Annotated in this window: 56 protein-coding genes and 2 pseudogenes (2 of these 58 cut by a window edge); 28 read left to right on the plus strand and 30 right to left on the minus strand. The window is 54.2% G+C overall.

Going from position 1 to position 56683, the window contains the following annotated elements; all coding sequences use genetic code 11:
- On the plus strand, window positions 1–292 hold the 3' portion of the coding sequence (locus AB3N39_RS06725) for a TetR family transcriptional regulator (RefSeq protein WP_325848472.1). Its footprint begins 260 nt before the window's first position; only the last 292 of its 552 coding nucleotides appear in the window; its start codon lies off the left edge, out of view; the stop codon is at window positions 290–292.
- Between the two features lie 21 nt (window positions 293–313).
- Here AB3N39_RS06725 and arsC read toward each other — a convergent pair whose 3' ends face one another.
- The 3 genes from arsC to AB3N39_RS06740 are packed head-to-tail and all read right to left on the minus strand — an operon-like array spanning window position 314 to window position 2408.
- Complete coding sequence (arsC, locus tag AB3N39_RS06730; protein ID WP_136194588.1) at window positions 314–745, minus strand: glutaredoxin-dependent arsenate reductase; 432 nt, start codon at window positions 743–745, stop codon at window positions 314–316.
- A 12-nt stretch (window positions 746–757) separates the two neighbouring features.
- Window positions 758–2047 (minus strand): arsenic transporter, encoded by a 1290-nt coding sequence (locus tag AB3N39_RS06735; protein ID WP_367897154.1) that lies wholly within the window; start codon window positions 2045–2047, stop codon window positions 758–760.
- Between the two features lie 40 nt (window positions 2048–2087).
- A complete protein-coding gene (locus AB3N39_RS06740) occupies window positions 2088–2408 on the minus strand; it encodes a metalloregulator ArsR/SmtB family transcription factor (protein ID WP_045373043.1) in 321 nt (106 codons plus the stop codon).
- 167 nt (window positions 2409–2575) lie between these two features.
- On the opposite strand from AB3N39_RS06740, the gene AB3N39_RS06745 reads away from it, so the two are divergent.
- From AB3N39_RS06745 to AB3N39_RS06755, 3 genes are all read left to right on the plus strand, one after another.
- Window positions 2576–3220, plus strand: a complete 645-nt coding sequence (locus AB3N39_RS06745) for a hypothetical protein (RefSeq protein ID WP_367897155.1) — start codon at window positions 2576–2578, stop codon at window positions 3218–3220.
- A complete protein-coding gene (locus AB3N39_RS06750) occupies window positions 3183–3368 on the plus strand; it encodes a hypothetical protein (RefSeq protein WP_367897156.1) in 186 nt (61 codons plus the stop codon). Before AB3N39_RS06745 ends, AB3N39_RS06750 begins: the two co-directional genes overlap by 38 nt.
- A 361-nt stretch (window positions 3369–3729) precedes the next feature.
- Window positions 3730–5166: an SEFIR domain-containing protein gene (locus AB3N39_RS06755; RefSeq protein WP_367897157.1), complete on the plus strand. Its 1437-nt coding sequence runs from the start codon at window positions 3730–3732 to the stop codon at window positions 5164–5166.
- Here AB3N39_RS06755 and AB3N39_RS06760 read toward each other — a convergent pair.
- Window positions 5132–5531: pseudogene (locus AB3N39_RS06760) on the minus strand (capsid portal protein); the annotation flags it as partial. The gene AB3N39_RS06755 and the pseudogene AB3N39_RS06760 sit on opposite strands and share 35 nt — an antisense overlap.
- Here AB3N39_RS06760 and AB3N39_RS06765 point away from each other — a divergent pair.
- Window positions 5458–5739, plus strand: a complete 282-nt coding sequence (locus AB3N39_RS06765) for a phage virion morphogenesis protein (RefSeq protein WP_367897158.1) — start codon at window positions 5458–5460, stop codon at window positions 5737–5739. The pseudogene AB3N39_RS06760 and the gene AB3N39_RS06765 sit on opposite strands and share 74 nt — an antisense overlap.
- Here the strand turns inward: AB3N39_RS06765 and AB3N39_RS06770 are convergent.
- Together AB3N39_RS06770 and AB3N39_RS06775 are read right to left on the minus strand one after the other, a co-directional pair.
- A complete protein-coding gene (locus AB3N39_RS06770; protein ID WP_367897159.1) occupies window positions 5729–6358 on the minus strand; it encodes a hypothetical protein in 630 nt (209 codons plus the stop codon). The two genes, AB3N39_RS06765 and AB3N39_RS06770, sit on opposite strands and share 11 nt — an antisense overlap.
- A 5-nt stretch (window positions 6359–6363) precedes the next feature.
- Window positions 6364–7398, minus strand: a complete 1035-nt coding sequence (locus AB3N39_RS06775) for an ATP/GTP-binding protein (RefSeq protein ID WP_367897160.1) — start codon at window positions 7396–7398, stop codon at window positions 6364–6366.
- A gap of 305 nt (window positions 7399–7703) precedes the next feature.
- On the opposite strand from AB3N39_RS06775, the pseudogene AB3N39_RS06780 reads away from it, so the two are divergent.
- A pseudogene (locus AB3N39_RS06780) lies at window positions 7704–8213 on the plus strand (phage baseplate assembly protein V).
- Between the two features lie 113 nt (window positions 8214–8326).
- Here AB3N39_RS06780 and AB3N39_RS06785 read toward each other — a convergent pair.
- Window positions 8327–8926 carry a GIY-YIG nuclease family protein gene (locus tag AB3N39_RS06785; protein WP_367897161.1) on the minus strand — a complete coding sequence of 200 codons (600 nt, stop codon included), beginning with the start codon at window positions 8924–8926 and terminating at the stop codon, window positions 8327–8329.
- 333 nt (window positions 8927–9259) lie between these two features.
- A complete protein-coding gene (locus AB3N39_RS06790; RefSeq protein WP_111963874.1) occupies window positions 9260–10945 on the minus strand; it encodes an aspartate:alanine antiporter in 1686 nt (561 codons plus the stop codon).
- A 273-nt stretch (window positions 10946–11218) separates the two neighbouring features.
- Between AB3N39_RS06790 and AB3N39_RS06795 the strand changes: the two genes are divergently transcribed.
- Complete coding sequence (locus AB3N39_RS06795; protein ID WP_111963875.1) at window positions 11219–11593, plus strand: inner membrane protein YbjM; 375 nt, start codon at window positions 11219–11221, stop codon at window positions 11591–11593.
- Between the two features lie 30 nt (window positions 11594–11623).
- Here AB3N39_RS06795 and AB3N39_RS06800 read toward each other — a convergent pair whose 3' ends face one another.
- The gene (locus AB3N39_RS06800; protein WP_006809455.1) at window positions 11624–11893 is read right to left on the minus strand and encodes a GrxA family glutaredoxin; all 270 of its coding nucleotides are present in this window, start codon (window positions 11891–11893) and stop codon (window positions 11624–11626) included.
- Between the two features lie 185 nt (window positions 11894–12078).
- Between AB3N39_RS06800 and nfsA the strand changes: the two genes are divergently transcribed.
- The 11 genes from nfsA to AB3N39_RS06855 all read left to right on the plus strand — a co-directional run bounded on the left by nfsA (window position 12079) and on the right by AB3N39_RS06855 (window position 22755).
- Window positions 12079–12801 carry a nitroreductase NfsA gene (gene nfsA, locus AB3N39_RS06805; RefSeq protein WP_111963876.1) on the plus strand — a complete coding sequence of 241 codons (723 nt, stop codon included), beginning with the start codon at window positions 12079–12081 and terminating at the stop codon, window positions 12799–12801.
- 69 nt (window positions 12802–12870) lie between these two features.
- The gene (rimK, locus tag AB3N39_RS06810) at window positions 12871–13773 is read left to right on the plus strand and encodes a 30S ribosomal protein S6--L-glutamate ligase (protein ID WP_111963877.1); all 903 of its coding nucleotides are present in this window, start codon (window positions 12871–12873) and stop codon (window positions 13771–13773) included.
- Between the two features lie 63 nt (window positions 13774–13836).
- The gene (locus AB3N39_RS06815; RefSeq protein ID WP_014169308.1) at window positions 13837–14313 is read left to right on the plus strand and encodes a YbjN domain-containing protein; all 477 of its coding nucleotides are present in this window, start codon (window positions 13837–13839) and stop codon (window positions 14311–14313) included.
- Window positions 14314–14664: 351 nt separating this feature from the next.
- Complete coding sequence (gene potF, locus AB3N39_RS06820) at window positions 14665–15777, plus strand: spermidine/putrescine ABC transporter substrate-binding protein PotF (protein ID WP_023617461.1); 1113 nt, start codon at window positions 14665–14667, stop codon at window positions 15775–15777.
- 98 nt (window positions 15778–15875) lie between these two features.
- Window positions 15876–17009: a putrescine ABC transporter ATP-binding subunit PotG gene (gene potG, locus AB3N39_RS06825; protein ID WP_024907855.1), complete on the plus strand. Its 1134-nt coding sequence runs from the start codon at window positions 15876–15878 to the stop codon at window positions 17007–17009.
- Between the two features lie 10 nt (window positions 17010–17019).
- Window positions 17020–17973, plus strand: coding sequence for a putrescine ABC transporter permease PotH (gene potH, locus AB3N39_RS06830; RefSeq protein WP_133294074.1), 954 nt, complete (start codon window positions 17020–17022; stop codon window positions 17971–17973).
- On the plus strand, window positions 17970–18815 hold the full coding sequence (potI, locus tag AB3N39_RS06835; RefSeq protein WP_367897162.1) for a putrescine ABC transporter permease PotI: 846 nt from the start codon (window positions 17970–17972) through the stop codon (window positions 18813–18815). Before potH ends, potI begins: the two co-directional genes overlap by 4 nt.
- 65 nt (window positions 18816–18880) lie before the next feature.
- Entirely contained in the window at window positions 18881–19354 is a 474-nt protein-coding gene (locus AB3N39_RS06840; RefSeq protein ID WP_024907853.1) for a YbjO family protein, read from the plus strand.
- Between the two features lie 40 nt (window positions 19355–19394).
- The gene (rlmC, locus tag AB3N39_RS06845; protein WP_136194592.1) at window positions 19395–20522 is read left to right on the plus strand and encodes a 23S rRNA (uracil(747)-C(5))-methyltransferase RlmC; all 1128 of its coding nucleotides are present in this window, start codon (window positions 19395–19397) and stop codon (window positions 20520–20522) included.
- Between the two features lie 72 nt (window positions 20523–20594).
- Window positions 20595–21302, plus strand: coding sequence for a response regulator transcription factor (locus AB3N39_RS06850; protein ID WP_115874592.1), 708 nt, complete (start codon window positions 20595–20597; stop codon window positions 21300–21302).
- The gene (locus tag AB3N39_RS06855) at window positions 21286–22755 is read left to right on the plus strand and encodes a sensor histidine kinase (RefSeq protein ID WP_367897163.1); all 1470 of its coding nucleotides are present in this window, start codon (window positions 21286–21288) and stop codon (window positions 22753–22755) included. The genes AB3N39_RS06850 and AB3N39_RS06855 overlap by 17 nt, the downstream gene beginning before the upstream one ends.
- A gap of 80 nt (window positions 22756–22835) precedes the next feature.
- On the opposite strand, the gene artJ is transcribed toward AB3N39_RS06855, so the two are convergent.
- The 6 genes from artJ to AB3N39_RS06885 form a co-directional block, all read right to left on the minus strand.
- Window positions 22836–23567 carry an arginine ABC transporter substrate-binding protein ArtJ gene (artJ, locus tag AB3N39_RS06860; protein ID WP_021240923.1) on the minus strand — a complete coding sequence of 244 codons (732 nt, stop codon included), beginning with the start codon at window positions 23565–23567 and terminating at the stop codon, window positions 22836–22838.
- A gap of 173 nt (window positions 23568–23740) precedes the next feature.
- Window positions 23741–24409 (minus strand): arginine ABC transporter permease ArtM, encoded by a 669-nt coding sequence (artM, locus tag AB3N39_RS06865; RefSeq protein ID WP_367897164.1) that lies wholly within the window; start codon window positions 24407–24409, stop codon window positions 23741–23743.
- Window positions 24409–25125 (minus strand): arginine ABC transporter permease ArtQ, encoded by a 717-nt coding sequence (artQ, locus tag AB3N39_RS06870; RefSeq protein ID WP_025756069.1) that lies wholly within the window; start codon window positions 25123–25125, stop codon window positions 24409–24411. The genes artM and artQ overlap by 1 nt, the downstream gene beginning before the upstream one ends.
- A 6-nt stretch (window positions 25126–25131) precedes the next feature.
- Entirely contained in the window at window positions 25132–25863 is a 732-nt protein-coding gene (artI, locus tag AB3N39_RS06875; RefSeq protein ID WP_008500032.1) for an arginine ABC transporter substrate-binding protein ArtI, read from the minus strand.
- A 19-nt stretch (window positions 25864–25882) separates the two neighbouring features.
- Window positions 25883–26611, minus strand: coding sequence for an arginine ABC transporter ATP-binding protein ArtP (gene artP, locus AB3N39_RS06880; protein WP_288462805.1), 729 nt, complete (start codon window positions 26609–26611; stop codon window positions 25883–25885).
- A 226-nt stretch (window positions 26612–26837) separates the two neighbouring features.
- On the minus strand, window positions 26838–27356 hold the full coding sequence (locus AB3N39_RS06885; protein ID WP_059445567.1) for a lipoprotein: 519 nt from the start codon (window positions 27354–27356) through the stop codon (window positions 26838–26840).
- Between the two features lie 97 nt (window positions 27357–27453).
- Between AB3N39_RS06885 and AB3N39_RS06890 the strand changes: the two genes are divergently transcribed.
- Both AB3N39_RS06890 and AB3N39_RS06895 read left to right on the plus strand, forming a co-directional pair.
- Window positions 27454–27777: a heavy metal-binding domain-containing protein gene (locus tag AB3N39_RS06890; RefSeq protein WP_008500028.1), complete on the plus strand. Its 324-nt coding sequence runs from the start codon at window positions 27454–27456 to the stop codon at window positions 27775–27777.
- Window positions 27774–28604: an N-acetylmuramoyl-L-alanine amidase gene (locus AB3N39_RS06895; protein ID WP_143344878.1), complete on the plus strand. Its 831-nt coding sequence runs from the start codon at window positions 27774–27776 to the stop codon at window positions 28602–28604. Before AB3N39_RS06890 ends, AB3N39_RS06895 begins: the two co-directional genes overlap by 4 nt.
- 228 nt (window positions 28605–28832) lie before the next feature.
- Here the strand turns inward: AB3N39_RS06895 and AB3N39_RS06900 are convergent, their stop codons facing one another.
- From AB3N39_RS06900 to poxB, 4 genes are all read right to left on the minus strand, one after another.
- Window positions 28833–29846 (minus strand): NAD(P)-dependent oxidoreductase, encoded by a 1014-nt coding sequence (locus AB3N39_RS06900; RefSeq protein WP_143344879.1) that lies wholly within the window; start codon window positions 29844–29846, stop codon window positions 28833–28835.
- A gap of 92 nt (window positions 29847–29938) precedes the next feature.
- Window positions 29939–31375, minus strand: coding sequence for a DUF2867 domain-containing protein (locus AB3N39_RS06905; RefSeq protein WP_367897165.1), 1437 nt, complete (start codon window positions 31373–31375; stop codon window positions 29939–29941).
- Window positions 31376–31385: 10 nt separating this feature from the next.
- A complete protein-coding gene (ltaE, locus tag AB3N39_RS06910) occupies window positions 31386–32387 on the minus strand; it encodes a low-specificity L-threonine aldolase (RefSeq protein ID WP_348942646.1) in 1002 nt (333 codons plus the stop codon).
- A 38-nt stretch (window positions 32388–32425) separates the two neighbouring features.
- Window positions 32426–34144 carry a ubiquinone-dependent pyruvate dehydrogenase gene (gene poxB, locus AB3N39_RS06915; RefSeq protein WP_126302814.1) on the minus strand — a complete coding sequence of 573 codons (1719 nt, stop codon included), beginning with the start codon at window positions 34142–34144 and terminating at the stop codon, window positions 32426–32428.
- A 151-nt stretch (window positions 34145–34295) separates the two neighbouring features.
- Here poxB and AB3N39_RS06920 point away from each other — a divergent pair, with 151 nt between their 5' ends.
- On the plus strand, window positions 34296–34730 hold the full coding sequence (locus tag AB3N39_RS06920) for a DoxX family protein (RefSeq protein WP_367897166.1): 435 nt from the start codon (window positions 34296–34298) through the stop codon (window positions 34728–34730).
- An 88-nt stretch (window positions 34731–34818) separates the two neighbouring features.
- Here the strand turns inward: AB3N39_RS06920 and hcr are convergent, their stop codons facing one another.
- The 4 genes from hcr to aqpZ all read right to left on the minus strand — a co-directional run bounded on the left by hcr (window position 34819) and on the right by aqpZ (window position 39360).
- Window positions 34819–35787 (minus strand): NADH oxidoreductase, encoded by a 969-nt coding sequence (gene hcr / locus AB3N39_RS06925; protein WP_367897167.1) that lies wholly within the window; start codon window positions 35785–35787, stop codon window positions 34819–34821.
- Window positions 35788–35797: 10 nt separating this feature from the next.
- On the minus strand, window positions 35798–37450 hold the full coding sequence (hcp, locus tag AB3N39_RS06930; protein ID WP_136194611.1) for a hydroxylamine reductase: 1653 nt from the start codon (window positions 37448–37450) through the stop codon (window positions 35798–35800).
- Between the two features lie 144 nt (window positions 37451–37594).
- Window positions 37595–38494, minus strand: a complete 900-nt coding sequence (locus AB3N39_RS06935) for a lysine exporter LysO family protein (protein ID WP_367897168.1) — start codon at window positions 38492–38494, stop codon at window positions 37595–37597.
- A 170-nt stretch (window positions 38495–38664) separates the two neighbouring features.
- Window positions 38665–39360, minus strand: a complete 696-nt coding sequence (gene aqpZ / locus AB3N39_RS06940; RefSeq protein ID WP_133294083.1) for an aquaporin Z — start codon at window positions 39358–39360, stop codon at window positions 38665–38667.
- Window positions 39361–39649: 289 nt separating this feature from the next.
- Between aqpZ and AB3N39_RS06945 the strand changes: the two genes are divergently transcribed.
- Complete coding sequence (locus tag AB3N39_RS06945) at window positions 39650–41308, plus strand: ATP-dependent endonuclease (RefSeq protein WP_115874620.1); 1659 nt, start codon at window positions 39650–39652, stop codon at window positions 41306–41308.
- Here the strand turns inward: AB3N39_RS06945 and AB3N39_RS06950 are convergent.
- Complete coding sequence (locus AB3N39_RS06950; protein WP_133294084.1) at window positions 41305–42261, minus strand: VirK/YbjX family protein; 957 nt, start codon at window positions 42259–42261, stop codon at window positions 41305–41307. The two genes, AB3N39_RS06945 and AB3N39_RS06950, sit on opposite strands and share 4 nt — an antisense overlap.
- A 159-nt stretch (window positions 42262–42420) precedes the next feature.
- On the opposite strand from AB3N39_RS06950, the gene macA reads away from it, so the two are divergent.
- Window positions 42421–43536 (plus strand): macrolide transporter subunit MacA, encoded by a 1116-nt coding sequence (macA, locus tag AB3N39_RS06955; RefSeq protein WP_127730241.1) that lies wholly within the window; start codon window positions 42421–42423, stop codon window positions 43534–43536.
- The gene (gene macB / locus AB3N39_RS06960) at window positions 43533–45473 is read left to right on the plus strand and encodes a macrolide ABC transporter ATP-binding protein/permease MacB (RefSeq protein ID WP_133294085.1); all 1941 of its coding nucleotides are present in this window, start codon (window positions 43533–43535) and stop codon (window positions 45471–45473) included. The genes macA and macB overlap by 4 nt, the downstream gene beginning before the upstream one ends.
- 70 nt (window positions 45474–45543) lie before the next feature.
- Here macB and cspD read toward each other — a convergent pair whose 3' ends face one another.
- Window positions 45544–45765: a cold shock-like protein CspD gene (gene cspD / locus AB3N39_RS06965; protein ID WP_008499993.1), complete on the minus strand. Its 222-nt coding sequence runs from the start codon at window positions 45763–45765 to the stop codon at window positions 45544–45546.
- Between the two features lie 267 nt (window positions 45766–46032).
- Here cspD and clpS point away from each other — a divergent pair, with 267 nt between their 5' ends.
- Both clpS and clpA read left to right on the plus strand, forming a co-directional pair.
- Window positions 46033–46353 (plus strand): ATP-dependent Clp protease adapter ClpS, encoded by a 321-nt coding sequence (clpS, locus tag AB3N39_RS06970; RefSeq protein ID WP_006174393.1) that lies wholly within the window; start codon window positions 46033–46035, stop codon window positions 46351–46353.
- A 27-nt stretch (window positions 46354–46380) separates the two neighbouring features.
- Complete coding sequence (gene clpA, locus AB3N39_RS06975) at window positions 46381–48660, plus strand: ATP-dependent Clp protease ATP-binding subunit ClpA (RefSeq protein ID WP_014831269.1); 2280 nt, start codon at window positions 46381–46383, stop codon at window positions 48658–48660.
- 302 nt (window positions 48661–48962) lie between these two features.
- On the opposite strand, the gene AB3N39_RS06980 is transcribed toward clpA, so the two are convergent.
- Window positions 48963–50255, minus strand: a complete 1293-nt coding sequence (locus AB3N39_RS06980) for a hypothetical protein (protein ID WP_133294086.1) — start codon at window positions 50253–50255, stop codon at window positions 48963–48965.
- 92 nt (window positions 50256–50347) lie between these two features.
- On the opposite strand from AB3N39_RS06980, the gene AB3N39_RS06985 reads away from it, so the two are divergent.
- Window positions 50348–51901, plus strand: coding sequence for a bifunctional UDP-sugar hydrolase/5'-nucleotidase (locus AB3N39_RS06985; RefSeq protein WP_127730245.1), 1554 nt, complete (start codon window positions 50348–50350; stop codon window positions 51899–51901).
- Between the two features lie 22 nt (window positions 51902–51923).
- Window positions 51924–53450, plus strand: a complete 1527-nt coding sequence (locus tag AB3N39_RS06990) for an aryl-sulfate sulfotransferase (protein WP_367897169.1) — start codon at window positions 51924–51926, stop codon at window positions 53448–53450.
- A 195-nt stretch (window positions 53451–53645) separates the two neighbouring features.
- Here the strand turns inward: AB3N39_RS06990 and infA are convergent, their stop codons facing one another.
- The 4 genes from infA to cydD form a co-directional block, all read right to left on the minus strand.
- Window positions 53646–53864 (minus strand): translation initiation factor IF-1, encoded by a 219-nt coding sequence (infA, locus tag AB3N39_RS06995; RefSeq protein WP_002211347.1) that lies wholly within the window; start codon window positions 53862–53864, stop codon window positions 53646–53648.
- A gap of 284 nt (window positions 53865–54148) precedes the next feature.
- On the minus strand, window positions 54149–54853 hold the full coding sequence (gene aat, locus AB3N39_RS07000; protein ID WP_143344884.1) for a leucyl/phenylalanyl-tRNA--protein transferase: 705 nt from the start codon (window positions 54851–54853) through the stop codon (window positions 54149–54151).
- A gap of 45 nt (window positions 54854–54898) precedes the next feature.
- Window positions 54899–56620, minus strand: a complete 1722-nt coding sequence (gene cydC / locus AB3N39_RS07005; protein WP_367897170.1) for a cysteine/glutathione ABC transporter ATP-binding protein/permease CydC — start codon at window positions 56618–56620, stop codon at window positions 54899–54901.
- Window positions 56620–56683 carry the 3' portion of a cysteine/glutathione ABC transporter permease/ATP-binding protein CydD gene (cydD, locus tag AB3N39_RS07010; RefSeq protein WP_367897171.1) on the minus strand. It continues 1703 nt past the right edge of the window, so 64 of the gene's 1767 nt are visible here — the last part of the coding sequence; its start codon lies beyond the right edge, outside the window; its stop codon occupies window positions 56620–56622. The genes cydC and cydD overlap by 1 nt, the downstream gene beginning before the upstream one ends.

Genomic DNA, 56683 nt, shown 5'->3' on the forward strand with positions numbered 1-56683 from the left:
ATCCATTACCATCCTGATCCACAGCTCGCAGGTGACGACGCCGCACAACATGGCGCTGATGTATCAGCTTTACGCTTTTATGCACCGTAGCGCGGCGCTCAAAACGGTGATGCAGGACTGGATGAAGATGAGCCAGACAACGCTCGAGCAGTGGTTCGACCCGGTCACCACCCGCGCGCTGGATGCCTTTATTGAAGGAATGACGCTGCACTACGTGACTGACCGGGCGCCACTATCCCGCGAAGAGATCCGGGCGATGGTGGGGAGAATTGCGGGCGAGGGGAACCCTTAGGTATCACTCGCCCTGCCAGTTTTACCTGCGCTCGATTTTATTTCCGCTGGCGTCCACCACCGCTTCGCCATCTTCCTTCGTAAATGCCCCTTTCTGTGCGTCCGGCAGGATGTCGAGGACGACTTCAGACGGGCGGCACAGGCGAGTGCCCAAGGGCGTGACCACGATTGGACGGTTAATCAGAATCGGGTGTTGCAGCATAAAATCGATAAGCTGGTCGTCGGTGAAGTTATCATCGGCAAGGCCGAGCTGTTCGTAGGGCTCCACGTTTTTACGCAGCAGATCCCGCACCGAGATCCCCATATCGGCAATCAGGGTTGTCAGCTTAATGCGCGACGGCGGGGTTTCCAGATAGAGGATAATCTCTGGCTCCGCGCCGCTGTTGCGGATCATCTCCAGCGTGTTGCGCGACGTGCCGCAGGCGGGGTTGTGATAGATAGTGATGTGGCTCATATCAGTGGCTCATTACAGTGTGAAGGAGAGACGTAGCGCCAGCGCGGCGAGCGTCACAAACAGGACCGGCAGCGTCATGATGATGCCCGTCCGGAAATAGTAGCCCCAGCTAATCGTCATGTTTTTCTGCGCCAGCACGTGAAGCCAGAGCAGGGTGGCAAGGCTGCCGATAGGCGTGATTTTCGGCCCCAGATCGCAGCCAATCACGTTGGCGTAAATCATTGCTTCTTTGATCAGTCCTGTCGCCGTACTGCCCTCAATGGAGAGCGCGCCAATCAGCACCGTGGGCATATTGTTCATTATGGATGACAGAAACGCGGTGATGAATCCGGTTCCCAGCGTGGTGGCCCACAGCCCTTGCCCGGCCAGGCTATTCAGTACGCCTGAGAGATATTCCGTCAGCCCGGCATTGCGCAGGCCATACACCACCAGATACATCCCCAGCGAGAAGATGACGATCTGCCACGGTGCGCCGCGCAACACTTTTCCGGTATTAATTGCATGTCCGCGTTTTGCGACAGCGAATAAAATCAGCGCGCCGACGGTCGCAATGGCGCTGACCGGAATGCCGAGAGGTTCAAGCACGAAGAAACCGACGAGCAGAAGGAGCAGGACGATCCAGCCCGTTCTGAACGTCGGGAGGTCGTGAATGGCCCGCGCAGGCTCCTGGAGTTTCGCCAGGTCATATTCTGGAGGAATTTCCTTGCGAAAGAACAGGTGCAGCATGACCAGCGTTGCGGCAATCGCGGCGATATCAACGGGAATCATCACCGAAGCGTACTCGCTGAACCCCAGCTTAAAGAAGTCTGCCGAGACGATGTTGACCAGGTTGGAGACAATCAGCGGCAGGCTGGCGGTATCGGCGATAAAACCTGCCGCCATCACAAACGCCAGCGTGGCCTGTTTGCTGAACCCCATCGCCAGCAGCATGGCGATAACGATAGGCGTGAGGATCAGCGCCGCACCATCATTAGCAAACAGCGCTGCGACGGCTGCGCCCAGCAGGATAATCCAGGTAAACAGCAATCGCCCTCGACCTTTCCCCCAGCGGGCGACGTGCAGCGCTGCCCACTCGAAAAAGCCGGACTCATCCAGCAGCAGGCTGATAATGATGACGGCGATAAACGTTGCCGTGGCGTTCCAGACGATATTCCAGACTACCGGAATATCGTGAATGTGAATCACGCCGCTGGCCAGCGCCAGCACGGCGCCGATGGTCGCGCTCCAGCCGATACTCAGTCCTTTGGGCTGCCAAATGACCAGCACCAGCGTAAACAGAAAAATAGCCCCTGCCAGAAACATCGCTTACTCCGTTATATCTGTTTTTGTGAATGTGTTTTGTTTAGCACGAACCCGGAAGCCGGTTTTTCAGCTTCATACGCGTCTCTTCCCGCAGGCAGTTCCCGCTGGTGTCGATAACGGCTGCCGCCCATGCAGGCATGTTGGGAGAGAGACGGTAATGGACCCACTTACCCTCGCGACGGTCGATCACCAGCCCGGACTCGCGCAGCAGCGCCATATGGCGGGAAACCTTCGGCTGAGATTCGGCGGTGGCGGCGCAGAGATCGCAGACGCACAGCTCGCCCGCTTCGCGGAGCAGCATGACGATGGCGAGCCGCGTTTCGTCGGAGAGGGTTTTGAAGAGCTGGAGCGGGTGGAGCATGATCAAACCTGCGAGTAGTTAATACATATTCGGTAAATCATATATATTTGATGTGGAGGATGGAAGAGGGGATGAGACCAGGCTGCTGTTAAACTGAAAAAATCGTCTGGAATCGCTAATGAGCTTTGGTTATTCTTTGTGCGGGACAGGATGACTAAGGATGAGATATGGACGCTAAACAGGTTGCATTAGGGATTCTCGATGGGATCTCCTCCATACCAAATACCGCTTACCTGGGTGTTGTAAGAAGCTGGGAGGGAAGCGGATTTGCCGGGTATAGCGCTAAACAAAGAAACCAGGCTGAGACGGAGCGTTTTTTCTATATGCTCAAAAGTCTGGGTAATGCTGAGTCACCTTTACGCAGACTGATTACTATTGTTTTCACATCCTTCTATAAAAAACTCAATGATGAAGGTAAAGAGGCTGTAAACAATAAACTGGGTTATGGAGCCGGAAGTGTTGGTGGGCGAACCGCTGGACAAATCGTACTGGCACAGACAACCGCGAGTCTGATGTTGAATCGTCTGGCGATTGATCAGGCGTACAAACATTTTATCCGGTTTAGTGCTTCAGCAGCGTTAAACGTCGTGATGTTCCAGGGGATTATTGAAGAGTCAGCCAGAGCATCAAGAAGGATGCAAACCAAATATCCGACTACTTACGCCATGGTGTCAAAAGAGAACCTGGATATGGTCTACTTCCTCGTTGAACAACAGCTAGAGCCTTACCTCGTGTTTATTGAAGGGCATCCTCTTGATTGCAAAGGAATACAGAATGAAATTTGTAAAATCGTTAATGTCCCACGCAATTGAGGGAACCATCACCTTTCTGGCTGTGATTTTTGCGATGGGGTCTTTCTTCTGGTTTGAAAGTACATGGATGAAGTTTGCTGGCTGTATGGGAGCATTAATCGTTGGTTATGTGCTTTCGTATGGAGCGGCAAAAATCAGAGGCGGATGAGTTTTTGGTTGGTTCGCTGAGAATTCGATGTAGCTGATATCTTTAACTAAACTATATTTCTAGAGAGCTGTGCATGTCTATAGTGCATGGATTCGCATTATCCATAAAGGATCTCAATGGGTTGTGGCCCCCTTAACTGGCGCGCCATTCACTTGCATGAAAAGCACTATACAAAGCAGGTAGGCGTGGTGGGAATATGAGCGCGAACAAGAAATTTGCAAGCTGATATTCATGTTTGGCTTGAGTTATGGACGTAGCAACATTCTAGATGTTATAACAAAGCTTTAGCTTGCCGTCATTTTTTGTAGGCTAATACGGAAGTTACTCTGATTTTTTTTCGATTTCTTAATTTGGAGTCAAAATGGAAGCTAACCCCCCAAAAGTTTTTGTATCATATAGTTGGACAACTCCTGAGCATGAAGATTTTGTAATTAAGCTGGCTGAGGATTTAGTTAGCTCAGGTGTGGATGTAATAATAGATAAATGGTGTCTTCGTGATGGGCAAGACTCTTATGCTTTTATGGAAAGCATGGTCAATGACAAAACTATTAGTAAAGTATTGATCATCAGCGATAAAGGATATGCAGAGAAAGCTAATAATCGAAAAGGTGGGGTTGGTACAGAAACTCAAATAATTTCACCAGAAATTTATTCTTCTGCAGAGCAAACGAAGTTTGTCGTTGTCGTCACGGAAAAGGATGACGAAGGACGGTTCTATGTGCCGAACTTTTATAAAGGTCGTTTATTCATTGATATGACCGACTCAAGTTCCATGTCTGAAGGAGTTGAAAGGATTCTAAGATGGATATTCGATAGACCTGTTTTTGTTAAGCCGGAACTGGGAAAGAAACCTGCGTTTCTTGACGAACCGTCTGAAGTTTCCCTCGGAACGACAGCATATTATACCAGGGCTATGGATGCTATACGCAACGGTAAGATTACCGCAGCAGGATGTTATGATGAATACTTAACTGTCTTGGCTAATAACCTTGAACGTATAAGATTTCGTACGGCAGAACATGATGAACCTGATGAAGCATTTCTTAAAAATATAGAGTCTTTTATCCCAGCGAGAAATGAATTTATTAATTTAACTTACTTGGCTGCAAGATATAATTCAGGCATGGATTACTCTAAGAGTCTTCACAAGTTCTTTGAGGCTGCACTTAGTTATTATTATCCCCAGGAGAATGTTGGTGCTTACCATAATTATGATTTTGATAATTATAAATTTCTGATTCATGAGTTGTATTTGTATTCAATTGCTGCATTATTGAAAAATGAGCGTTTTAATGAATGCCTTGATTTGTTTAGTGGTTTTTATATATCTAGAAAAATCGAAAGAGGTAATGATCCACTTTCTTCATTTATTGATATCAGGGCGTATGTGGAAATCCTACAATGGAGGAATGAACATAAGAAATTAAGACGGCTTTCGCTTCACGCGGATCTTTTAAAAGAAAGATGTCATTCGGTTCCAATTACGTTCACTGATATAAATCAAGCTGACTTTGTTTGTTATCTCCGTTCAGTAATTCAATCTGCAGACTACTACTACATGTGGTGGCCCACAACATTACTTTATGTAAGAGGTTATTTTCCTTTTGAGATTTTTGCCAAATCTAAATCAAAAGGTTACTTCTCAAAAATTAAAGGGCTCATAGCAATTGAAGATGCCGATAAATTTAAGCAGAATATGCATAAATTGGAAGAAAGTGATAGGCTACCTAAATGGGAATTTGATCGGATTTCACCTGTGAGGCTTAGTAATGCAGATGGCATTGCCACAATAGAATGAGGGTAAAATACTCTCCATCATAAGAGCTTAAATTATCTGACTTGCATGGCTGGTAAGCTAAGACCAATTTATTTAACCAGCCATTAACTTCTTCCAATTTTTTTTAGGTATGGGGTTAATTCATGTCTAACAAATACATTCTCTATCTTTTCTATATCCCCCAACATTACTCGACATGATCACCATCATTTTCGGCGGAAAGCAGTGCGCTTGAATCATGCCGCCCCGGTTGACATTTTTGAGGTTCAGAAACTCATTTTTGCCGCGACCTCTAACTGCGGGATGCTTTGAATGCCATCCTTTTTACCATTGAGAAAATACATACACAGGTTGTGGAAGTTGCCCGACCTTTTGGCGCGTTTTAGATCCAGAGCAAATTCTAACTGTGTGCAGTTTGAGGGGAAGGTGCTGTCGATAGCGCGGGTGCATCATTACGGCTTGCATGATCATGTAAGCCGTGGTGGGCTGGAGGCACTGTATTCGGAGCGGAGATCTTTAGGCATTAATAATGCCGTTATGATCATTGTCCGTAATACCGTCCTCCATTTGTTAAGAAAAAACCTTATGGATTAGAAAAGCTTATTAAGCTTTGGCAAAAGATTTTTATATCATCGCATATTCTATCCGTGCTCATATGCTCAAGGACATCGTCTCTTGTAATTGAGAATTCATGTTTAAGGCTATTTTTTCCATCAATGAAAATTTCTTTACCTCGTGCATCTCTAAGGGCATGAGCTATATCCGAAGAAACTATTGATGGCGGCATGAACAAAGCATGTCTAAGACCAAAGAAACTATGCACGCTTTGTTCACTTTTATTTGCAGCTAAGGATATGGCTGTAACATCCAAGAAATAATTTTCGATGTGTCTTCGCCTCCATTTCATTGCTTGAAAGTTAGGGTCGTTATAAGTAGTACCTTTATCTTTTAGATTGATATCAACGGAACCATCGCTGTCATCATCTCGGTCTCTTATGCTAATGGTTTTTAAATCGGGAATCTCGGCTTTGAGTTGTTTGTGAAGCTGAAATCTCTCAGAGGATTTTCCGGTCCAAAACCAAGTTACAAGATTTTTAGGCCATTCAAGATTTAATTTTGTGAAAATTTTCTTCAAAAATCTCTCATCGCTAACACCTTCAACTATTAATAATCGTTTTTGTTCTGTTAATTTATGCACTTTAGGGCTAAACATTGTGCCTATGCCATCAACAACCCAATTTTATCATCATCAGAGCCTAGGTATTTACCTTTTGCATTTGAAAGAGCAAGTATCTTATACGGTTCATATGCTCTAATAAGCTCTGTTGAATGTGTTGCCAATAATACTTGCTTACCATTCCTGATGGTTATTTCTTCTAAGCGTTCTGTAAGGTTTTTCTGCAGTTGCGTATGTAGGTGAGCATCCGGTTCATCAAGTAAAATCACATTGAATTCTTCCGATAACGCTAGGGTGTAAACACTCAACCATTGAAGAAAGCCACTTCCTTCAACCATTATGTCTCTAGCATTAAAATTCTTATGTTTCGTGAATTGATATCCATTGGCAACGCCTGAAACGCATTCTATTTTTAAATAACTATGATATTGTTCATTGAATGGTGTGACTTCAATTTTAAGCGAAAAAATATCAAATAGTGTTTTTTGTAAAATTTCCCACGCATCTCGGGATCGTAATTCGTTTAAGTTCTTTGTTGAAATTCTGTCTCCTGTTCCTTTGAGTTTTTGGCGTTTGAGATGATTCGATAGATGGATGTCGTATAGAGAGTTTCTTATTACTCCGCCGGACAAACCTTGCCCTATTAATCTATTTCGCATTGCTGGGCTCATTCTGACTTCGCGGTCTGTAATTCCAGCGAAAGGTGGCAGGTAAGCAATTTGAGGGATGTTTTCATTGTTTGGAGAACCATCAGCATTCTGAATTTCAGTTATGGATAGGTTACTGGCTGTGTTTTTAATGAAAAGTCTGTCGTTGGCTAATGATAATCCCATTTCTAAATGTTTTTCATTACCCGATTTATCATCCCAGTATAATTTTATTTTAAGAGTATACCCATCTGATTCTGTTTGCTTTTGGGATTTTAAATTCGTCCATAAATGGCTTAGGGATGGGATGAACATTGGGGTGAAATCAACTATACCTAATCCCAAACCTTGATTTGTCGCTCCCCTTGTCCAGCTTAATCTTCCTTTTTCAATTTCCAATAAAGTTTTGCAAAACTGCCATGTTGCCATCGCTTGAAGTAAAGACGACTTTCCAGAGTTATTGCCTCCCACTACAAGACTCAGCTCATTATTTAATTTTATTGAGGAGTCTTTGTATTTTTAGAATTTTTTTAGCTCAACCTTTTTTATATGCATTGTGAAATCCCTATTATTTTGCTTAATCTGAGAACTTCGTTGTCAGAACTGAAATACTTTACTACTCATTCGCTTGTTCCTAAAGAGGATTGTTTGGGGCTTGATACAATTGCTCGTGATTTTCGGAAACGTTAGATTGTGACCCCTTGCCTGTTCTGAACGCATAACCCTCAGAATCCATGTGCTTTACTCACAACCTAATGCGCACCGGCACCGTGACCGAAGTTGAGCGAGGCAACTGGTTGTGCCAGATAAAGGTAGGCGAATTTCAAATGAAACTAACTAGATTAACTGCCTTACACTGCGTGGGGGCTCATACCTGGTGGCGTCCGTAGCCGGATGGGCAGCTTGTGGTTATTAAGATGGGGCAATTTAGAAACTGCATTCACACTGCCTGTTATTTCCTTCAGCCAGTTTGCGCCGTCTGCGTATTCCGCAGGCGGTAACGTGACGTATTACCCGCAGCTTGTTTGAGTACGAACCCACCATCGTGCGCTGGCACGTTAGGGCATCAAATCTATGGTGTTCGAGGTGACATACAATGTCACATTCAAAACCTCTGGATTTGTCGTAGAGGCCGATACCACTTGCATCAACAGCGAGATGATTATTAACGGCACTGTTACCCAAAGCGGCGGTCCGATGAGTTCCAGCGGGAGCGGGTAGATGATCATACCCATATTCACTAACGCGTTGTTACTGAAAGCGCCGCTGGTAAATCCGGCCTTGGCGGGCAAGCAGTCGCTGGACAAAATGCAGGAAAATTGAGCTTATTGAGCCAGGCGCACCGGCGTAGCTTTTGTTACTGTGCCACTACTCTTCTTCTGGAACCCCGCTCATTAGCAATCTCCATCAATCTTGCCTCCGCAGCAGCCTGACTTCGCATTCCTGAAAGCGTCATTTTAAAGCTATGAGCATTTCCCTGAATGTTTAGTGGTAAGGAAAGCGATGCGATCAGTGTGTCTTCAAGTTCCCAGGGCGCATCAACAGGAAGCCAGTGAACTTTGGCATTATTTTCCATCCAGACATCAAGCCACTGCTCGCCAGGGTGAGTAAATGTCATTCTGGATCCAGAACCCACGCGGCGCAGGGGAAAGCCACTTAAACCACTCAATAACACACCCAGCGTGCGCCTGAGTGTTGAGCCAGCCGCATTGCCGCTGTAATGCGTTTTGATTCGTTTCCTTAAGTTCGAACGGCTGTAAGGTTTCCCTCTCTGGTCGGGCGAAATACCAACGTATAGCAGTGTGTAGCCGTCTGAGGTAATGCAGCCCTCGGTCGGCACGCCTGGAGGAATTTCCTTAAACCACCAAAAATAGACGCCATTTACTGGCGGAACTGGCGAAGGTTTGCTCATTACTTCCGTTCTGCTGTAGGTTTTCTCGGGATAAAAATCGAACATGCGGCTTTCCTTGCTGACGTTTTTCCTGATTTTATTCGTTTGTTGTCAGGGAGCGATAGTTTTCTGAAGCCAGGAAGAAAAAAAGTAAGGGGATATGGTTTTGTCTGGCGCTGACGCCCAACATCAGAAAGCGTGGCTGTAAGCGATTGATTTTTTGTGTAAGGGAATTTCAGGCAACAAAAAACCCATCAACCTTGAACCAAAACGGCGGGGTTGATGGGCTCCACAAATTGGGGACATCAAAGAAAAGCAGTGGCACTAGTTATGACTGCCCCCTGATAAAAAAGTTCTGCGCGTAACAAAAATATTTTCCACCACGCGCATTCTTAGGAGTTATCCGAGTCCGGGCCAGATGATGATAATCAGCGTACCCGCCAGCGTCAGCAGCACGTTAGCGATAGCATACGTGCCCGCATAGCCCAGCGCCGGGATGTTGCTGCGCGCGGTATCGCTGATGATTTCCATCGCAGGCGCACAGGTACGCGCGCCCATCATTGCCCCGAAGAGCAGGGCGCGGTTCATGCGCAGCACGTAGGCGCCGAACAGGAAGCAGATCACCACCGGCACCAGGCTGACGATAAGTCCGGAAACCAACATTTGCCAGCCGACGGCGCCCAGGCTGTGGCCAATGCCGCTGCCCGCGCTTAAGCCGACGCCTGCCATAAACACCATCAGACCGAACTCTTTCACCATGTTCAGCGCGCCCTGCGGAATGTAGCCGAAGGTCGGATGGTTCGCTCGCAGGAAGCCCAGCATGATCCCGGCGAACAGCAGCCCGGCGGCGTTACCGATGCCGAAGCTAAAGTTGCTGAACTGGAAGGTGATCATCCCGATCATCAGACCAACGATAAAGAAGGCGCAGAAGGCCAGCAGGTCGGTGACCTGGCTGTGAATGGAGATAAAGCCGATGCGGTCGGCCACGGTTTTCACGCGTCGGGCGTCGCCGCTGACCTGCAGCACGTCGCCTTTGTTGAGCACCACGTTGTCGTCGATAGGCATCTCAATCTGGCTGCGGATCACGCGGTTGAGGAAGCAGCCGTGGTCCGTCAGCTTCAGCTGCGCCAGGCGGCGGCCAACGGCGTTATGGTTTTTCACCACGATCTCTTCGGTGACGATACGCATGTCGAGCAGGTCGCGGTCGAACACCTCTTTGCCGTTACGGAAGCTCGGGTCGAGACGGGCGTGGGCGTCCGGGTAACCCACCAGCGCGATGTCGTCGCCCATCTGCAGCACCGCGTCGCCGTCCGGGTTCGCCAGAATGCCGTTGCGGCGGATACGTTCGATATAGCAGCCCGTCTGGCGATAAATCCCCAGCTCGCGCAGATTTTTGCCGTCTGCCCATGCCACCAGCTCTGGCCCGACGCGATAGGCGCGGATCACCGGGAGATAGACTTTACGTTTGGAATCGGTATCCAGACCGCGCTCGCGGGCGATTTGCTGGGCGCTGGTCTGTAGATCCTGGTGCTGCAGTTTTGGCAGATAGCGTGCGCCAACGATCAGGCTCACCAGACCAATCAGATAGGTCAGGGCATAGCCCAGGCTCAGGTGGTCGAGTGCGGCAGAAAGCTGTGCGCCGGCCATGCCGGAATGACGCAGGGTATCACCGGCACCCACGAGCACGGGAGTGGAGGTCATGGAGCCTGCCAGCATACCGGCCGTTAACCCGATATCCCAGCCAAACAGTTTACCCAGTCCTAACGCGATCAGCAGCGCGCTGCCGACCATCACCAGCGCCAGCATCAGATAATTTTTGCCGTCGCGGAAGAAAATTGAAAAAAAGTTCGGTCCCGCTTCCACGCCAACACAAAAAATAAACAGCATAAAACCTAAGTTGAGCGCGTCCGTGTTAATGCTGAAGTGCTGTTGACCTAATAATAAGGAGACGACTAAAACGCCAATGGAATTACCAAGTTGAACTGAACCCAGGCGCAATTTACCCAGGCAAAGGCCCAGCGCCAGTACCACAAATAATAACAGGATGTAATTCCCATTTAACAAGTCTGCGACGTTTATATTCACGGAGGCTAACTTCTTGTTTACCAGTAAGTTGTTGAATGAAAGAACTATTTGGGCTACTGTTTTCTGGGTCAGGGAAAGGCGTTAACGCTCCCTGTTTCCTGCTTTATTCCCTAAAACATTAGCTGGCGTGTAGTTTAATCGCATTAGCTACTGACAGCTACCTATTATCGCATCACCCTGTGCGTACTTTGGCAAGGATTGCCGCATTGCTTTATCTGACCGGGCGTCTACCCGACGAAGCTGTATTTGATAGAGATAAGTCAGGAGGATAGTTTGAACATTAAACGAAACTGGGCGGGGGTGATCAGCTGCTTTTTGCTGTTTACCGTCGTGTGTATGTCGCTCGCTTTTAATCTGAAAGGGGCATTCAGGGCTGCCGGACACCCGGAGCTGGGGCTGCTCTTTTTTACCCTGCCGGGAGCGGCAGCCAGTTTTCTTTCCCGTAAAGGGGAAGTGGTCAAGCCGCTAATTGGCGCCATGCTGGCGGCACCGCTGTGTCTGCTGCTGATGCGTATGCTGTATGTTTCAACGCGAAGTTTCTGGCAGGAGCTGGCGTGGTTGATGAGCGCCGTATTCTGGTGCGCCCTTGGCGCGCTCTGCTACTTATTTGTGCGCAGTCTGCTTCAACGCCGACGGCACCACAAATAAAAACGCCCTCTCGGTGAGGGCCTCCTTTCATTACTGGGCAGCAAACAGGCCCAGGTGCTCTTTGGCATAGGCTTCAAAGTCGGTGCAGCCGCCGATGTGTTTCTGATCGAGGAAGATCTGCGGTACGGTTTCAACCGGCTTACCGACGGTTTTTTCGAGATCCGCTTTCGTGATGCCTTCCGCGTGGATATCCACGTAGCGGAAGTTGAAGTCATCGCGCTCTTCGGTCAGTTTCTCAGCCAGCTCTTTCGCGCGCACACAGTAAGGGCACCCTGGACGACCAAAAATTACTGCAAACATTTCTCTCTCCTCAAAAAAACAAGCCTGACGGCGAATGACACGTATAGTGCCCCATAACCTGTCGTCATTAAAGAAGGTTTCGCCTGTCGTTATAATATCTATGAGCTATGTTTCGCCAATTACACCGCGCATATCATTGCCTATACTGGCTGCCATACGTATTAAGCAAGACAAAGAGAGACAAGATGACGCCAACCATAGACCTGCTCCTTTCCCATCGTTCCATTCGCCACTTCACCGATGAGCCGATTACCGATGCGCAGCGCGAAGCGATTATTAACAGCGCAAGGGCGACTTCAAGTTCCAGCTTCCTGCAGTGCAGCTCCATTATCCGCATTACCGACCCGGCCATGCGTGAACAGCTGGTGACGCTGACCGGCGGGCAGAAGCATGTGGCTCAGGCAGCCGAGTTCTGGGTATTCTGCGCCGACTTTAACCGCCACCTGCAGATCTGCCCTGAGGCCGAGCTCGGGCTGGCCGAACAGCTGCTGTTGGGCGTGGTGGATACCGCGCTGATGGCGCAAAACGCCTTTACGGCGGCGGAGTCGCTGGGATTAGGCGGCGTCTACATCGGAGGCCTGCGTAACAACATTCAAAGCGTGACCGACCTGCTGAAGCTGCCAAAACACGTGCTGCCGCTGTTTGGCCTGTGTCTCGGCTGGCCGGCGGATAACCCGGATCTGAAACCGCGTATTCCCGCGGCGATGCTGGTGCACGAAAACCACTACCAGCCGGTCGATCAGGACGTCCTGAATCAATACGATGAAGAGCTGGCGAACTACTACCTGACGCGCGGCAGCAATAACCGTCGCGACACCTGGACTGACCATATTCGCCGCACCATCATTAAAGAAAATCGCCCGTTTATTCTTGATTATCTGCACAAACAGGGCTGGGCTACGCGATAGTCCATTTATCCTGCGCCTGCCTGCGTATATGATACGCAGGCTTTTTCCATGTCTTCAGAGAGGTGCAGGGTGAAAATTGCCATATTGTCCCGGGATGGAACGCTCTATTCATGTAAGCGTCTTCGAGAAGCGGCGGCGAAACGCGGACATCAGGTTGAGATCCTCGACCCGATGTCCTGCTATATGAACATTGACCCTGCCGCCTCGTCGATTCACTACAAAGGCCGCAAGCTGCCGCACTTTGATGCGGTGATCCCCCGCATCGGCTCCCAGATAACCTTTTACGGCACCGCTGCATTGCGCCAGTTCGAGATGCTGGGCAGCTATCCGCTCAACGAATCCGTCGCCATTTCACGCGCCCGCGACAAGCTGCGCTCGCTGCAGCTGCTCGCGCGCCAGGGGATCGATCTTCCCGTCACCGGGATTGCCCATTCACCGGACGACACCAGCGATCTGATCGACATGGTGGGCGGTGCCCCTTTGGTGATCAAGCTGGTGGAAGGCACACAGGGCATTGGCGTGGTGCTGGCGGAGACGCGTCAGGCAGCGGAGAGCGTGATTGACGCCTTCCGCGGGCTGAATGCCCATATTCTGGTGCAGGAGTACATTGAAGAGGCCAAAGGGCGCGACATCCGGTGTTTCGTGGTGGGAAACGAGGTGGTGGCGGCCATCGAGCGCCAGGCCAAAGAGGGCGATTTCCGCTCTAACCTTCACCGCGGCGGCATTGCCAGAATCGCCGATATCAGCGACCAGGAGCGGGAAATTGCCGTCAAAGCGGCGCAGACTTTGGGGCTGGACGTGGCAGGCGTAGACCTGCTACGGGCGACGCGAGGGCCACTGGTTATGGAAGTGAACGCCTCGCCGGGGCTTGAAGGCGTGGAAAAAACCACAGGGGTCGATATTGCGGGTAAAATGATCTTATGGATCGAGCGTCATGCGACGCCGGGCTACTGTCTGAAAACGGGTGGTTAAATGGATTACCGCGCGCTTTTTAAGTACCCTATGCGAAGTTTTTATTAAAGAGGCTGCAACGCGATGGATTTACAGGTCGTACCTACACTGGATACGTTACGTCAATGGCTTGATGATGCCGGAATTACGTTTTTCGAATGCGATTCCTGCCAGGCGCTGCATCTGCCTCATATGCAGAATTTCGACGGCATTTTCGATGCCAAAATCGATCTGATTAACGACGTGATCCTTTTCTCCGCGCTGGCCGAAGTGAAGCCCTCTGCGCTGCTGGCGCTGGCTTCCGACCTGTCAGCGATTAACGCCAGTTCTTTGACGGTGAAAGCATTTCTCGACATACAGGATGATAATCTGCCAAAACTGGTCGTTTGCCAGTCTTTATTCTCCGGAGCCGGGCTGTCATTCAAGCAGTTCTCATGGTTTATGCGCCTGAGCGAAGAGCAAATTTCGATGGTCATGATGGAAGCCAATGCACACCATCTGCTGTATAGCGCGGAAGATGATGCAGAGAATAATGATGCATCTCCCAATTTTCTTCACTAAGCCTGTCTGACTTTTGCGCAGTCGCTGCCATAGCGGCTGCAGAAGGCCATTTTTTCTGCTGCTTTTAACCTTTCTTTAAAGAATTATTCACCTCCCTGAAGGCCGTTTCGGCTTATCACGTAGACTTAACCTGCATAAAAAATTGATAAAAGGCGTTTTTTCGTCTGGGCTATAGCCGGGGACACGGGCTACAGTTATTCTTGCGATGCTTCAAAAAGCGAGCGGAAGCTGCCGGGTAAAGAGATTTCTTTTTATTTTGAGCAGAGCGACAAACTATGCATGATTTTTGCATACATTCAGATTGCACAGTTTTAGTTCGTTTGTTAACGAGCTTTCAGAAGGAATAACACTATGATCGCCTTGAATAAAAAATGGTTATCGGGTCTGGTTGCGGGTGCTCTGATGGCCGTCTCTGCCGGCACGCTCGCTGCGGAACAAAAAACGCTGCACGTTTATAACTGGTCTGACTATATTGCGCCGGACACGGTGGCAAATTTTGAAAAAGAGACCGGCATTAAAGTGGTCTACGACGTGTTCGATTCCAACGAAGTGCTGGAAGGAAAGCTGATGGCGGGCAGCACCGGGTTTGACCTCGTGGTGCCTTCCGCAAGCTTCCTCGAGCGCCAGCTGACGGCAGGCGTCTTCCAGCCGCTGGATAAGAGCAAATTATCGAACTGGAAAAACCTCGATCCGGAAGTGCTGAAGCTGGTGGCCAAACACGACCCGGACAACAAATACGCGATGCCGTATCTCTGGGCGACCACCGGTATCGGCTTTAACGTTGATAAAGTGAAGGCGGCGCTGGGCCCGGACGTGAAGCTGGACAGCTGGGACGTGGTGCTGAAGCCGGAAAACCTTGAGAAGCTGAAAAGCTGCGGCGTCTCCTTCCTCGATGCGCCGGAAGAGATTTTCGCGACCGTGCTGAACTACCTGGGCAAAGACCCGAACAGCAATAAGGCGGATGATTACACCGGCCCGGCGACCGATCTGCTGCTGAAGCTGCGTCCAAACATTCGTTACTTCCACTCGTCCCAGTACATTAACGACCTGGCGAACGGCGACATCTGCGTCGCGATTGGCTGGGCAGGGGACGTATGGCAGGCGGCGAACCGCGCGAAAGAGGCGAAAAACGGCGTGAACGTCTCCTACTTCATTCCGAAAGAGGGGGCGCTGGCCTTCTTCGACGTCTTCGCGATGCCGGCTGACGCCAAAAACAAAGACGAAGCGTATCAGTTCCTCAACTACCTGATGCGTCCTGAGGTTATCGCCCACATCAGCGACCACGTTTACTATGCGAACGGTAACAAGGCCTCCGTGCCGCTGGTGAGCCAAGAAATCCGTAATAACCCGGCAATCTATCCGCCAGCGGATGTGTTCGCCAAGCTCTTCACCCTGAAAGTCCAGGATCCAAAAATTGACCGCGTACGTACCCGTGCGTGGACCAAGGTGAAAAGCGGTAAATAACCCTTTGTTACAGGCCGGGCAAGCGAAGTGCCCCCGGCAACAGGTGCACCGTTCTGGTGCGCCTGCACCATGATTTGATTTCTGCCGGAGAGCACCCCGTGAATGACGCGATCCCCCGCCCGCAGGCGAAAGTCCGTAAAGCGCTGACCCCGCTTCTTGAAATTCGTAACCTCACTAAATCTTTCGATGGCCAGCATGCCGTGGACGACGTCAGCCTGACGATTTATAAAGGCGAGATTTTTGCTCTTCTGGGAGCTTCTGGCTGCGGTAAATCGACCCTGCTGCGTATGCTGGCCGGTTTTGAACAGCCCACCGCCGGGCAGATCATGCTCGATGGCGTGGATCTCTCCAGCGTACCGCCGTATCAGCGCCCGATTAACATGATGTTCCAGTCCTACGCGCTGTTCCCGCATATGACGGTGGAGCAGAACATCGCCTTTGGCCTGAAGCAGGACAAACTGCCGAAGGCCGAAATTACCGCGCGCGTGGCCGAGATGCTGAGCCTGGTACACATGCAGGAGTTCGCGAAGCGTAAACCGCACCAGCTCTCCGGCGGCCAGCGCCAGCGCGTGGCCCTGGCCCGCAGCCTGGCAAAACGCCCGAAACTGCTGCTGCTCGATGAGCCGATGGGCGCGCTGGATAAAAAGCTGCGCGACCGTATGCAGCTTGAAGTGGTCGATATCCTCGAGCGCGTGGGCGTGACCTGCGTGATGGTTACCCACGACCAGGAAGAAGCCATGACCATGGCCGGACGTATCGCAATCATGAACCGCGGGAAGTTCGTGCAGATTGGCGAGCCGGAAGAGATTTATGAGCATCCAACCACCCGCTACAGCGCGGAGTTCATCGGCTCGGTCAACGTCTTCGAAGGGCTGCTGAAAGATCGTCAGGAAGATGGTCTGGTCATCGAATCGCCGGGGCTGCAGCATCCGCTGAAGGTCGATCCGGATAACTCCGTGGTGGATAACGTGCCGGTCTACGTCGCGCTGCGTCCGGAGAAGATCATGCTCTGTGAGGATCCGCCTGCCGATGGCTATAACTTTGCCGTCGGTGAAGTGGTGCACATTGCCTATCTTGGCGACCTCTCCATCTATCACGTGCGCCTGAAAAGCGGGCAGATGCTCAGCGCGCAGTTACAGAACGAACATCGCTACCGCAAGGGGCAGCCGACCTGGGGCGACGAAGTGCGCCTGTGTTGGGATGCAGACAGTTGCGTTGTGCTGACGGTATAAGGAGCGGCCAATGAGTACACTTGAACCTCCAGCCCGCGCAGGCAAACCGGGCGGTTTTGCCCAGTGGCTGACGCGAATGCAGATGAACCACGGCCGCAAGCTGGTGATCGCCATGCCGTACGTGTGGCTGATCCTGCTGTTCCTGCTGCCGTTCCTGATTGTTTTCAAGATAAGCCTGGCGGAAATGGCGCGGGCAATCCCGCCTTACACCAACCTGCTGGACTGGGCCGACGGGCAGCTGACGCTGACCTTAAACCTGGGTAACTTCCTGCAGCTCACCGACGACCCGCTCTATTTCGAAGCCTATCTGCAGTCGCTGCAGGTGGCGGCCATCTCGACGCTCTGCTGTCTGGTGATGGGCTACCCGTTGGCGTGGGCGGTGGCGCACAGTAAGCCGTCGACCCGCAACATCCTGCTGCTGCTGGTAATCTTACCGTCGTGGACCTCGTTCCTGATCCGCGTTTACGCCTGGATGGGGATCCTGAAAAACAACGGCGTGCTGAACAACTTCCTGATGTGGCTCGGGGTTATCGATCAGCCCCTGACGATCCTGCACACCAACCTCGCGGTCTATATCGGTATTGTGTACGCCTATCTGCCGTTTATGGTGCTGCCGATCTACACGGCGCTGACCCGTATCGACTACTCGCTGGTGGAAGCGTCGCTCGATCTCGGCGCCCGTCCGTTAAAAACCTTCTTCAGCGTCATCGTCCCGCTGACCAAAGGCGGCATTATTGCCGGGTCGATGCTGGTCTTTATCCCGGCGGTGGGGGAGTTTGTGATCCCGGAACTGCTCGGCGGGCCAGACAGCATCATGATTGGTCGCGTGCTGTGGCAGGAGTTCTTCAATAACCGCGACTGGCCGGTGGCGTCAGCGGTGGCGATTATCATGTTACTGCTGCTGATCGTGCCGATCATGTGGTTCCACAAGCATCAGCAGAAACAGATGGGAGATCGCGGATGAACAACTTACCGGTAGTGCGCTCCCCGTGGCGAATCGCGATCCTGGTCATCGGCTTTACCTTCCTGTATGCGCCGATGCTGATGCTGGTGATCTATTCGTTTAACAGCTCCAAGCTGGTGACGGTCTGGGCAGGCTGGTCGACGCGCTGGTACAGCGAGCTGTTCCACGATGATGCAATGATGAGCGCGGTGGGGCTAAGCCTGACCATTGCGGCGCTGGCGGCGACCATGGCGTCAGTGCTGGGCACGATCGCCGCGCTGGTGATGGTGCGTTTCGGGCGTTTTCGCGGTTCGAACGGCTTCGCCTTTATGATTACCGCCCCGCTGGTCATGCCGGACGTGATCACCGGTCTCGCGCTGCTGCTTCTGTTCGTAGCCATGGCGCACGCCATCGGCTGGCCGGCAGATCGCGGCATGCTCACCATCTGGCTGGCGCACGTCACTTTCTGTACGGCCTACATAGCGGTAGTGATCTCCTCGCGCTTGCGCGAGCTGGATCGCTCCATTGAAGAGGCGGCGATGGATCTTGGCGCGACGCCGCTGAAGGTCTTTTTCATCATCACCCTGCCGATGATTATGCCGGCGGTGATCTCCGGCTGGCTGCTGGCGTTTACCCTGTCGCTCGACGATCTGGTGATCGCCAGCTTTGTTTCCGGCCCGGGGGCGACCACGCTGCCGATGCTGGTCTTCTCCAGCGTGCGTATGGGGGTCAACCCGGAGATCAACGCCCTGGCCTCTATCATCCTCGGCGTGGTCGGAATTGTCGGATTTATCGCCTGGTATTTGATGGCGCGCGCGGAAAAACAGCGCGTGCGCGATATCCAGCGTGCAAGACGCGGCTGAAGGATTTAAAATTTCCAGTGATGTGCCGCGCATGACGCGGCACTGTTTTTCAGGGAAGTAAAACATTGGGATTATTAAAAAAATCACGTATTACGCACGCGCGTCCTAACGTACCTGCGCTGGTTCAGGTGGCGGCGCTCGCCATTATTATGATCCGCTGCCTGGATGTGCTGATGATTCTCAACACCCTGGGCGTGCGCGGCATCGGTGAATTCATTCACCGCAGCGTGCAGACGTGGAATCTGACGCTGGTCTTTTTGAGCAGCCTGGTGCTGGTGTTTATCGAGATCTACTGCGCGTTTTCGCTGGTTAAAGGGCGCAACTGGGCGCGATGGGTCTATCTGCTGACGCAAATTACCGCCGCAAGCTATCTGTGGGCCGCCTCGCTGGGGTATGGCTACCCGGAGCTGTTCAGCATCGCCGGTGAATCCAAACGCGAGATCCTGCGCGCGCTATTTATGCAAAAACTGCCGGACATGCTGGTGCTCTTTCTACTCTTCGTTCCGGCTTCCAGTCGGAGATTCTTCCGCCTGCAATAATGTGTATAATCGCAGCCCTCGTGATTTTTAAGGTTTTCATATGCAGTGCGCACTCTATGACGCCGGACGCTGCCGCTCCTGTCAGTGGATAGAACAGCCGGTCCCTCAACAGCTCACCGCCAAAATGGCTGACCTGCAACAGCTGCTGGCAGAACACGCGGTGGGCGAGTGGTGCGCACCCGTCAGCGGCCCTGAACAGGGTTTTCGCAATAAAGCCAAAATGGTGGTCAGCGGCAGCGTAGAAAAACCGCTGCTTGGGATGCTGCACCGCGACGGCACGCCGGAAGACTTAACCGACTGCCCGCTGTATCCCGACTCGTTTGAGCCTGTCTTTGCCGCACTGAAACCGTTTATCGCGCGGGCGGGCTTAACGCCCTACAGCGTGGCCCGCAAGCGCGGCGAGCTGAAATACCTTCTGCTGACGGAAAGCCAGAAAGACGGCGGCATGATGCTGCGCTTCGTGCTGCGCTCTGAAACCAAGCTGGAGCAGCTGCGCGCGGCGCTGCCGTGGCTGCAGGCGCAGCTTCCGCAGCTGAAGGTCATTACGGCAAACATTCAGCCCGTGCATATGGCAATCATGGAAGGGGAGAAAGAGATTTTCTTCACCGACCAGCACGCGCTGGCCGAAAGCTTCAACGGGGTGCCGCTGTGGATCCGCCCGCAAAGCTTCTTCCAGACCAACCCGACCGTAGCAAGCAGCCTGTACGCCGCCGCCCGCGACTGGGTTCGTGCGTTAAACGTTCACCACATGTGGGATCTCTTCTGCGGCGTGGGCGGGTTTGGCCTGCACTGCGCCACGCCGGAGATGCAGCTCACCGGCATTGAGATCTCTGCCGAAGCGATTGCCTGCGCGAAGCAGTCTGCGTCTGAGCTGGGGTTAACGAATCTGCGCTTCCAGGCGCTCGACTCCACGCAGTTCGCCACCGGCCAGGGCAACGTGCCTGAGCTGGTGCTGGTCAACCCGCCGCGCCGCGGCATCGGCAATGCGCTGTGCGACTACCTGAGCCAGATGGCGCCAGAGTACATCATCTATTCCAGCTGCAACGCGCAGACCATGGCAAAAGACATTGCGCAACTACCGGGCTATCGCGTTGAACGCGTTCAGCTTTTTGATATGTTCCCGCACACCGCACACTATGAAGTGCTGACGTTGCTCGTAAAATCTTAAACAAAATGTGAACTCTTCATCCCGGCGAAATCAGGTAAGCTTACGTCATAAGAAATGAATGAAGGCTTACCCATGAAGCAGATCCTGCTGGTGGAAGACGACCACGATATCGCGGCGCTTCTGCGACTCAATTTAGAAGACGAAGGCTACGCCATCACCCACGAACCCGACGGGGGCAAAGCCCTGCAGCGTCTTGAAGCTCAGACGTGGGACGCGGTGATCCTCGACCTGATGCTGCCCAGCGTTGACGGCCTGGAGATTTGCCGCCGCATCCGTCAGATGACGCGCTACCTGCCGGTGATCATCATCAGCGCCCGCAGCAGTGAAACCGACCGCATCACCGGGCTGGAAACCGGCGCCGATGACTATCTGGCAAAACCGTTCTCCGTGCAGGAGCTGATTGCGCGCATCAAAGCGCTGTTCCGTCGCCAGCAGGCGATGGGGCAGGCGCAAACCGACGGTCAAATTCAGGCTCACGGACTGACCATCGATCCGCTGGCGCGCAGCGTGCTGCTTCACGGCCAGGTGGTGGATCTCACCCCGCGCGAGTTCGAACTGCTCTACTTCTTTGCCCGTCATCCCGGCGAGGTGTTCTCCCGTCTGGCGCTGCTGGAGCAGGTCTGGGGCTACCAGCACGAAGGCTACGAGCACACCGTCAATACCCATATCAATCGCCTGCGCATCAAGATTGAGAAGGACGCCGCCGAGCCGGAGATTATTCGCACCGTCTGGGGCAAGGGCTATAAATTTGCGGAGCCAAATCATGATGCGCCGCTTTAGCCTGAGCCAGCGCCTGACGCTGCTGTTCATCCTGCTGATGATGCTCTGCGCCACCGTCGCCTGCGCTGTACAGCTCTACAGCAGTACGCAGTACGGTAACGCGATGGTGCAGCGGCTGTCGGGCGGGCTGGCGCAGCAGATCGTTCAGCGGGAACCGATTCTGGACGGGCAGGGCAGGGTCGACCGAACGGCACTCAAGCCGCTGTTCGATCGGCTGATGACCTTTAATCCGAGCGTTGAGCTGTACGTCGTCTCCCCGGACGGCGATATCCTCGCCGATGCCGCACCGCCGGGCCATATTCAGCGGCAAAAAATCGACCTGGCGCCGGTGCAGAGCTTCCTGAGCGGCGCGCCCATGCCGGTATTGGGCGACGATCCTCGCAGTCAAAATAAAAAGGTCTTTAGCGCCACGCCGCTGCGGCAGGACGGCGAGCTAAAAGGCTATCTGTACATTATTTTGCAGGGCGAGGAGTCAAATGCTCTTGCGGAGATGGCCTGGCACAAGGCGCTGTGGAGTACCGTCCTGTGGTCGCTGCTGTGGGTCGCGCTGTTTGGGCTGCTGGCAGGGCTGCTGGTCTGGTACTGGGTCACGCGCCCGGTCAAACAGCTGACGGTGGAGGTCGCCGGGCTGGAGCAGGACAGCATAAGCGCCATCAGGCTGCTGGCGGGACAGACGTCGGACGCGGCGGCAAAAGATGAAGTGGCGATCCTGCGCAACAGCTTTATCGAGCTGGCGCGCAAAATCACCCAGCAGTGGGATCGGCTGGCCGACAGCGATCGCCAGCGCCGGGAGTTTATCGCCAATATTTCGCACGATCTCCGTACGCCGCTGACCTCGCTGCTGGGCTATCTCGAAACTCTGTCGCTCAAATCCGCCACGCTGACGCCGCAGGAGCACCAGCAGTATCTCGCCACCGCGCTGCGCCAGGGACAAAAGGTCCGTCATCTTTCTCAGCAGCTGTTTGAGCTGGCGCGCCTGGAGTACGGCGGTATTAAACCCCAGCGCGAGCGGTTCGCGATGGGAGAGCTGATTTCCGACGTGGCGCAGAAGTTTGAGCTCACCGCCCGCACGCGCGAGGTCAATCTGCATATTGACGTGCCGGGGCCGCTGCCGCTGATAAACGCCGATGTGTCGATGATTGAACGCGTGGTGACCAACCTGCTGGATAACGCGATGCGCCATACGCCTGGCGGCGGGGAGATTCGCCTGGCGGTGTGGCAGGAAAATGAACGGCTGCAGGTTGAAGTCTCCGACAGCGGAGCGGGCGTGGATGCCTCGCTGCGCGACGATTTGTTCCAGCGGCCGTCGGCGCTCAATACTCAGGCGTCGAGAGAGAATCGCGGCGGGTTGGGGCTGCTGATTGTGAAACGGATGCTGGAGCTGCACGGGGGTGGGATCAGGCTGATGGAGTCGGCGAGCGGAGCACGGTTCAGGTTCTTTGTGCCACTCTGAGAAATTCCCGGGTGGCGGCTTCGCCTGACCCGGCCTACAGACTACCACCCCCGTAGGCCGAGCCACCCGGCAAAAAAATCTTACTGCGGGAACCACTGCTCGCTAATTTTCTGGTACGTACCGTCTGCTTTAATCGCCTTCAGCGCGCCGTTCAGTTTTTCCAGCAGGGCTTTGTTATCCGGACGTACCGCGATACCCAGACCCGTGCCGAAGTACTGCGGATCGGTCACTTTCTCGGTTGCGGTGCCCAGCTGCGGATTGGTTTTCAGCCACTCGTTCACCACGGCGGTATCGCCGAAGACGCCGTCGATACGGCCATTTTTCAGGTCGATAATCGCGTTCTGGTAGCTGTCATAGGCCACGGTCTTCACTTCCGGATGTTTGTCCTGGAGATATTTCTGGTGCGTGGTGCCGTTTTCCATCCCGATGCGTTTGCCTTTCAGCTGATCGAATGAGGTATAAGCGCCTTTCTTCGCAATGACCACCGCCGAGTTGGCGTAGTACGGGTCGGTGAACGCGACCTGCTTGCTGCGCTCAGGCGTGATGTCCATCCCGGAGATTACCGCGTCGTATTTTTTGAACTTCAGCGACGGGATCAGGCTGTCAAAAGCATGGTTAGTAAAGGTGCAGTCGGCCTGCATTTGTTTGCACAGCGCTTTCGCCAGGTCGATATCGAAACCGACAATCTGGTTGCTGGCATCCAGTGATTCAAACGGCGGATAGGTGGCGGACACGCCGAAATTGATTTTATCAGCTGCGGATGCGCCAGCGGCGAAGGTGGCGAGTAATGCGGCCAGAACTAACTTTTTCATTGTAATGCTCCCGTCTGTCTTATTGATGCGCCGTGTCTGCGGCATGGATGTACAATGCCAGTTAATGAATTTATATGCAATAAAAATGATTAAGTATTATCTTTATCGCAAAAAAAAGCGGATAACCCATCAGGTTACCCGCTTCATGAATACCGTTTTATGCATTTTCGTGGTTAATTTCTGCGCTCAAACGCCAGCGCTTTACGCTCGATCAGGCGCATCATCAGCGTCAGCAGACCGTTCACCACCAGATAGACCACGCCCGCCGCGCCGAACACCATCACGTCATAGGTGCGCCCGTACAGCAGCTGTCCGTGACCCATCACTTCCATCAGGGTGATGGTGTAGGCCAGCGAGGTACTCTTGAATACCAGCACCACTTCGTTGGAATAGGAGGAGAGGGCGCGCTTAAAGGCGTACGGCAGCAGGATCGCCAGCGTGTCTTTCTTGCTCATGCCCAGCGCCCCGCAGGACTGCCACTGGCCTTCCGGGATGGCGCGGATCGCTCCGTAGAACAGCTGGGTGGTATAGGCCGCGCTGTTCAGCGAAAGGGCAATCAGGGCACACAGCCACGGCTCAGAAAGCAGATGCCAGATAACCGGATACTCCTGCAGCGACGGGAACTGGCCCGGGCCGTAGTAAATCAGGAAGATCTGCACCAGCAGCGGCGTACCGGTAAACAGGGTGATGTAGCCGCGCACAATCCACAGCAGCACCGGCGTTTTCAGCGTCAGGATGATGGTGAAGATAAGGGCCAGGATCAGCGCCACGATAATGGACGCCACGGTCAGCGTCAGGCTGGTATGCAGCCCTTTCATCAACTCGGGGAAATATTCAAGCATCAGCCTGGTCTCCGTTCAAAGCGCGTCGCTCGCAGGTCAATACGCTTGAGAATGTACTGACTGAGCAACGTGATCACCAGGTAGATCGCCGCCGCCACAATGTACCAGGTAAAGGGCTCCTGAGTACGGGTGGCGATGCTTTTGGTTTGCAGCATTAAATCATTGACGCTAATCAGGCTCACCAGCGCGGTATCCTTCAGCAGCACCAGCCACTGGTTGCCGAGACCCGGCAGGGCATGACGCCACATCTGCGGCATCACCAGACGGAAGAAGATGGCTGATTTCGACAGACCTAACGCCTGACCCGACTCCCATTGACCCTGCGGCACGGCCTTCAGCGCACCGCGGAGGGTTTGCGACGCGTATGCGGAGTAGAGCAGGGAGAGGGCAATCACGCCGCACAGGAACGGGCTGACGTCGAAGTTTTCGATCTGCATCTGCACCGGGATCTGCGCAAAGCCGAGATTAAGGGTGAAGCCGTCCGACAGCGTGAGCAGCAGCTGTGAGGAACCGAAATAGATAAACAGGACTACCAGAATTTCCGGTAGCCCACGCAGCACGGTGACCAGCGCGGAGCCTGTCCAGGCGACGGGGAACCATTTCGCGGATTCCCACACCGCAAAGAACATCGCCAGCACGAGGCCGATAATCAGTGCGCAAACGGCAAGGCCGACGGTCATCCCGGCGGCGCTTGCTAAAGGAAAAATTTCATTCATCAGGAATTACTTCTGGAACCATTTTTTGTAGATGGTTTCGTAGGTGCCGTCTTTCTTCACTTTTTCCAGCGCAGCGTTGAATTTCTGCTGCAGCTCAGTGTTGCCCTGACGAACGGCAATCCCCAGACCGGTACCGAAGTAATCCTTATCGGTCACTTTGTCGCCCACTGGCGCCAGCTTGTCGTTGGCTTTCAGCCATTCGGTCACGACAGCGGTATCGCCAAATACGCCGTCGATACGGCCATTCTGCAGATCCAGCTTCGCGTTCTGATAGCTGTCATATGGCACGGTGGTGATTTCCGGATGCTTATCCATGATGAATTTCTGGTGCGTGGTGCCGTTCTGCACGCCCACTTTTTTGCCTTTCAGCTGATCGACAGAGGTGAATTTGCCTTTCTGACCAATGAACAGGGCGGAGTTGTCGTAGTAAGGGGTGGTGAACAGCACCTGCTTTTCACGCTCCGGGGTGATGTCCATACCGGCCATTACGGCGTCGATACGGCGGAACTTCAGGCTTGGGATCAGGCTGTCGAACGCCTGGTTGCTGAAGGTGCAGGTCGCATCGATCTCTTTACACAGGGCGTTTGCCAGGTCTACGTCGAAGCCAACAATTTTGTTGTTCGCATCAATGGATTCAAACGGAGGGTAAGAGGCTTCCGTGGCGAAACGAATGGTCTGAGCTGCGGTAGCGGAAAGGGTAACGCCAGCAAGCAGCACGGCAAGTAATACTTTTTTCATTATATTTCCCCTGACACAATCAATGAGATAAATAGTTTTTGAAGGCATCGGTTTGCGGGTTAGCGAAGCAGCTCGCATCACCTTGCTCAACGATATGCCCGTTTTCCATGTAGACCACACGGCTGGCGGTTTTGCGCGCCACTTCTACTTCGTGGGTGACGATAACCTGCGTAATGTTGGTTTCCGCCAGCTCGCGAATGATGCTGACGATCTGGGCGGTGATTTCCGGATCCAGCGCCGCGGTCGGTTCATCAAACAGCAGTACCGCGGGCTCCATCATCAGCGCACGGGCAATGGCCACGCGCTGCTGCTGACCACCGGACAGGTGCAGCGGGTAGCGGTCGCTGTAGGGCTTAAGGCGTAGACGATCCAGCAGCTTTTCGGCACGGGCGATCGCCTGATCCTTGCTTAACCCCAGCACGCGGCACGGGGCTTCAATCAGGTTCTGCAGCACGGTCAGGTGCGGCCAGAGATTGTATTGCTGGAAGACCATGCCGACGTTTTGACGCAGCTCGCGAATCGCTTGATCAGACGGCGTCTTCGCGAAATCAAAGTGGTTACCGGCAATTGCCAGCGTACCTGAACGGGGCATTTCAAGCAGATTAAGAACACGCAGAAGGGAGCTTTTGCCTGCACCGCTTGGGCCAAGCAAAACCAGCGTTTCGCCTTCCGGGCAGTTCAGCGTGATGTCAAACAGCGCCTGGTGTGCGCCGTAGAAGCAGTTAATGCCGTTTAGTTTAATACTCATCGGGGCAGTCTTTACTCATCCAGGCAATCTATAGCAATTGAGGCCGCAGATAGTACCGTTGACAGAATAGTTATGCAATATTTCTGCGTTAAAAGTTAAATATAACCCGTATTTCCTCTTAAACATAGCACAAAATAGCGAACGGCAAGGTCGACGAGTATAAATGTCGGCATTCCGCAAGAAATGCCGCACATTTTACGGGGGTTACCAGGTTATATCGACGGGTTTAGCGATTTTCAATCGACTGGCGCAGCGTGCCTGCCGGGGCATGAACGCTGCCGCCCACGTAGCGCACGTCGTCTACCGCCCAGCACTGTCCTTCACGGATCATCAGCACTTCATCCTGCCAGGTTTGGGTTCCCTGCGTCAGCTTAACGCGCAGCGGAATATTGCGGGCATCCGTGTTCGGAATGGTTGATGCGCTCGCCACTTCGGCGCTGTCCGGCAGCGTGGCGCGGCTGGAGAATGGATCGGATTTCAGCAGGGCGTTGTGCTGCGGATCGCGGGTGGCATCGTTAAGCAGTTTTGCCAGACCATCGCTCAGATACGGGCGCAGGCCGGTGAGATCGTTGCTGCGGTGCTGAATGCGATAATCATAGAACTGCTGCGCCACGGTGTCCGGGCCGCCCTCAATGCAGGGGCCGCTGCGGGTACCGATATCCTTAAAGGCAGGCGTGACCGTGGTGGTACAGGCGCTGAGCACCAGCGCGCAGGGCACTAAAAGTGTTAAAGCTGAATAGCGCATGTTGCTTTCCTTATTTATTAACTATCCTTTCAATCATAGCGTAACGAACCGATAATGCTGTGCCTAAGGCATTGAACGCTAAAGAAGGAGAGAAACCATGCAGTTTTCAACAACGCCAACCCTGGAAGGGCAGACCATCACCGAGTACTGCGGCGTGGTCACCGGTGAAGCGATTCTCGGCGCCAATATCTTCCGTGACTTTTTTGCCGGTATCCGCGATATCGTTGGCGGCCGCTCGGGCGCATATGAAAAAGAGCTGCGTAAAGCGCGTGAAATCGCCTTTAAAGAGCTTGGCGAGCAGGCGGAAGCCCTCGGCGCTGATGCGGTCGTGGGGATTGATATCGACTACGAGACGGTCGGGAAAGATGGCAGCATGCTGATGGTGAGCGTAAGCGGTACGGCGGTGAAAACCCTGAGATGAGGCGTTCGTTTGCCGCGCTCCTGCTGGCGCTGCTGCTGGCAGGATGTGCCTCGGAAAAAGGGGTTATCGACAAAGGCGCCTACGAGCTGGATACGCGTCATCAGGCTCAGGCGGCTTATCCGCGCATCAAGGTGCTGGTGATCCACTACACCGCGGATGATTTTGACAGCTCGCTGGCCACGCTGACGGATAAAAACGTCAGCTCTCACTATTTGATCCCTGCCAAGCCTCCCGCACCGGACGGCAAGCCGCGCATCTGGCAGCTGGTACCCGAGAGCGAACTGGCCTGGCATGCGGGCATCAGCTTCTGGCGCGGCACCAACCGCATCAATGATACGTCTGTCGGCATTGAGCTGGAGAACCGTGGCTGGCAAAAGACGTCGGGCGTTAAGCACTTTACCCCTTTTGAGCCAGCGCAGATTGCGGCGCTGGTGCCGCTCGCCAAAGACATTATCACCCGCTACAACATCAAACCTGAAAATGTGGTGGCCCATTCTGATATCGCCCCGCAGCGCAAAGACGATCCCGGCCCGCTGTTCCCATGGCGTCAGCTGGCGCTGCAGGGGATTGGCGCATGGCCCGACCCGGCGCGGGTGGCGTTTTACCTGAACGGCAAGCCGCGAGATGAGCTTGTTGAGCCGAAGGTGCTGCTCGATCTGCTGGCGCGCTACGGCTATGAGGTGACCGATAACATGACGAACGCACAGCAGAAGCGCGTGATCGTCGCGTTTCAGATGCATTTTCGCCCGGCGCGCTGGGACGGCGTAACCGATCGCGAAACGCTGGCAATCGCGGAGGCGCTGTTAGAGCGCTACGGGCAGGGGTAATCCCTCGGGTTACCCGACTCCACTTTTACACGGTCTCCTTTTGGACTAATTTTCTAATCACATTCGCGGCGTAAATGTTTTATAGTTTCCTCAGTCGAAATTACTCGCAAACGTGGTTGACAATCTAATTGCATGGCAGGACGCGTGGACTGCGCTGTAATCAGCAAAATGACAAACGGCAACCTTCGGGTTGCCGCTTTTTTTCATCGTAAAAATATCGGGCCCGATCTACCGATGAAGCTTCCCGTGGTCCCGCAGCCACGCCGCGGTGCGCATAATCCCCTCATCCAGCGTCACAATCGGTTTATACCCTAGCTCATTCTCCGCACGCGAAATATCCAGCGTGAAGTCAAAGTTAAGTTTAGAGACGCCGTAATGCGTCAGCGCAGGCTCTTTGGCTGATTTACTGCCAAAGCGCTCCATGCTGCGGGCAATCATATCCAGCATTGGATAGGGAACAGAACGGATACGGCAGTCGATCTGCAACTCGTCAATTAAGCGCTGCACAATGCTGCGCAGCGTGCACGGTTCGCCGTTGGTGATGTTGTAGGCGCGACCGGAGGTAAGCTTATCGCAGTTCGGCTGGCTGGCCAGCCACATGGCGTGAACGGCATTTTCGTAATAGGTCATATCGACCAGCGCATCGCCGCCGCGCGGCAGCAGCACGCTGCCGTAGTGGTGCATCATCTGTGCCAGACGCGGAATAAACACCTTGTCGTGCGGCCCGAACAGGCTCTGCGGACGCAGGACCGTAAAGCGGGTATGCGGGTTTGACTGCGCCAGCAGGTCGATGACCTCTTCGCTGGCCGCCTTGCTGCGGGCAAACTCGCAGGCAAAGCGAGCAGGGCGGAAATCTTCCTGCACGTCACGATGGTGGTGATAGTCGAAATAGAGTGACGGTGACGAGATATGAATAAAGTTACGCACGCCCCAGGCAACGGCCCATTCACCCAGACGGCGGGTAGCCCGCACGTTGGCGAGATCGAAGGCTTCCTGGGTCCCCCACGGGGAGGTAAAACTGGAACAGTGCCACAGCGTGTCGATACCGGCGAGCATCACCTTCGCCTGCGAGGAGACGAGCTCCGTCAGGTCGGCATGGACGAACTCTGCGCCCATTTTTTGCAGCAGTTTACCCATCGCTTCGTTGCGACCGGTAGCCCTGACGCTGATGCCCTTGTTGCGCAGAAATTCGACCGCATTTCGGCCTAAGCCGCTGGTCGCCCCGGTAACCAGTACCTTCATATCAATCCACTGTGTTGAAAAGAATTTCGTGCGCATTCTTTCGTGAATTACGGCGCTATGCAATGGGAAAGGTGAAAGAAAGAGAGTTTTATTTAGATCTTTTCCGTCTTTTGTTCTGCCAGTTGCGCAATGCGTTTCGCCATCCCCCGGAAGATAAACAGGTGGGCAGGGATCATCAACAGCCAGTAGAACAGACCCGGCATTCCGTGCGGATGCCACCAGGCGCGCACGTCCAGTTCACGATAATCCCCTTTGTCTTTCAGGGTAAAGCAGATCCGGCCCAGCCCCGGGGCCTTCATACCGAACAGCAGCGCCAGCTGTTTTTCCGGCTCGACGATGATCGCCTTCCAGCTGTCGACCGCGTCGCCCACCGCAAGATACGGGCGTGCCGGACGGCCTTTTGCCAGCCGGTGGCCCACCAGCTGGTCCATCGCCCCGCGCGTTTGCCAGAGGATATTACCGAAGAAATACCGTTCTTTGCCGCCAATCTGGTTCACCACTTCCCACAGAGCGGCCAGGCTGGCGTTGGTTTTCACCGTGCAGCCCGCCTGTTTCGGGTAATAGCCGTACTCCGGGCGCCAGCGGGCAAACGCCTGAGCGTCGTAACCCCAGTCGCTGGAGTTCACCAGCTGTTCTTCTTCCTTGAGCGTTTTGCGCACGGCATCGTCAAAGCGGCTCAGCTCCTGGGGAATTAAGGCGCGCAGCTCGCGATCGTCCGCCAGTAAATCGTGCTTCAGCCCCTGGATAAGCGCTTTGGCGGTCGTCGGCGGCACGGAGGTGATCACATTCAAAAACCACACCGAAATCCAGCGGGTCGGGAAGGGGATGGGGATCAGCCAGCGGCGGCGTCCGCTGACGTGCATGAAATGTTCGAACTGCTCCTGATAGCTCAGGACTTCCGGGCCTGCCGCCTCCAGCACGCGGTGTTGCTCCGCCGGGCGATCCAGCAGGGCTATCAGATAATGCAGCAGGTTCTCCAGCGCAATCGGCGTGGTGCGCGAACGCACCCAGCGCGGCGGCGTGAGTACCGGCAGGTTGTAGACCATATCGCGCATCACTTCGAAGGCGGCGGAGCCTGCGCCAACGATGATCCCGGCGCGCAGTTCGGTGACGGGAATATTGGCGCCGCGCAGGGTCTCAGCCGTCAGCTGGCGGGCACGCAGATGATCGGATTGCTCATGCTCGGGAGCCTGAAGCGAGCTTAAAAAAATCACCTGCTTAACCGGGTTTTGCAGCAGCGCATCGCGAACGTTCATCGCCACCTGCCGCTCGTGGGCGATAAAATCCCCGCCTTCGCCCATGCTGTGCACCAGGTAGTAAAGCGTATCGACCCCTTCCAGCAGGGCGGGAAGTTCCTTCGGCCAGTTGAGGTCAACGTTGTGGCAGGTGACGCCAGGCAAACCGAGTTTTTGCAGGCGTTCGGTGTTGCGTGCCGCAGCCAGCACCTGGTGTCCCTGCTGGCTTAACGCCGCGGTGAGATGCTGACCGATGTACCCGCTGGCGCCGAGCACCAGAATTCGTTGCGGCACGTGATGTTCCTTATCGCTGTAAAAACGCCTGCCAGTGTTGTACCACGTCCGCCAGCTGTTCGCGGCTCACGTCGAGATGCATGACCAGGCGCACGACAGGTGAGGCGTTGATCAGCACGCCACGTGATTTCATAAATTCGCCAAGCGCAGCGGCGCGATCCTCGCCCACGCGGACGAACAGCATGTTGGTGTCGTGGCGCATCACGTCGGCGCCAATCTCGCGCAGCTGCGCCGCCATCCACGCGGCGTTGTCGTGATCGTCCTTCAGACGCGCCACGTTGTTTTTCAGGGCATACAGCCCGGCAGCCGCCAGAATACCCGCCTGACGCATCCCGCCGCCGGTCATTTTGCGCCAGCGGTTGGCGCGCTTGATGTAGTCCGTATTGCCAACCAGCAGTGAACCTACAGGCGTGCCCAGTCCTTTTGACAGGCAGATAGTGAACGAGTCGCAGTATTGCGTAATCTCTTTCAGCTCGCAGCCATACTCCACTACGGCGTTAAAGATACGCGCGCCGTCCACGTGCAGGCCGAGTTTACGCTCGCGGGTAAATTCCCACGCCGCCTTCAGGTACTCGCGCGGCAGCACTTTGCCGTTGTGGGTGTTTTCGAGGCTGAGCAGTTTGGTGCGGGCGAAGTGAATATCGTCGGCTTTGATTTTCGCCGCGACTTTATCGAGCGGCAGGGAGCCGTCCGGCGCGGCGTCAATCGGCTGCGGCTGAATGCTGCCGAGCACGGCCGCACCGCCGGCTTCGTAGAGATAGTTATGCGCGCCCTGGCCGACGATATACTCTTCACCTCGCTCGCAGTGGCTGAGCAGCGCGACCAGGTTCGCCTGTGTGCCTGTCGGCATAAACAGGGCGGCCTCCTTGCCGCTCAGTTCTGCCGCATAGCGCTGCAGTTCGTTTACCGTTGGATCGTCACCGTAGACGTCGTCCCCGACCGGAGCGGTCATCATCTCTTCGAGCATGGCCCGACTCGGGCGGGTAACGGTATCACTGCGTAAATCAATCATTTCACATCCCTTTAATTTAAGAGGTCATGCGAAATGTTTTACCTGAGCCAGTTGGTTTTTGCCAGTTCGATCACCTCGTCGCCTCGGCCGCTGATGATTGCGCGCAGCATGTACAGGCTAAAGCCTTTGGCCTGCTCAAGCTTGATCTGCGGCGGGATCGCCAGCTCTTCTTTGGCGACGACGACATCCACCAGCACCGGGCCGTCTATGGAGAAGGCGCGCTGCAGGGCTTCATCCACCTCGGAGGCTTTCTCCACGCGAATACCGGTGATGCCGCAGGCCTCGGCGATGCGCGCGAAGTTGGTGTCGTGCAGCTCGGTACCGTCCGTGAGATAGCCTCCGGCCTTCATCTCCATCGCTACGAAGCCCAGCACGCTGTTGTTAAATACCACGATTTTTAGCGGGAGCTTCATCTGTACTACCGACAGGAAATCCCCCATCAGCATGCTAAACCCGCCGTCGCCGCACATCGCCACCACCTGACGCTCCGGCGCCGTGGCTTTTGCGCCCAGCGCCTGCGGCATGGCGTTGGCCATCGAGCCGTGGTTAAACGAGCCGAGCAGGCGACGCTTGCCGTTCATCTTCAGATAGCGTGCCGCCCAGACGGTTGGCGTGCCCACGTCGCAGGTAAAAATGGCGTCGTCGTCCGCGAAATGGCTGATTTGCTGCGCCAGGTACTGCGGGTGAATGGCTTTGTCGCTTGGTTTTGCGAGGTCGTCCAGCCCCTTGCGGGCATCGCGATAGTCGCTTAGCGCCTTATCAAGGAACTTGCGGTCGGTTTTCTCTTCCAGCAGCGGCAGCAGGGCGGAAAGGGTGGATTTGATATCGCCCACCAGCGCCATATCGACCTTGCTGTGCGCGCCGATGCTGGCCGGGTTGATATCAATCTGAATGATTTTGGCATCCGTCGGGTAGAACGCGCGATACGGGAACTGGGTACCAAGCAGGATCAGCGTGTCGGCGTTCATCATGGTGTGGAAGCCTGAAGAAAAACCGATCAGTCCGGTCATGCCAACATCGTAGGGGTTGTCGTACTCGACGTGCTCTTTGCCGCGCAGGGCGTGGACAATCGGCGCTTTCAGCTTTCCGGCAAATTCCAGCAGCTCCTTGTGCGCGCCAGCGCAGCCGCTGCCGCACATCAGGGCGATATTGCTGGAGTAACGCAGCAGCTGCGCCAGCTTTTTCAGCTCCTCTTCTGCTGGCGTGACGACGGGCTGCGGGGCGTGATACCAGTGAGTGCTTGCCCCTTCTGGCGCAGCCTTGAGGGCCACATCGCCCGGAATAACGACCACAGAAACGCCGCGATTCAGCACGGCTTTACGCATGGCGATCGCCAGCACCTGAGGGATCTGCTCGGGGGATGAAACCAGTTCGCAATAGTGGCTGCATTCACGGAACAGCTCCTGCGGATGCGTCTCCTGAAAATAGCCGCTGCCGATTTCGGACGAGGGGATGTGGGCGGCAATCGCCAGCACCGGCACGTGATTGCGGTGACAGTCGAAGAGACCGTTGATCAGATGAAGGTTACCCGGTCCGCACGAGCCCGCACACACGGCCAGTTCACCCGTAAGCTGCGCTTCAGCGCCTGCGGCGAAGGCGGCAACCTCTTCATGGCGGGTCGGCATCCATTCGATGGTCTTCATCTTGTTAAGGCTGTCGCTGAGTCCGTTCAGGGAGTCGCCGGTGACGCCCCAGATACGTTTTACGCCAGCCTGTTCGAGCGTTTTCGCTATATATGCAGCCACGGTTTGTTTCATGGTTGTCCGTCTCCTTTTTGTGATAACGCTTACAAGCTTAGAAGAAAGTCTCCGTATTGCCCGTCGTATCCCCACAATTAAAAGGTGCTTTTCACGCGCAATTATTCGGCATAATCTGGCAGTGTATCAGTTAAAACAGGAATAATTTCAAATGGTTAAATCATTGTTAATTGCTGTTAATGAAAAGCTATCGTGCGACGATCTTGGCAAACTCTTGTTACGACTTGCCGTCGGCGGGCTGATGCTTTTTCACGGTTTGCACAAGCTTTTTGGCGGCGTGGGGTTTATCAGCGGCATGCTGGTGGAAAAAGGGCTGCCGGGATTTATCGCCTACGGCGTGTTGGTTGGCGAAGTCGTGGCGCCGATCCTGATTATTGTCGGGTTGTTTACGCGGCCGGCCGCGCTGGTACTGGCGTTTACGATGATTGTGGCGTGGCTGATGGTGGGAATGGGTGAAACGTTCGCCCTTGATAAGGTTGGGGCATGGGCGATTGAAAGCCTGGTGTACTTCTTTATCGGCTCGCTGGCTGTCGCGTTATTAGGGGCAGGGCGGTTTGCGCTGGGTAAAGCGCCCGCGTGGCGGTAAAATTGTTGGTCGGGTAAACGCAGTACCGCCCGGCAAAAAAGCCCGGTGGCGCTGACGCTTACCGGGCCTACGAACGAACGTTTATCGTTTATGCGAGGATCAAATCCCCCTGCGGATGGCACGAGCACGCCAGCACGTAACCCTCGGCAATTTCCGCGTCGGACAGCGTCATGGTGCTGGTGACGGTGTACTCACCGGAAACCACTTTGGTTTTACAGCAGCCACACACGCCAGCACGACAGGCAGCCGCTACCGGCACCTTGTTGCTTTCCAGCGCCTCCAGCAGCGTGGTCCCCACGCGGCCAAAGAAGGTCTGGGCAGGCTGCAGTTTGGTGAACCTAACGCCGCTGCTTGCCGCTTCCGCCACCGGCGTGAAGAACTGCTCTTTGAAGAAGCGGGTTACGCCAAGCGCTTTCACTTCTTCTTCCACGATAGCCATGTACGGCGCCGGGCCGCAGGTCATCACCGTTCGGTTCGCAACATCCGGCACGCTTTGCAGCAGCTCGCGGCTCAGGCGACCGGGCACAAAACCGTGGGTCGCGTTGTGCTCAGCCACCAGCGTCACCGGATATTCACGCCACTCCTCGGCGAAAATCACATCTTCCGGGGAACGGACGCTGAAGATCGCCTGCACGTCGGCCTGGGGGCGGTTCTTCGCCAGCCAGCGGCGCATTGACATAATCGGCGTTACGCCACAGCCCGCCGCCAGCAGCAGGAATTTATCGTCAGCTTTGTCGTCACAGGTGAATTCCCCCTGCGCGTCGGACAGCCAGATGTAATCCCCGCGCTTCACGTCCTGCGTCAGCCACTGGGAGCCCGCGCCGTCGTCAATGCGGCGGACGGTGAGCGTAATGTATTCGCTCACGCCCGGCGTCGAGGAGAGCGTGTAGGCGCGCAGGGTGTCCGCCGAATTGCGAATGCTGACCAGCGCATACTGGCCTGCACGATATGGATAGTAGTCATGGCACAACAGCGACAGCGTCCACACATCCGGCGTCTCCTGATGGATGTGATGAACCTGCATCCGCCACGGGCATTGTGAGGTTGGCATGGTCATGAATCCCTCCTTACGCGCTCAGCAGCTGCTTCATATCGTCTTCAACGTTGGTCACGGAACGCAGACCGAATTTCTCGTTCAGCACGGCCAGCAGGTCCGGCGTCAGGAAGCCTGGCGCGGTCGGTCCGGTCACGATGTTGGTGACGCCAAGAGAGAGCAGGGTCAGCAGGATGACAATCGCTTTCTGCTCAAACCATGACAGCACCAGGGACAGAGGCAGATCGTTCACGCCGCAGCCCAGTTTCTCCGCCAGGGTGACCGCCAGAATGATGGCCGAGTAAGCATCGTTACACTGGCCCGCATCAATCAGGCGCGGCAGGCCTTCGATATCGCCGAAGTCCAGCTTGTTGAATCGGTATTTACCGCACGCCAGGGTCAGGATCAGGCAGTCTTCCGGCACGCTGGTGGCGAAATCGGTGAAGTAGTTACGCTCGCCGCGCGCGCCGTCGCAGCCGCCGACGAGGAAGATGTGGCGCAGCTTTTCACGGCTGACGAGATCGATCAGTGAATCGGCGGCGCCGAGAAGCGTCTCGCGACCGAAGCCGACGGTGATCGGGTGCGGGATCTCGCTGTACGGGAAGCCCGCCATCTGCTGCGCCTGGGCGATAACCGGACCGAAATCATCACCTTCAAGATGGCTCACGCCCGGCCAGCCGACGATGCTGCGGGTCCAGATGCGGTCATCGTACGCGCCGACGGTAGGGTCGATGATGCAGTTAGATGTCATCACGATAGGGCCCGGGAAGCGGGCGAACTCCACCTGCTGATTCTGCCAGCCGCTGCCGTAGTTACCGATCAGATGCTTAAATTTACGCAGCTCCGGGTAGCCGTGCGCGGGCAGCATTTCACCGTGGGTATAAACGTTAACGCCGGTGCCTTCGGTTTGCTTCAGCAGGTTGTAGAGATCTTTCAGGTCGTGACCGGAGATCAGGATGCACTTGCCTTCGGTAGCCTTGACGTTGACCTGCGTTGGCGTCGGGTGGCCGTAGGTGCTGGTTTCACCGGCGTCCAGAATGCTCATCACCCTGAAGTTCATCTGGCCGATTTCCATTGAGCACTCAAGCAGGGCATTCATATCGGCAGGCCAGGTGCCCAGCCACGCCATGATTTTGTGGTACTGCGCATAAATCTCATTGTCGTACTGACCCAGAACGTGCGCGTGCTCCATATACGCCGCAGCGCCTTTCAGGCCGTACAGGCACAGCAGGCGCAGGCCGAGAATGTTCTCCCCAATCGCCGCTTTGTCTTTGTTCGGGGTGAATTCTGCCGCCTGGCGCTGGAGGTCGCCGAGATCGTCGCTGACCAGCTGAAGTTCTGACATCGGGTTTTCCACGCGGGCGCTGGCATCCGCCTTCAGACACTGTGCCTTCAGCGCTTCACGCAGGGCAATCGCTTCGCGGGCGTAGCCGACAATGCGCGGAGAGTCGAAGTTAACGTTGGTCAGCGTGGAGAAAAACGCGCGCGGGGCGAAGCTGTCGACGTAGTGGTCGACTATGCCGTATTCGCGGGCTTTGAACGCCCAGGCGGAAAGGCCTTGCAGAGCCGCAATCAGCAGGTCCTGCAGGTCAGATGTTTCTGCGGTTTTGCCGCACATACCCTGTGCGTAGGAGCAGCCGTTGCCTGCCGGGGTACGGATGGTTTGTTCACATTGCACACAAAACATAATCACACCTGTTAAAGTTATATTTGATATACATGTTTAAGGTTATGCTCGTGCCTGAACGGTGGAAAGGGCTTTCTGCTACAAAATAGAGGGAGATTGATTTAGCGCAATTTTGGCGGCAGGAAACCTACCGCCAAAGAAGTATCAGGCTGAGAAAAAGGCCATCAGAACCGGAACCAGCAGGCTTAAAATGAAGCCGTGAACGATAGCCGCGGGCACTATCTCCAGCCCGCCGGAGCGTTGTAATACCGGCAGGGTAAAGTCCATCGACGTCGCACCGCACAGGCCCAGCGCGGTAGAACGACTGCGGCGAACCAGGCTCGGGATCAGCATGATGGCGATCAGCTCTCGCGCCAGATCGTTAAAGAAGGCGGCGCTACCGATCACCGGGCCGAATGATTCAGTAAGCAGAATACCGGAGAGGGAGTACCAGCCAAAACCTGACGCCATCGCCAGGCCGGTTTTCAGCGGCAGATCGAGCACAAAGGCATTAATGACGCCCGCCACCATGGAACTGGCGACAACAATGACGGCAACCATCATTCCCCGACGGTTCAGGACAATTTGCCTCAGGGTCATGCCATTATTTCGCAGCTGAATACCAATCAGGAACAGCAGGAAGATCAGCGTATATTCACTGGCCTCTGTCGCGTGCTGTAAAAAAGCCCAACCGGTCAGCCCAAGAAGAAAGCCGAGCACCACGACGCCGCATAATTTTAATGATTCAAGCGCCATTGCAATTCGTGAAGGAAGCTTTTCCTGATGATGGTGATTTTTCCATGGAATAGTGCGTTCCAGCCACAGCAGTACGGCAATATTGCACAGCAAAATAACGACTACGGTGACGACAGAATAATGGAGAATTGAGAGTAAATTCGCTGACAGGTTGTCCAGAAATGCCAGGCTAATCCCCATAAAGAAAAGAATCACGTAGACAATCCAGCTGAGGAATCGATTAATGAGCCTTAATGCGGATTCACGATGGAGCGGAATAAGATAGCCCACGATCAAGGGCAACAAAATGATGAGGAGTCCTGAAAACATGAACAGCCGGTCCTTTTTGAGTATCGGTTAAGCGCCAGTGACACTACCCAATAAAGGCTGTTCAGTAAAGCGACAAAAGAAAGCCGGGTAGCGGCTACGCCTTACCCGGCCTACAATTGCACTCTCACGTAGGTCGGGTAAGCGTTAGCGCCACCCGACACCGCGAGCAATTAATCGCGTTTTTCCAGCAGGGTGCGGTACAGCACGCCGCCCAGGATACCACCGATAATTGGCATCACCCAGAACAGCCACAGCTGCTCGAGCGCCCAGCCGCCCTGGAAGATGGCGACGGCGGTACTGCGTGCCGGGTTAACGGAGGTGTTGGTGACCGGAATAGAAATCAGGTGGATAAGCGTCAGCGCCAGACCAATGGCAATCGGGGCAAAACCAGCCGGCGCATGTTTGTCGGTTGCGCCGTGGATCACCAGCAGGAAGCCGGCGGTCAGCACAATTTCAATCACGATGGCAGACAACATGGAGTAGCCGCCCGGAGAATGCTCGCCGAAGCCGTTAGAGGCAAAGCCGCTGGCCGCCGCGTCGAACCCGGCTTTACCGCTGGCAATCACGTACAGAACGCCAGCCGCAATAATACCGCCAACCACCTGCGCCACAATATAACCAATTACCTCTTTCGCCGAAAAACGACCGCCGGCCCATAAACCTAATGTCACGGCCGGGTTAAAATGACCGCCGGAAATATGCCCGACGGCAAACGCCATGGTTAATACGGTTAAACCAAAAGCCAGCGCGACGCCGACAAAACCAATGCCTAATTCCGGGAATGCTGCTGCCAGAACGGCACTACCGCAGCCACCAAATACCAGCCAGAATGTACCAAAGCATTCTGCTGCCAATTTTCTAAACATAACCACCTCAAAAATTTTCCGCACGCTTTCCCGCGCGCGGGATATATCGCCATAAAGGGATGACGACTCGAAGAGCCCGTATTTTAGAAACCAACAACATCCCTTCGCCACTTAAATAAATTCGATTAATTTGATTTAAGGCAATGTGATGTCAATCCTTGTTCAAATCAGCGGTAAATAGAGCATAGACCAATTCTTGTAAGGGTGAATGTTATGCTGTCGTGACAGAGCACCTCCCGCTATACTGCTGATAACTTGAAGGAAAAAGTGATCATTTGTCGGGGGATTTATGCTTCTCGAACGTGTGGAAATTGTCGGGTTTCGCGGTATTAACCGCCTGTCACTGCAGCTGGAGCAAAACAACGTCCTGATCGGCGAGAACGCGTGGGGCAAGTCCAGCCTGCTGGATGCATTGACGCTACTGCTTTCGCCCGAGGACGATCTGTATCACTTTGTTCGCGACGATTTCTGGTTTCCCCCCGGCGACGTGACGGGGCGAGAGAAGCACCTGCACATCATCCTGACGTTCCGCGAATCCGAACCCGGACGTCACCGCGTGCGTCGCTTCCGCCCGCTGTCACCCTGTTGGGTGCCGTGCGATGACGGTTTTCAACGGATTTTCTATCGGCTGGAAGGTGAGATGGCGGAGAACGAGGGGGTACTCACCCTGCGTGATTTTCTCGATGAGAAAGCTAACCCCATCCCGCTGGACAATATCGACGATCTGGCCCGTCACCTGATCCGTCTGACGCCGGTGTTACGCCTGCGCGATGCGCGTTTTATGCGGCGTATTCGTAACGGTACCGTACCCAATATGCCGGAAGTGGAAGTCACCGCCCGCGAGCTGGATTTTCTGGCAAGAGAGCTGGTGTCGCGTCCGCAGAACCTTACTGATGGCCAAATTCGTCAGGGGTTGTCCGCAATGGTACAGCTTCTGGAGCACTATTTTTCCGAGCAGGGAACCTCTGAGTCGCGCCATCGTCTGATGCGCCGCCGCTCTCATGATGAGCAGCGAAGCTGGCGTTATCTCGACATCATTAACCGGATGATCGACAGGCCCGGAGGTCGTACCCATCGGGTGATTCTGCTGGGGCTGTTTTCAACGCTTCTGCAGGCCAAAGGCACCGTTCGTCTTGACCGGGACGCCCGACCGCTGCTGCTGGTGGAAGACCCGGAAACGCGCCTCCATCCCATCATGCTCTCCGTGGCATGGCATCTGCTGAATCTGCTGCCGCTCCAGCGTATTACGACCACCAATTCCGGGGAGCTATTATCGCTGACGCCGGTAGAACACGTCTGTCGCCTGGTGCGTGAATCCTCCCGCGTCTCTGCTTTCCGGCTTGGGCCGGGCGGTTTGAACGCGGAAGACGGGCGGCGCATCGCGTTCCATATTCGCTTTAACCGGGCGTCGTCGCTCTTTGCCCGCTGCTGGCTGCTGGTTGAGGGGGAAACGGAAACCTGGGTCATCAACGAACTGGCGCGCCAGTGCGGCCACCATTTTGATGCGGAAGGCATCAAGGTAATCGAGTTCGCCCAGTCGGGATTAAAGCCACTGATAAAATTTGCCCGCCGGATGGGGATCGAGTGGCACGTTCTGGTCGACGGCGATGAGGCTGGCAAAAAATATGCCTCGACCGTGCGAAGCCTGCTGAGTAACGAGCGAGAGGAAGAGCGCGACCATTTAACTATGCTGCCCGCCATGGACATGGAACACTTTATGTATCGTCAGGGGTTTGACGACGTATTCCACCGAATTGCCATGGTGCCGGTCGATGTCCCGATGAACATGCGGCGCGTGATCGCCAAAGCTATTCATCGTTCCTCAAAACCGGATTTAGCCATTGAAGTGGCAACGGAGGCGGGGAGGCGGGGCGTGGAGGCGGTACCGACCCTGTTGCGGAAGATGTTCTCCCGCGTGCTGTGGCTGGCTCGCGGGAGAGCAGATTAACGTTGGGTCGCCTGTTTCACCTGCTGAATCAGGCTATCCAGCAGCTCGTAGCGGCGGCGATATTCGGAACGCTTTTTGCTGGCGATCTCTTCCATTGGTTTACGCGGCATGACGAGCGGCAGCATAAAGTTACCGCTGTCCTGCTTTTCACCGCCGATGGAGATCCAGAAACTGTCGTAATCGGCCAACAGTTTCCCCTCTTTTTTCTTGCGGTAGCGCCAGCTGCGGTAAATGTGCGTATCGTTACTGACCGCGACAATTTGCTCTACCGGGAACGCGGCGCCGAGGATCATGGCGGCCTCGACCAGCAGACGTTTCGGGAACAGGCCATGGCAGGCTTTCGTCGCACCCTGGATCAGCTCATGCGGAACATGCGCTTTTGCGCCCTGCAAACCGCCAATGAACAGCGTCGATTTTCCCTCAAACTGGCAGAGGGTAAAGGTCATCTCCGCCAGCGCCGTATTTTGACCGTCACAGAAAACGAGGGTAGCTTCTCCCTCTTTATCCATAAACGCATCGGCACACAGACGGACGGTAAATTGCTGTTCATCTTTTCCGGTTAAGGTCAGCAGAGTCACGCCCTGCTTTGAAAGGTAACCACTGGTCAGCTTTGCCGGCAGCTGGCGACACATCATCTGATAGTGCCATGACAGCGATTCCAGCGTACGCTGTCTATCCATATTGACCGTCAACCACGGACGATGAAGGCGGCAGGGCAGTCCCGGCTGAACCTGGAGCATTTGCATCAGGTGCGGATGTTCTGCAAGGTCAGACAGCAGGCGAGCGGTGCTGAGCGGTGTCGCCAGTGAACGCAGCATGAACTTACGTCTGTAGGCGGTTTTTTCCCATGCCAGCCCGGGCGCGATCTCACCGAAAGCCAGTTTTTTGAAGAGCTGCCAGCCGGATTTAGGCTGCGGCAGGTTTGAAAGTGATGTGTCGACGATAGAAGACATGGTAGATCCTGATCCTTTTGGAATATCGCTATTTCAACAGGAGAAATGTCAACGTCTCGTAAACAAATTAGGGCGATTTCAGAGAACAGGGGTTTCGTTGAGGAGTCGTTTAGATAGAATCAACATTTATAATTGCCAGAACATTTATTTGGAATATTTATGAATCTCAAGGGAAAACGCAGAACGCTGTTTCTGCTGCTGGCGGTCGTGGTTTTAGTCGGTGGGTACTGGCTATGGCAGGTGCTGAATGCGCCGGTGCCGCAGTATCAGACACTGATTGTTCGCCCGGGCGAACTGCAGCAAAACGTCCTTGCGACGGGCAAGCTTGACGCTTTGCGCAAGGTTGACGTCGGCGCGCAGGTTAGCGGCCAGCTGAAAACGCTGTCGGTTGAGATTGGCGATAAGGTGAAAAAAGGCCAGCTGCTCGGCGTTATCGACCCTGAGCAGGCTGAGAACCAGATCCGCGAGGTAGAAGCCACGCTGATGGAGCTGCGCGCGCAGCGTGCGCAGGCGCTGGCAGAACGTAACCTGGCGCAGGTGACGCTGACCCGACAGCAGGCGCTGGCCAAAACCCAGGCGATTTCGAAGCAGGATTTAGACACGGCCACCACGGAACTGGCGGTGAAACAGGCGCAGATAGGCACGATTGACGCGCAAATCAAGCGCAATCAGGCCTCGCTGGATACGGCAAAAACCAACCTCGACTACACCAAAATCGTCGCGCCCATGGCGGGTGAAGTGACCCAGATCACTACGCTGCAGGGCCAGACGGTGATTGCCGCGCAGCAGGCGCCAAACATTCTGACGCTGGCGGACATGAGCACTATGCTGGTCAAAGCCCAGGTTTCAGAGGCGGATGTTATCCATCTTAAGCCGGGACAGAACGCCTGGTTTACGGTGCTGGGTGATCCGCAGACGCGCTACGAAGGCGTGCTGAAAGACATTCTGCCGACGCCGGAAAAAGTTAACGACGCTATTTTTTACTATGCCCGCTTTGAGGTGCCAAACCCGCAGGGCGTGCTGCGTCTGGACATGACCGCACAGGTGCATATCCAGCTGACCGGCGTGAAGAACGTGCTGACCATTCCGCTCTCCGCGCTCGGCGAATCCGCCGGGGATAGCCGTTATAAAGTGAAAGTGCTGCGCAACGGCGAAACGCGCGAGCGTGAGGTTGTGATAGGCGCGCGCAACGACACCGACGTGGTGGTGGTGAAAGGACTGGAAGAGGGCGAGGAGGTTGTTGTCAGCGAAAGCCTGCCCGGAGCCGCCAAATGACGGCGCTGCTTGAGCTGAAGGACATTCGTCGCAGCTATCCGTCGGGCGACGGCCCGGTGGAGGTGCTGAAGGGCATCTCCCTGCGCGTGGAGGCGGGCGAGATGGTGGCGATTGTCGGGGCATCGGGTTCCGGTAAATCGACGCTGATGAACATTCTCGGCTGTCTGGATAAACCCACCAGCGGCACGTACCGCGTGGCCGGAACGGATGTCTCCACGCTGAACGGTGACGCGCTGGCGAAGCTGCGCCGGGAACATTTCGGCTTTATCTTCCAGCGTTACCATCTGCTTTCTCATCTTAATGCGGCGCAGAACGTTGAAGTTCCGGCGGTCTATGCGGGCGTCGAGCGGAAAAAACGGCTCGAACGCGCGCAGATGCTGCTGACGCGTCTGGGGCTGGCGGAGCGGGTTGAATACCAGCCCTCGCAGCTGTCCGGCGGGCAGCAGCAGCGCGTGAGTATTGCCCGTGCCCTGATGAACGGCGGGCAGGTGATCCTCGCGGATGAGCCGACCGGGGCGCTCGACAGCCATTCCGGCGAAGAGGTAATGGCGATCCTGCACCAGCTTCGCGATCGGGGGCACACCGTCATCATCGTGACCCACGATCCGCAGGTGGCGGCGCAGGCGGAGCGCATAATTGAGATCCGCGACGGCGAGCTGGTCAGCAACCCGCCGCCGCGTGAGTCCAGAGCCGCGGCATCTAAAGAAGCGCTGCCGGCATCAACCGGCTGGGGGCAGTTCTCCAGCGGCTTTCGTGAAGCATTGACCATGGCCTGGCTGGCGATGGCGGCCAATAAAATGCGTACCCTGCTGACGATGCTCGGCATCATCATCGGTATTGCCTCGGTGGTGTCGATTGTGGTGGTGGGCGACGCGGCCAAGCAGCTGGTGCTGGCAGATATCCGCGCTATTGGCACCAATACCATTGACGTCTATCCCGGCAAAGACTTCGGGGACGACGAGCCGCAGTATCAGCAGGCGCTGAAATACGACGACCTGGCGGCCATTCAGAAGCAGCCATGGGTCAACTCCGCCACGCCTGCGGTGTCGCAGAACCTGCGCCTGCGCGTGGGCAATGTTGACGTGGCAGCCAACGCGAACGGCGTGAGCGGAGACTACTTCAACGTCTACGGTATGACCTTCAGCGAAGGCGCCACCTTCAACGCCGAGCAGCTCGCGGGCAGGGCGCAGGTGGTGGTGCTGGACGCGAATTCGCGCAGACAGCTCTTCCCCAATAAAGCCAACGTGGTGGGCGAAGTGATCCTGGTCGGCAACATGCCTGCCACGGTTATCGGCGTGGCGGAAGAGAAGCAGTCGATGTTTGGCAGCAGCAAGATCCTGCGCGTCTGGCTGCCCTATACCACCATCTCCGGGCGGATTATGGGGCAGTCCTGGCTCAACTCCATCACCGTGCGCGTGAAGGAGGGCTACGACAGCGCGCTGGCCGAACAGCAGCTTGAGCGGCTGTTAACCCTGCGCCACGGGAAGAAAGATTTCTTCACCTGGAATATGGACGGCCTCTTGAAAACGGCGGAAAAGACCACACGTACTCTTCAGCTGTTCCTCACGCTGGTGGCGGTGATTTCGCTGGTCGTCGGCGGTATCGGGGTGATGAACATCATGCTGGTGTCGGTAACCGAACGTACCCGGGAGATTGGCATCCGCATGGCGGTCGGGGCCCGGGCCAGCGACGTGCTGCAGCAGTTTTTGATTGAAGCCGTGCTGGTGTGTCTGGTCGGCGGTGCGATGGGGATTGCGCTCTCGATGATGATCGCCTTCGCGCTTCAGCTCTTTTTACCCGGCTGGGAGATTGGCTTCTCGCCGGTGGCCATTATTACCGCATTCTTGTGTTCAACCTTTACCGGCATTTTGTTTGGCTGGTTGCCCGCCCGCAACGCGGCGCGGCTGGATCCGGTGGACGCGCTGGCTCGGGAATAACCCGAAAATAAAAATGCCAGCCGATCGGGCTGGCATTTTGACTGCGGGATGTACACAATAAAACAGAGAGCTATGCAACCGTCTCAGCTTCAATGGGGACGATAAGGCTGGCATGATTGCCTTTTGGTCCCTGGTGAACATCGAACCGGACGGACTGCCCGGCTTTGAGCGTTCTGTAACCATCCATCTGAATGGTGGAATAGTGAGCGAAGATATCCTCGCCGCCGCCTTCGGGGCAGATGAAGCCAAACCCTTTGGCGTTGTTGAACCACTTAACAGTACCCATTTCCATGCTTCGACATCCTTCGTAAATCTTATAAGTTAAGATGGAATGAACCGGTGGTGGAGTGGGGGCTGTTCAAAACCTCGCCATCTCACGCTTGTACAATTTAGAGAAACGAAAGAAGTCGTCAAGCGTTTGGCGCTGGAGATGGGACAATAATCAACCAAAGTTTGAAGCAGTTAACGCTATTGCAACAGTTTGTGACAGACATCGCGGATGACAGTAATAGATGATTGTTATCTAACATCTGAGGTAGATTCAAAGTGGTTATGCATAATGGGTAAGACCAACGATTGGCTGGATTTTGACCAGCTGGCGGAAGACAAAGTGCGCGACGCGCTAAAACCGCCATCTATGTATAAAGTTATGTTAATGAACGATGATTACACGCCGATGGAATTTGTTATTGACGTGCTACAAAAGTTCTTTTCTTATGATGTAGAACGTGCAACGCAACTGATGCTTACCGTTCATTATCGTGGCAAAGCTATCTGCGGCATCTTCACAGCCGAAGTGGCGGAAACCAAAGTGGCGATGGTGAACGACTATGCGAGGGAGAACGAGCATCCGTTGCTGTGTACGCTGGAAAAGGCCTGATAAGGCATAAAATTGGGGGAGGTGCCTATGCTCAATCAAGAACTGGAACTCAGTTTAAACATGGCTTTCGCCAGAGCGCGTGAGCACCGACATGAGTTTATGACCGTCGAGCATTTACTGCTCGCACTGCTTAGCAACCCATCTGCCCGCGAAGCGCTGGAAGCCTGCTCCGTGGATCTGGTGGCGCTACGTCAGGAACTCGAAGCCTTCATCGAACAAACCACACCGGTGCTGCCAGCCAGTGAAGAAGAGCGCGACACGCAGCCGACGCTCAGCTTCCAGCGCGTGCTGCAGCGCGCGGTATTCCACGTCCAGTCTTCCGGGCGTAGCGAAGTGACTGGCGCAAACGTCTTAGTCGCCATCTTCAGCGAGCAGGAGTCACAGGCTGCCTATCTGCTGCGCAAACACGAAGTCAGCCGCCTCGACGTGGTTAACTTTATTTCTCACGGAACGCGCAAAGACGAGCCTAACCAGGCATCGGATTCCAGCAATCAGGTCAATAACAATGAAGAGCAAGCAGGCGGGGAGGATCGTATGGAAAACTTCACCACCAACCTTAACCAGCTTGCTCGCGTTGGCGGTATCGACCCGCTGATTGGTCGCGATAAAGAGCTGGAGCGCGCGATCCAGGTGCTGTGCCGTCGCCGCAAGAACAACCCGCTGCTGGTGGGGGAGTCAGGCGTGGGTAAAACCGCGATTGCCGAAGGGCTTGCCTGGCGCATTGTCCAGGGCGACGTGCCGGAAGTGATTGCCGACTGCACCATCTACTCGCTGGATATCGGCTCGCTGCTGGCGGGCACTAAATACCGCGGTGATTTTGAAAAACGCTTCAAGGCGCTATTGAAACAGCTGGAGCAGGACACCAACAGCATACTGTTTATCGATGAAATTCACACCATCATCGGGGCAGGTGCGGCCTCCGGTGGCCAGGTGGATGCCGCTAACCTGATCAAACCGCTGCTCTCCAGCGGCAAGATCCGCGTGATTGGCTCCACGACCTACCAGGAGTTCAGCAACATCTTTGAGAAAGACCGTGCGCTGGCGCGCCGCTTCCAGAAAATCGACGTGACCGAACCGTCCGTCGAGGAAACGGTGCAGATCATCAACGGCCTGAAGCCGAAGTACGAAGCGCACCACGACGTGCGTTATACCGCGAAAGCGGTGCGTGCGGCGGTGGAGTTGGCGGTGAAATACATCAACGACCGTCATCTGCCGGATAAGGCGATTGACGTGATTGATGAGGCCGGGGCGCGTGCGCGCCTGATGCCGGCCAGCAAGCGTAAGAAAACCGTTAACGTGGCGGATATTGAGTCCGTGGTGGCCCGCATCGCGCGTATCCCTGAGAAGAGCGTCTCTCAGAGCGATCGCGACACGCTGCGCACCCTCGGTAATCGCCTGAAAATGCTGGTCTTTGGTCAGGATAAAGCCATTGAGGCCTTAACCGAAGCGATCAAGATGGCCCGTGCCGGACTGGGGCATGAGCACAAGCCTGTCGGTTCCTTCCTGTTTGCCGGCCCGACCGGCGTGGGGAAAACCGAGGTAACGGTTCAGCTTTCCAAAGCGTTGGGCATTGAGCTGCTGCGCTTTGATATGTCCGAGTATATGGAGCGTCACACCGTCAGCCGTTTGATTGGTGCGCCTCCGGGCTACGTGGGCTTTGACCAGGGCGGCCTGCTCACCGACGCGGTGATCAAGCACCCGCACGCGGTACTGCTGCTCGATGAAATCGAGAAAGCGCACCCGGACGTGTTCAACATCCTGCTGCAGGTGATGGACAACGGGACGCTGACCGACAACAACGGGCGCAAAGCTGACTTCCGCAACGTGGTGCTGGTAATGACCACTAACGCCGGGGTGCGAGAAACCGAGCGTAAGTCCATCGGCCTGATCCACCAGGATAACAGCACCGATGCGATGGAGGAGATCAAGAAGATCTTCACGCCGGAGTTCCGTAACCGTCTGGACAACATTATCTGGTTCGATCACCTGTCTACCGAGGTGATCCATCAGGTCGTGGATAAGTTCATCGTCGAGCTGCAGGTACAGCTGGATCAGAAAGGCGTGTCGCTGGAAGTGAGCCAGGAGGCTCGAAACTGGCTGGCCGAGAAAGGCTACGACCGTGCGATGGGCGCCCGTCCAATGGCGCGTGTAATTCAGGACAACCTGAAGAAACCGCTGGCGAACGAGCTGTTGTTTGGCTCGCTGGTGGACGGCGGCCAGGTGACCGTGGCGCTGGATCAGGCGAAGAACGAACTGACGTACGATTTCCAGAGTGCGGCGAAGCACAAGCCGGAAGCGGCTCACTGAGTGAGTGGAAGGCTAATGTTAGAAACCGGGCATTTGCCCGGTTTTTTTATTCCTGCTTTTCTCCCTCTCCCAGTGGGAGAGGGTCGGGATGACGGCATCAGGCCGCAGAGGAATTTTGCGAGGCGCTTTCCACTTTTGTTCGACGTTGGTTTCTGGATAAATCCACAGTAATAAAATGGCGGCGAACCTGCAAATCAGGTGTCAGGACTGGCATCCTGTAAGTGTATGAATTGACAATCTTACGTGCACACCTAAACGTATGTTATTGCCTGGAACCGGTCTATAAGACGTAAAATACGGGCTCACAGAATCAATTTTTGGTTATAAATACAGCCAAGACCCACTAAATGCTGGCTCACAACCCGGGCTCCATAGTTATGACACTGTAATGACCATGGATGGGCTTTCAGCCAGGCACCAAATGCAGTGCAGGGTGCAAGCGTAATCAAAGCAGGTTCCGCTGTACTTTGCTGTCCGGTTAGTAGGCCAATCATCTTGCATCTCTTGCCATTATCCCAGCGCTCCCATACATTCTTCCACCATCCCATTTTCCAGCTGCCAGTCAGGTAAAATGACTTTTCAGAGAGCATGGCGTTTTCAGGCTTTTCAGACACAAACCACAGATTGGTTTTTCCGCGGCGAACCTCTGTTGACCAGGCCGTAATTGCACCGCCACGCAAGACGCACTCATGCGCGAGATAATGATCGGTTACACCCGGGAACCGTCGTTTTAATCGCTGAAAATGACTGTGTATGGTTATGACAGGACGGACTATGCTTCCCCGGTCGTTTCGCTTAAGTTCGGCGCTACCGTACTGAATTTCATCAAACTGACTCCGCGTCAGAAATTGCTTCTCTTGTTCACGAATAAGATCAACATCGCTCGACGGTAATATCGCAGAAGGGTTGGGCTGTGAGCTTTTATAGAGCAACGAATCGCCTGCCTTCCAGTCGCAATAGTTGGTTGTTATTTGAATTATTTTGCCGGAGTCAGCATCGGCACTGATCACAACATACAGTTTTTGCCTCGCAGAATGACCCTGAAACGGTAGAACCATTGTGGTCGTTGACACCCTTGTTAGCGCAGGGAATGAAACATGCAGATCGTGCTCGAACCCGTTAACCGCTTGCGCAAGGACCCTTTGATTTGTCGTTTCACCAGAGTGCACCCCTTGTTCGAGCCGGGAAAGAAGGGTGATATTTTTATCCTGGCATTGAGCATTGTCATAGTGTGGAGTAAACACATAGCGGCAGGTACAACATTGAAGGCGTGGGGTTCTGGCTTTTGTGTATCCATAGTGAATGATGCGAGTTGTAAAACAGCGAGGACAACCTTGTCCTGTATTTCCCAATTTTTGTTGCATGAAGTGTCTGAACCACTCGTCACATTCTTTTTTATTAAACAAGGGCGGAAGGCTGCCACATTTTTGACATTCAAGAGCAGCGTAGCCGAGACGATAAACAGGAACAACATAATCACTCGCATCGGGTATTCCAAGATTAGGGCATGACCAGCTTTTACAAACATTCAGGTCTATTTTTGGAGCGCATTCCATGCATATCACCAACTGATTTTGTGAGTCGATGATTTTCACGCCTCTCTTTTTGATATGCCGTGAGAAAGTTCACAAAATCTGTTTTTTGCTAATCGATAATGAAACTCTTCTTTTAATTAGAGAGTTGAAATATGAAAAAAACAGTAATCGCAGTTTTATTATTGTCGGGATATGCTTCGCTAAGTCCAGCGCAGGACGTTACCGTCATTTATACTAATGATCTACATGCCCATGTTGAGCCTTATAAACTCCCCTATGTTGCAGAGGGAAAAAGAGCTGTGGGTGGCTTTGCAAATATTGCAACATACGTTAAGCAAGAAAAGAAAAACAATAAGGCTACTTTTTATTTCGATGCTGGGGATTATTTTACCGGCCCGTATATCAGTAGCCTGACAAAAGGGAAGGCAATCATAGATATTATGAATACAATGTCATTTGATGCTGCGTCTGTCGGCAATCATGAGTTCGATCATGGTTGGGATAATACGCTTATACAGCTCAGTCAGGCTAAATTCCCGATACTGTTAGGGAACGTCTTTTATAAAAACAGTAATGTCCTCTTCTGGAATAATCCTTATACCATCATCGAAAAGGATGGCATTAAAATTGGGGTTATTGGGTTGCACGGCGTGTTTGCATTCGATGATACCGTTTCTTCGTCAATGCGTCAGGGGATTGAAGCGCGTGACGAGGTGAAATATCTCCAGCATTATCTGGATGAACTCCGTGGAAAAGTGGATATTACCGTTGCACTTATGCATGAAGGTTTCCCTGCACGCCAGTCCAGTATCGGCAATACAGACGTGAAGCGCGCCCTTGATAAGGATATTCAGACGGCGAAGCAGGTGAAGGGCCTGGATATTCTGATTACCGGACATGCGCATGTTGGAACAGTGGAGCCGCTCAAAGTAGGCAACACGTTGGTACTTTCGACTGACAGTGGGGGGATTGATATCGGTAAGCTGGTTCTCGATGTGGATCTAAAAACGCATCACCATAAAATAAAAAGCTTCGAACTTAAAACCCTGTATGCCGATGAATGGAAACCCGATCCGGCAACTCAGAGCGTTATTGATACCTGGAATAAAAAACTGTCCGAAACGGTTCGCCAAAAAGTTGGTGAGACGCCTGTTACGCTTACGCGCGCCTATGGTGAGTCATCTTCACTTGGAAATTTATTTACCGATGCAATGCTTGCTGCAGCGCCTGATGCGCAGCTGGCGCTCACTAATTCAGGTGGTCTTCGCGCAGACTTGAATGCCGGTCCGATAACCCTTGGCGATGTTATCAGCGCTTTTCCGTTTCCAAATGAGCTAACTGTCATGGATTTGAAAGGGAAATCCTTACGCAATCTTATGGAACACGGAGCGTCACTTACAAATGGTGTTTTGCAGATGTCGAAAGGACTGGAAATGCGATACGACCAACATAAACCTGTTGGGCACCGCGTTGTGCTATTTACGCTTAATGGCAAGCCTATTGTAGATACTGATACCTATCGCGTAGCGACAAATAGTTTCCTTGCCCCTGGGGGCGATGGTTTTACCGCATTTATCGATGGTCAGAACAAACAGGTAAAAGGTGGGTATAACCTTTCTGATGCGGTTATTGATTATCTGGTAAAAGGAAATAAGATCATTCCCCAACAGGTGAAAGAAATGCGTGTAAAAGAAGTTGAACAGTAATACTTAATAACAGGTGAACAACATGGCAATTACCTATCTTGGAATGGATCTCGCGCCTGCAAATAACCAGCTTGCAGTATATCTGAAGTTTAGAATTGATGAAGCGGTAACATATTCCTATACAGTTCTGGGAAGATTAACTAGCGCATCAAGTTTAGATTTTACGTATTCATCAAATGACATTATCTCTCTATCTGAGGTAAAAATTCCGGTTATTGGACTGTACGCAAACTATCTTAATCAAGTGCAGGTTGTTTTTAAAAACCTTAGCGGAGTGGAAATTTTTAATCAAACCATTCAGGTAAGCACACAGGAACAAGTCTATCGCGATGCGACAATATTCCATATCGATATTGAGCAAACGGATCCCACTAAGTTTGCGGCCGTATGGGGAAACAGTTGGTTAATGACCACCAATTGTGATGGTTACGACCAAAATGGCGATCTTCGTTGCTATTATGCTCAGCCCTATCGTAATCAGATGTTAAAAACGCATAATGGTTATTTCTATATCGGCAGTGATGAAGATGAACACTGGTATGGCCGACGTTTTTTTAAAATTGATATTTTAGGCAATGAGATTCTGGAATTTGATTTACGTGACCGCGATGGCAACCGCTATGCTAATACCCACGATCTGATCTGGGATTCAGCCGGTAATCTCTTCATGATTGGTAATGATAACCCGGATCGTTCGACCAATACGATGAGGCAGGATGCATCAATTCTAAAATTTGATGAAAAGACAGGCATGATGCTGTGGGCAAAAAATTATACGCGTGCATTCGATAATACGCAGATCCTGAATAATAGCCCGACAAACGATGCTCACCTTAACTCGCTTTCCTGGATCCCCGAGGGTGAAGCAAACTCTGAAGCGATTGTTGTCCATACTCGCTCTGCAGGCCTGACGTTTGGTATTTCTCCTGCCGATGGTACGATATTATGGAGTATTAATACCGGTGGATTTAACCCTGGTTTCGCAGCGGGGCAGGGCGTTACGCAGATAGAAACTTCCGGTATTACGAATTTTGAAAATGGTGCTCATACCGTATTCGTCACTAAAAATAGCGCTTTTGCTGGGTTAAACAATGAGGCCGAAGGCAAATTCGTTCTTTCGCTATTTGATAATCGCTCCTGCGTTGATAATGAAGGAAACGCGGTTACTCGTGATATTACTCTTGATCCAACGGCTGATGTTTACAAAACCGATCCTGCAAGGGTCATGTTCTATGCTGTTGATCTGGTTGCCAAAACAGCAACTCAGACAGGTAGCATTATCCAGTTACCTTCCTCTCGCGTTCCTCAATTCACTGATTTTATGGGGGCTGCAATCGATTATGGTGACTACTATGGCATCTACACCAACCACGCTCGCTCTTTCTTTATCAGTGATGCGACAGGCCATATTATTGCCACAATCTACGATCTGATTTGTACTCTGGATGGCTATCCCGAGTTCCCAGGAGAGTGCTATCGGGCAAGGTTGTTTGCGAAAGACGAGCTTGATGCTTTGATAAATATAGGTTACCAGGTGGCAAACGGCTGAAAGCATAGCGAGACACAGCCATTTAAGGACATTGCGGCTGCTAATGTCGGTCACTTTCAGTGGCTGGCATTGCTGTCGAACAGACAGCCCTGAGGCTGAATCGAATGGTCAAATAATCGCCTGCAGCACAAAAAAGTAAGGCCGGGAAAATCCCGGCCTTATTTAATATTCATCTGCCATTACAGGCGAAAACAATTAGCGACTACGGAAGACAATGCGGCCTTTGCTCAGGTCGTACGGGGTCAGTTCAACAGTCACTTTGTCGCCCGTCAAAATGCGGATGTAGTTTTTGCGCATTTTACCGGAGATGTGCGCAGTTACCACGTGACCGTTTTCCAGCTCTACGCGAAACATGGTATTAGGCAACGTATCAAGTACGGTACCCTGCATTTCAATATTGTCTTCTTTGGCCATCTAATCCTCTGGGGTATCACTACCAAGTTTTGAACCGGCAAGATAATGCCGAAATTCATCAATTAAGTAAAGAATTGCGCGATTAAAACGCAGCAAAACAGTTTCGGCGCATTGCCCAAGCGTCACGGTACAACCGAACAGGAAGCGCATTCGTAAAGGGGAGACAACAGGATAAACGTCAGGACGTTATCTGAAGCGAGGGTCCCAAACGGCGGCGGGGCAACAGGCAGAAGCTACTCTGCGGCATAATTATAACACCCTCACAAAAAATATGCGGAAAACATTTAGGCATTGGGCATAAAGAGCGTTCTCGGTATCCAGAAGTCGCGGGGGAGCTTCTCCTGACGGCTGACATCCAGATGCTCAATGTACTGGCGTCGCGGGATCTCAACGGCACCGAGAGAGGCCGTGTGCTCGTTGAGCACCTGACAATCGATCAGGCGTCCGCCGCGCTGGGCAAATGCCTGGCAGAAGACAAGCAGCGCCGTTTTCGAGGCGTTAACCGCGCGGGAGAACATCGACTCACCGCAAAACAGCGTGCCCTGTGCCACGCCATACATGCCGCCGACGAGTGCTCCGCCGTCCCACACCTCGATTGAGTGGGCGTAGCCAAGCTCATGAAGCTGATGGTAGGCGGTAATAATATCGCGGGTTATCCATGTTCCCTCAAAGCGGTCTTCGGCACAGCCTTCAATGACCTGACCAAAGGCGTGATTAAGGGTGACGCGGTACGGTGATTTTGCATGGAAACGCTTCATGCTGCGGCTCAGGTGAAACTGATCTGGCCACAGCACGGCGCGCGGATCGGGAGACCACCATAAAATCGGATCGCCGGGAGAAAACCAGGGGAAGATACCGCGCTGGTATGCCATCAATAGTCGAGCAGGACTGAGGTCACCGCCAAGGGCCAACAGCCCATTGGGCTCACGCAGCGCCCCTTCCGGAGAAGGGAACGCGATGTTATGACGAGAAAGCTGGACCAGGCGCATGACAGCAAAACTCCAGTACGCGAGTGAGGACGCTACAAATATAGTCTACAGACGCTGTTTAAACTGGTAGTAGCGACCCTGTTTCGCCAACAGCTCTGCGTGACTACCTTGCTCAATAATGTGTCCGTTGTCCATCACAATTATCCGATCAAAACTCGCCAGTCCGCGCAGGCGATGCGTGACCATCAGGACGGTTTTACCGGTCATGACATTGGCCAGCAAATCAAGGATTTGGCTCTCGGTCGTGGCGTCAAGCCCTTCGGTGGGCTCGTCAAGCAGCATCAGCGGCGCATTGTGCAGCAGCGCGCGCGCAATTGCCAGACGGCGCAGTTCACCGCCGGAGAGCTGACGGCCGCCTTCGCCCAGCCAGCTGTTCAGCCCGTCGTCCTCAAGCAGTTTTTGCAGCCCGACCTGCTCCAGCACGGCGCGAAGCGTATCATCAGTGGCCTCTGGGGCTGCCAGCAGCAGGTTATCGCGCAGGGTGGCGCTAAACAGATGCACGCGCTGCGGAACGACGCTGACGGTTTTGCGCAGGGCTTGCTCGCTAAAATCGATCAGCGACGTGTTATTAAAACGAATCTGACCGCGCTGCGGATCCCAGGCGCGGGTCAGCAGCTGCAGCAGCGTCGATTTACCGCAGCCGGTACGGCCGAGGATCGCAATCCGCTGTCCGGCATTAACAGAAAGGGTGATACCCTCCAGCGCGTTCTGTGCCTGTTTGTCATAGCTGAAGGTGACATCGTCAAGCGTCAGCGCAACTTGCTCAGGTACCGCGGTCTGCCCGGCACTGAACGTAACTTCCGGTTCCTGCTCGGCGATCTGGGTGATGCGCAGGGCAGAGGCGATTACCTGACCCAGGTGCTGGAAGGCGCCCGTCACCGGGGCCAGCGCTTCAAATGCGGCCAGCGCACAGAAAACGAAAAGGGCAATAAGAGGACCCGGCTGTGTATTTCCCCCGATATCGCCGGAAGCCAGCCACAGCATGGCAATCACCGCCACACCGCCGATTAGCATCATTAGCGCCTGAGAAAAGGCCGTCAGTTCCGACTGGCGGCGCTGGGCTTCATGCCAGTTTAGCTCCGTACTTTCCATGCGGGCGCGGTAGCGCTTGCTGGCACCAAAAATGGTCAGCTCTGCCTGGCCCTGAAGCCAGGAGGTCAGCTGCTGACGATAGTCCCCACGCAGACGAGTCAGGTTTTCCCCGGTGGATTTCCCGGCGCGGTAAAACAGCGGCGGCAGAACGATAAGCGTTAACAGCATTATCCCGCCCAGCGTCAGCGCAACGGGAACATCCAGAACAGACAGCCCCAGCGTAACCACCACAATCACCACAAACGCGCCCACGATGGGGGAAATTACGCGCAGATAAAGGTGATCCAGCGTGTCGACATCCGCCACCACGCGGTTAAGCAACTCGCCCTGACGAAAACGCGCCAGCCCGGCAGGGGAGAGGGGCAGCAGTTTGCTGAAGGTGTAGATACGCAGGTGCTGCAGCACGCGGAAGGTGGCGTCGTGGCTCACCAGGCGTTCGAAATAGCGTCCGGCAGTACGGGTGATGGCGGTACCGCGAACCCCTGCCGCCGGAAGCATATAGTTGAAGCTGTATAATCCGGCGAACCCCGCGACGGCCGAGGCCGACAGAAACCAGCCAGAAAGCGTGAGCAGGCCAATGCTGGCGAGCAGCGTGACAATCGCCAGCACAATCCCCAGCGTCAGCATCCATTTATGGCGTTTATAGAGCGCAAGATAAGGCAGCAGAGCGCGCATCAGATATCCTCCTGACGGTTCGCCAGCAGGGCGGCAAATGGTCCCTGGGCGGCAACGAGAGAG

Source organism: Enterobacter vonholyi, assembly GCF_040834095.1.
Lineage (GTDB): Bacteria > Pseudomonadota > Gammaproteobacteria > Enterobacterales > Enterobacteriaceae > Enterobacter > Enterobacter vonholyi.

Excerpts from the sequence above, each read along its gene's own strand:
- arsC (WP_136194588.1), bottom strand. The coding sequence starts at position 745 with ATGAGCCACATCACTATCTATCACAACCCCGCCTGCGGCACGTCGCGC.
- AB3N39_RS06735 (WP_367897154.1), bottom strand. The coding sequence starts at position 2,047 with ATGTTTCTGGCAGGGGCTATTTTTCTGTTTACGCTGGTGCTGGTCATT.
- AB3N39_RS06740 (WP_045373043.1), bottom strand. The coding sequence starts at position 2,408 with ATGCTCCACCCGCTCCAGCTCTTCAAAACCCTCTCCGACGAAACGCGG.
- AB3N39_RS06745 (WP_367897155.1), top strand. The coding sequence starts at position 2,576 with ATGGACGCTAAACAGGTTGCATTAGGGATTCTCGATGGGATCTCCTCC.
- AB3N39_RS06750 (WP_367897156.1), top strand. The coding sequence starts at position 3,183 with ATGAAATTTGTAAAATCGTTAATGTCCCACGCAATTGAGGGAACCATC.
- AB3N39_RS06755 (WP_367897157.1), top strand. The coding sequence starts at position 3,730 with ATGGAAGCTAACCCCCCAAAAGTTTTTGTATCATATAGTTGGACAACT.
- AB3N39_RS06765 (WP_367897158.1), top strand. The coding sequence starts at position 5,458 with ATGCCATCCTTTTTACCATTGAGAAAATACATACACAGGTTGTGGAAG.
- AB3N39_RS06770 (WP_367897159.1), bottom strand. The coding sequence starts at position 6,358 with ATGTTTAGCCCTAAAGTGCATAAATTAACAGAACAAAAACGATTATTA.
- AB3N39_RS06775 (WP_367897160.1), bottom strand. The coding sequence starts at position 7,398 with ATGGCAACATGGCAGTTTTGCAAAACTTTATTGGAAATTGAAAAAGGA.
- AB3N39_RS06785 (WP_367897161.1), bottom strand. The coding sequence starts at position 8,926 with ATGTTCGATTTTTATCCCGAGAAAACCTACAGCAGAACGGAAGTAATG.
- AB3N39_RS06800 (WP_006809455.1), bottom strand. The coding sequence starts at position 11,893 with ATGTTTGCAGTAATTTTTGGTCGTCCAGGGTGCCCTTACTGTGTGCGC.
- nfsA (WP_111963876.1), top strand. The coding sequence starts at position 12,079 with ATGACGCCAACCATAGACCTGCTCCTTTCCCATCGTTCCATTCGCCAC.
- AB3N39_RS06815 (WP_014169308.1), top strand. The coding sequence starts at position 13,837 with ATGGATTTACAGGTCGTACCTACACTGGATACGTTACGTCAATGGCTT.
- potF (WP_023617461.1), top strand. The coding sequence starts at position 14,665 with ATGATCGCCTTGAATAAAAAATGGTTATCGGGTCTGGTTGCGGGTGCT.
- potH (WP_133294074.1), top strand. The coding sequence starts at position 17,020 with ATGAGTACACTTGAACCTCCAGCCCGCGCAGGCAAACCGGGCGGTTTT.
- potI (WP_367897162.1), top strand. The coding sequence starts at position 17,970 with ATGAACAACTTACCGGTAGTGCGCTCCCCGTGGCGAATCGCGATCCTG.
- rlmC (WP_136194592.1), top strand. The coding sequence starts at position 19,395 with ATGCAGTGCGCACTCTATGACGCCGGACGCTGCCGCTCCTGTCAGTGG.
- AB3N39_RS06850 (WP_115874592.1), top strand. The coding sequence starts at position 20,595 with ATGAAGCAGATCCTGCTGGTGGAAGACGACCACGATATCGCGGCGCTT.
- AB3N39_RS06855 (WP_367897163.1), top strand. The coding sequence starts at position 21,286 with ATGATGCGCCGCTTTAGCCTGAGCCAGCGCCTGACGCTGCTGTTCATC.
- artJ (WP_021240923.1), bottom strand. The coding sequence starts at position 23,567 with ATGAAAAAGTTAGTTCTGGCCGCATTACTCGCCACCTTCGCCGCTGGC.
- artM (WP_367897164.1), bottom strand. The coding sequence starts at position 24,409 with ATGCTTGAATATTTCCCCGAGTTGATGAAAGGGCTGCATACCAGCCTG.
- artQ (WP_025756069.1), bottom strand. The coding sequence starts at position 25,125 with ATGAATGAAATTTTTCCTTTAGCAAGCGCCGCCGGGATGACCGTCGGC.
- artI (WP_008500032.1), bottom strand. The coding sequence starts at position 25,863 with ATGAAAAAAGTATTACTTGCCGTGCTGCTTGCTGGCGTTACCCTTTCC.
- artP (WP_288462805.1), bottom strand. The coding sequence starts at position 26,611 with ATGAGTATTAAACTAAACGGCATTAACTGCTTCTACGGCGCACACCAG.
- AB3N39_RS06885 (WP_059445567.1), bottom strand. The coding sequence starts at position 27,356 with ATGCGCTATTCAGCTTTAACACTTTTAGTGCCCTGCGCGCTGGTGCTC.
- AB3N39_RS06890 (WP_008500028.1), top strand. The coding sequence starts at position 27,454 with ATGCAGTTTTCAACAACGCCAACCCTGGAAGGGCAGACCATCACCGAG.
- AB3N39_RS06895 (WP_143344878.1), top strand. The coding sequence starts at position 27,774 with ATGAGGCGTTCGTTTGCCGCGCTCCTGCTGGCGCTGCTGCTGGCAGGA.
- AB3N39_RS06900 (WP_143344879.1), bottom strand. The coding sequence starts at position 29,846 with ATGAAGGTACTGGTTACCGGGGCGACCAGCGGCTTAGGCCGAAATGCG.
- ltaE (WP_348942646.1), bottom strand. The coding sequence starts at position 32,387 with ATGATTGATTTACGCAGTGATACCGTTACCCGCCCGAGTCGGGCCATG.
- poxB (WP_126302814.1), bottom strand. The coding sequence starts at position 34,144 with ATGAAACAAACCGTGGCTGCATATATAGCGAAAACGCTCGAACAGGCT.
- AB3N39_RS06920 (WP_367897166.1), top strand. The coding sequence starts at position 34,296 with ATGGTTAAATCATTGTTAATTGCTGTTAATGAAAAGCTATCGTGCGAC.
- hcr (WP_367897167.1), bottom strand. The coding sequence starts at position 35,787 with ATGACCATGCCAACCTCACAATGCCCGTGGCGGATGCAGGTTCATCAC.
- hcp (WP_136194611.1), bottom strand. The coding sequence starts at position 37,450 with ATGTTTTGTGTGCAATGTGAACAAACCATCCGTACCCCGGCAGGCAAC.
- AB3N39_RS06935 (WP_367897168.1), bottom strand. The coding sequence starts at position 38,494 with ATGTTTTCAGGACTCCTCATCATTTTGTTGCCCTTGATCGTGGGCTAT.
- aqpZ (WP_133294083.1), bottom strand. The coding sequence starts at position 39,360 with ATGTTTAGAAAATTGGCAGCAGAATGCTTTGGTACATTCTGGCTGGTA.
- AB3N39_RS06945 (WP_115874620.1), top strand. The coding sequence starts at position 39,650 with ATGCTTCTCGAACGTGTGGAAATTGTCGGGTTTCGCGGTATTAACCGC.
- AB3N39_RS06950 (WP_133294084.1), bottom strand. The coding sequence starts at position 42,261 with ATGTCTTCTATCGTCGACACATCACTTTCAAACCTGCCGCAGCCTAAA.
- macA (WP_127730241.1), top strand. The coding sequence starts at position 42,421 with ATGAATCTCAAGGGAAAACGCAGAACGCTGTTTCTGCTGCTGGCGGTC.
- macB (WP_133294085.1), top strand. The coding sequence starts at position 43,533 with ATGACGGCGCTGCTTGAGCTGAAGGACATTCGTCGCAGCTATCCGTCG.
- cspD (WP_008499993.1), bottom strand. The coding sequence starts at position 45,765 with ATGGAAATGGGTACTGTTAAGTGGTTCAACAACGCCAAAGGGTTTGGC.
- clpS (WP_006174393.1), top strand. The coding sequence starts at position 46,033 with ATGGGTAAGACCAACGATTGGCTGGATTTTGACCAGCTGGCGGAAGAC.
- clpA (WP_014831269.1), top strand. The coding sequence starts at position 46,381 with ATGCTCAATCAAGAACTGGAACTCAGTTTAAACATGGCTTTCGCCAGA.
- AB3N39_RS06985 (WP_127730245.1), top strand. The coding sequence starts at position 50,348 with ATGAAAAAAACAGTAATCGCAGTTTTATTATTGTCGGGATATGCTTCG.
- AB3N39_RS06990 (WP_367897169.1), top strand. The coding sequence starts at position 51,924 with ATGGCAATTACCTATCTTGGAATGGATCTCGCGCCTGCAAATAACCAG.
- infA (WP_002211347.1), bottom strand. The coding sequence starts at position 53,864 with ATGGCCAAAGAAGACAATATTGAAATGCAGGGTACCGTACTTGATACG.
- aat (WP_143344884.1), bottom strand. The coding sequence starts at position 54,853 with ATGCGCCTGGTCCAGCTTTCTCGTCATAACATCGCGTTCCCTTCTCCG.
- cydC (WP_367897170.1), bottom strand. The coding sequence starts at position 56,620 with ATGCGCGCTCTGCTGCCTTATCTTGCGCTCTATAAACGCCATAAATGG.